This is a genomic window from Cupriavidus sp. HMR-1, from assembly GCF_000319775.1.
GTDB lineage: Bacteria > Pseudomonadota > Gammaproteobacteria > Burkholderiales > Burkholderiaceae > Cupriavidus > Cupriavidus metallidurans.
In genome coordinates this window covers 1-41,824 of sequence record NZ_ANKP01000066.1, presented here as the reverse complement: position 1 = coordinate 41,824, position 41,824 = coordinate 1, and the positions used below count along the sequence as shown (strand labels likewise).

Here is a 41,824-nt window from a genome sequence, read left to right as displayed (position 1 = left end):
GGGGGTTTTGCTTTTATGCCGCGCGGTTTAACTGCGCGGCGTCGTTGGCGGAAACGTCTGCCAGTACAACTCGAAATTCAGCAAAAAGGCCCACGCCATATCGGCGTGGGCCTTTTTATTGCGTATTTCGCAAGAGCCCGTCTCACTGTCCCGCTCGCGCAAAACACCGTCCCGCGAGCGTGTATCTCGGCGGCTGAAAACCCGCGCAAGCCCGCGAAATATCGTCGGAACGCTTCTATTGCGAGTATTTCACCGCATTACAGGTCGATTTCCAGTGACCCTAACCGATCTACAAACTGGTAGGATGACGCGCTATTGGCAGCATGCTTATTGAACTGATTCAAATGTATGCTGCTCAAATGCTGCATTGCCGCAGCGGTGTGACAAGGGTTCGGAGGAGGGCCCTGTCAGCGCGCAGAGCGTTCTGGGCGACACCCGGCCGGCAAACGTTACCGTTGAAGTCATCGCCAGCAAGCTTTGGGATCCAATATCGGGCCTTGGTCTATTGTTGCGATCGGCGAGACGATGCTCACTCAGATTCGGGCACGAACTCGCGCGAATGACGGTAACACCGATAACAGAAGATTGTGCAAGACAGTCAGAATACGGGGAGCGGGGCGGGCATCTAAGTCACCCTGCCAGCCGGACGCGTGCGCGTCCGGCGTTGTGTATTTCGAGGCCAGCTAACTGGCGAAAGCAGGGGCGAATGGCGATGACGATCCGCTGAACCCGATCACCGACAAGTGCCGATGGCAGGCACGCCAATTGCGTCCGCGTGTAACGCGGTCGCGCCGGTCTGGCCAACCAGGCCCAAAGAAGAACTCATCCGTTTCATCCTCGAGGATATCGCTATGCAAGCAATGCGCGCCCGGCGTGCTTTGATTCCAGGCATTCTGGCTGTTGCCGTAACAGTACTGTCTGCGTGCGGCAAGGACAACAAGCCGCCTGCGGCCCAGACGCCTGAAGTGAAAGTTGTCACGCTGAAGGACGAGAACGTTACGCTCGACAGTTCCTTGCCTGGGCGCACCATGCCCTACCGGATCGCCGAGGTTCGCCCTCAGGTCAATGGCATCCTGCAGAAGCGTCTGTTTGTCGAAGGCAGCGATGTGAAGCAGGGCCAGCAGTTGTACCAGATCGATCCGTCGACCTATGAAGCTACTGCGAAGAGCGCCGAGGCAAATCTCGAATCGGCGCGCCTGCTTGCTGAACGCTACGGCAGGCTGGTCGGAGAGGAAGCCGTCAGCAAGCAGCAATACGCCGAGGCGCAGGCTTCCTACCTGCAAGCCAAAGCCGCTGTGGACCAGGCCCATATCAACCTGCGCTACACCAAGGTCCTTTCGCCGATTTCCGGCCGTATCAGCCGATCGCTTGTCACTGAAGGCGCGCTGGTAACGAACGGCCAGGCTAACGCGCTGGCAACGATTCAGCAGCTCGATCCGATCTATGTGGATGTGACGCAGCCGTCGTCGGCAATCCTCCGCCTGCGTCGCGAACTGGCCAACGGCCAGTTGCAGGGTGCCGGCGCGAACGCGGCCAAGGTTACGCTGCAGCTCGAAGATGGCAGTATCTATTCGGAGCCCGGTCGTCTTGAGTTCTCGGAAGTGGCCGTCGACCAGGGCACGGGTTCCGTGACGCTGCGCGCCGTCTTCCCGAACCCGCGCAATGAACTGCTGCCGGGCATGTTCGTTCATGCGCGTCTGGCGGAAGGCGTCAAGACTGCCGCTATCCTGGCACCGCAGCGCGGCGTCACGCGTGACCTGAAGGGGCAAGCGACTTCGCTGGTGGTGAATGCGAGCAACGAAGTGGAGCAGCGCATTCTCTCGACCGACCGCACGGTTGGCGACAAGTGGCTCGTTACAGCAGGCCTGAAGGCTGGTGATCGCGTGATCGTCGAGGGTCTGCAGTTTGTGCGCCCGGGTGCGAAGGTCAAGGCCACCGAAGCCGATGCGGCCACAGCCGGTGCCGTGGAGGCTTCGGCCGCGAGCGCGGCGTCGGCCCCCGCGGCAAAGTCCTGAACGGGACGGACGCATGAGGATTTGCCATGTCTAATTTCTTTATCGAGCGGCCGATCTTTGCCTGGGTGATTGCGCTGGTCATCATGTTGGCCGGCGTGCTCTCCATCAGGTCGCTGCCGATCAACCAATACCCGGCGATCGCGCCGCCGACCATCGCCATCTCCGTAACCTACCCGGGCGCTTCGGCGCAGACGGTGCAGGATACGGTGGTGCAGGTGATCGAGCAGCAGCTGAATGGCCTGGACCGCCTCCGCTACATCTCGTCGGAATCGAACTCCGACGGCAGCATGACCATCACGGTCACGTTTGAGCAAGGCACCAACCCGGATATCGCGCAGGTGCAGGTGCAGAACAAGCTTGCCCTGGCCACGCCACTGTTGCCGCAGGAAGTGCAGCAGCAGGGGATTCGCGTGACCAAGTCGGTGCGTAACTTCCTGCTGATCGTGGGTCTGATTTCGACCGACCCCAACATGACGCGGGAGGATCTGTCGAACTACATCGTTTCGAACATCCAGGATCCGCTGTCGCGTACCGCAGGGGTGGGCGACTTCCAGGTGTTCGGTTCGCAGTATGCGATGCGGATCTGGCTGGACCCGGCCAGGCTCAACAGCTACCAACTCGCGCCGCTGGATGTGAGCAACGCGATCAAGGCGCAGAACGTCCAGGTGGCCTCGGGTCAGCTTGGTGGCCTGCCGGCGGTTCGCGGGCAGCAGCTCAACGCGACGGTGATCGGCAAGACGCGTCTCCAGACCGCCGAGCAGTTCGGCGACATCCTGCTCAAGGTTAATCCCGATGGCTCGCAGGTGCGTCTGAAGGATGTGGCCGATGTTGCTCTGGGCGGCCAGGACTACACGATCAACGCGCAGTACAACGGCCGCCCGGCATCGGGTATCGCCATTCGTCTGGCATCCGGCGCCAACGCGCTGGAGACGGTCAAGAACATCCACAACACGCTGGCTCAGCTGGAACCGACGTTCCCGCCGGGCATCAAGGTGGTGTTCCCGTACGACACGACGCCGGTGATCTCCGACTCGATCCACGAGGTGATCAAGACGCTGCTCGAGGCAATCGTGCTCGTCTTCCTGGTGATGTATCTGTTCTTGCAGAACTTCCGCGCCACGCTGATCCCGACGATCGCGGTGCCGGTGGTGCTGCTCGGTACGTTCGGCGTGCTGGCCGCGTTTGGCTACTCGATCAACACACTGACGATGTTCGGCATGGTGCTGGCCATCGGTCTGCTGGTGGACGATGCCATCGTGGTGGTCGAGAACGTCGAGCGGGTGATGGCCGAAGAAGGGCTGGGTCCGAAGGAGGCCGCACGAAAATCGATGGGGCAGATCCAGGGCGCACTGGTTGGTATCGCGCTGGTGCTGTCCGCGGTGTTCCTGCCGATGGCGTTCTTCGGCGGCTCGACCGGTGTGATCTATCGCCAGTTCTCGATCACGATCGTTTCCGCGATGGTGTTGTCTGTGCTCGTGGCGCTTATTCTCACGCCGGCGCTGTGCGCGACGATGCTCCAGCCGATCGAGAAGGGCGACCACGGCGAGCACAAGCAGGGCTTCTTCGGCTGGTTCAACCGCAGTTTCATCCGGTCGACGCAAAGCTATGAGCGTGGGGTCTCCGGCATTCTGAAGCGCCGGGCTCCGTTCCTGCTCATCTATCTGGCAATCGTGGTGGTGATGGGTTTCCTGTTCACGCGCATCCCGACCTCGTTCCTGCCGGAAGAAGATCAGGGCGTGCTGTACGCGCAGGTGCAGACGCCGGCCGGCTCGTCGGCCGAGCGCACGCAGGCCGTGCTTGACCAGATGCGCAACTACCTGCTGAATGACGAAGGCAAGATCGTGGAGTCGCTCTTCACCGTGAACGGCTTCAACTTTGCCGGCCGTGGCCAGAGTTCGGGTCTCGCGTTTATTCTGCTGAGGCCGTTCAAGGATCGCGAAGGCGATGCCACGAGCGTGTTCGACCTGACCAAGCGGGCACAGGCCAAGTTCAGCACGTTCCGCGACTCGCTGGCATTTGCCTTCGCGCCGCCGGCGGTGCAGGAACTCGGTAACGCCACGGGCTTCGACTTCTATATGCAGGATCAGGCCGGCTTGGGGCACGAGGCGCTGATGAACGCGCGCAACAAGTTCCTGGCGCTTGCAGCCAAGAGCCCCGCGTTGCAGCGAGTACGTCCGAACGGTCTCAATGACGAGCCGCAGTATGTCCTCGAAATCGACGATGAACGCGCGCGTGCGTTGGGGCTGTCTTTGGCGGACATCAACAGCACGGTGTCGATTGCCTGGGGTTCCAGCTACGTGAACGACTTCATTGACCGGGGCCGCGTCAAGCGCGTGTACCTGCAGGGTCGGCCGAACTCGCGAATGTCGCCAGAGGACCTCAACAAGTGGTTCGTGCGCAACGACAAGGGTGACATGGTGCCGTTCTCGTCGTTTGCCACGGGCAAGTGGGGCTTTGGATCGCCGAAGCTGCAGCGCTACAACGGTGTGCCGGCGGTGGAAATCCTCGGTGAGCCGGCAGCAGGCAAGAGCTCGGGTGAAGCCATGGCGGCGGTAGAGGAAATCATGAAGCAGATGCCAGCCGGCATTTCCTATTCATGGACTGGCCTGTCGTACGAAGAACGGTTGTCGGGCTCCCAGGCGCCGGCGCTGTACGCGTTGTCGTTGCTCGTGGTGTTCCTCTGTCTGGCGGCGCTGTATGAAAGCTGGTCGATTCCGTTCTCGGTGATGCTGGTGGTACCGCTCGGGGTGATCGGCGCGCTGCTGGCCACACTCGCGCGAGGGCTGTCGAACGACGTGTTCTTCCAGGTGGGGCTGTTGACCACGGTGGGCCTTTCAGCGAAGAACGCGATTCTGATCGTGGAATTCGCCAAGGAACTTCACGATCACGGCAAGGGCCTCGTGGAGGCGGCGGTGGAGGCGTGCCGAATGCGTTTGCGCCCCATCATCATGACCTCGATGGCGTTCATGCTGGGCGTGTTCCCGCTGGCGGTGTCGCAAGGCGCCGGCGCGGGTAGCCAGCACGCCATCGGTACCGGCGTGATTGGCGGCATGATCACCGCCACGGTGCTTGCCATCTTCTGGGTGCCGCTGTTCTTTGTCGTGGTCAGCGCGCTCAAGGAGCGGCGCCGCAAGTCCGATTCGTCCTCCCTCGAGAAGGGAGCCCAAGCATGAGAAAGACGCTACTTTGCCTGGCCGCCGTGGCGGCGCTGAGCGGCTGCAGCCTGATTCCCAACTACGAGCGGCCTGCCGCGCCGGTCGATGCGACGTTCCCGCAGGGTGAGGCTTATCCGAAGACGGCTGCGGTCGATGCGTCGGTGACGGCCGTCGATCTTGGCTGGCGCGACTACTTCACCGATCCGCGCTTGCGCGAACTGATCCAGGTTTCGCTCGACAACAACCGCGATCTGCGTGTGGCCGTGTTGAACGTGGAAGCCTATCGCGCGCAGTACCGTATCCAGCGTGCCGACCTGTTTCCGCAGGTCGACGCCGCGGCGCAGGGCACGCGGCAGCGCGTGCCGGCGGATCTGTCGACCACCGGTCAACGTGTGATCAGCAGCCAGTACGGCGTGTCTCTGGGAACCACGGCTTGGGAACTCGACCTGTTTGGCCGGTTGCGCAGCCTTAGCGAGGCCGCGTTCGAGCAGTATCTCGCGGGTGATGAGGCGCGCCGAAGCACGCAGATCGCACTGGTGGCCAGCGTCGCCAATGCCTACCTGACGCTGCGCGCGGACGAGGAGCAACTCAAGGTCACGCGTGACACGCTGACTACGTACGAACGAACGTACAACCTTACGCGCCGCCGCTTCGAGGAAGGCATCGCCTCGCGGCTGGAGCTGCGCCAGTCGGAAACGCAGGTTGAAACCGCGCGGGCTTCGCTGGCGGCATACACGCGTGCGCTGGCGCAGGACACCAATGCGCTGACGCTGTTGCTGGGTTCGGGCATGCCGGCAGATCTGCCGCAAGGGTTGGGGCTGGAAGAGAAGCTCGTGGCCGAGGTGCCGGTGGGACTGCCGTCCGATCTGCTGCAGAATCGTCCGGACATCCTTTCGGCCGAGCATCGGCTCAAGGCGGCCAACGCGGACATCGGCGCGGCGCGTGCGGCGTTTTTCCCGCGCATCACGCTGACGGCGTCGACCGGCACGGCCAGCAGGCAGTTGTCGGACCTGTTCGCGGCCGGTCAGGGCACGTGGCTGTTTTCGCCGCAGATCGTGCTGCCGATCTTTACGGCAGGCAGCCTGAAGGCAAGCCTCGACTACGCAAAGATCCAGAAGGACATCAACGTCGCGACATACGAGCGGACGATCCAGGGCGCCTTCCGCGAGGTGGCCGATGGACTGGCCGCACGCGGCACGTTCTCGGATCAGGTTCAGGCGCAGGTGCGGCTCGTCCGGGCAAGCCAGGACTACTTCACGCTGGCTGAACATCGGTACAGTACTGGCGTGGATAGCTACCTGACACTACTCGATGCGCAGCGTCAGCTTTATAACGCGCAACAGACGCTGATCACCGATCGCCTCAACCAGCTCACCAGCGAGGTGAACCTGTACAAGGCACTTGGCGGTGGCTGGACCGATGTCACGCACAAGCCGGAGAATGGCGCGCCTGCTGATGGGGCCGGAAGTTCGACGACCGGCAGCACGGGCGGCGGCGCACGGTCGGCTTCGTAGGCCGTAGTCGACTGGAGCACCGGCATCGAAAGGAGGCAGTCTCTGACTGCCTCCTTTTTTATTGCCTGCCGCGAGCCAGCGGGGCTCGCGCCATCAACGCAGCAGCGTCGATTTCCCGAACAGGCTCTCCAGCAATTCGACGACCAGCTCGGCGGTCTGGTTGTGGACGTCGCGTGCGGGGTTCAGTTCGACCACATCGATGGAGCCCAGGGCGCCGGTGTCCTCGATCATTTCCAGTGCGAGATGCGCTTCGCGATAGGTAGGGCCGCCGCGAACCGCCGTGCCAACGCCCGGCGCAATCTGGCTGTCGAGGAAATCCACGTCGAAGCTGACATGCAGATGGGTATCGGCATCGATGCCCGCCAACGCCTGCTCCATCGTGGCCCTCATGCCGTTCTCGTCGATGTAACGCATGTCGTAGACGGTCAGACCCAGCTCGCGCAGCCGCTTCTTCTCCTCGGCATCGACACTGCGGATGCCGATCTGTCGAATGTTCTGGGGTGAGGTGGCGGGCGTCACGCCGCCTAGCGACACAAGCGGGGCGGGACCATCCCCGCACAGGCACGCCACCGGCATGCCATGGGTGTTCCCGGTCGGGCTGGTGATGCCGGTGTTGGCATCGGCGTGCGCGTCGAGCCAGAGCACCAGGAGCTTCTTTCCCTGCTCGCGGCAATAGCGAGCCGCGGCATTGACCGAGCCAATCGCCAGGCAGTGGTCGCCACCCATCAGCAGCGGCAACTGGCCCGCGGCCAAGGCCTGGTAAGTGGCGTCCATGACCAGACGGTTCCAGGCGACAACCTCCGGCAGGTGCCGAACGCCGTCCGTGGGTGGCAGGTTCGGGTTGCCGGGGCCCACAAGGTTGCCCAGATCGGTGACATCGAGGCCGTTGCGCACCAGGGCGCCCGCGATGTCCGCCACGCGCAAGGCTTCGGGGCCCATCGAGGCGCCACGGATGCTGGCGCCCACGTCGGTCGGCGCGCCAATCAGGGTGACAGGCTTCATGGGGTCTCCAGGTTCAGTGGGGACGATAGATGCCTGCCATCATGGCACGAACGGGTGTCGAACGTCAGCGGGATGTTGGCGAGATATCGGCGAGGTTTCAGTCCGGCTTGATCGACGCCCGGGCGATGATCGGTTTCCAGCGCTTCTGCTCCTGGGCGATGAAGCTGGCGAACTCGGCGGGCGTATCGCCGACGAGGATTGCCGCATCGGCGGCCATGCGGCTTGACGCCGCCGGGCTGCGCACGCTCTTCGCGCTGGCCGCGGCGAGCTTGTCGACGGCGGCCTTCGACATCGACGACGGCGCGAGGATGCCATACCACTGGGTCATCTCGAATCCCGGGTAGCCCTGCTCGGCGACGGTCGGCACATCCGGCAATTGCGGAATGCGCTGCGCGGAGCCTGTGGCGATGCAACGCAGCTTGCCGGACTTGATGAAGGGCAGGATCGCCGGCGCGCCGACGGCCGCCGCCTCCAGCCGGCCGGACAGCAGGTCCGTGATCTGCGGGCCGCTGCCACGGTACGGCACGTGCAGCACGAAGATGCCGGCCGCTTCCTTCAGGTACTCGAATGCGAGGTGGCCGGCACTGCCGTTGCCGGCAGAGCCGTAGTTGAGCTTGCCGGGCTTGCTCTTTGCCAGCGCCACGAACTCCTTGAGGTTCTTCGCGGGCACATCCGGATGTACTACGTACAGGCTCGGCACCTTGGCCAGCAGCGACACTGGCGTGAAGTCCTTGTTCACGTCGTACGGCAGCTTCTGAAAGATGAAGGGGTTCACCGCCAGCGTACCGATATGACCGAGGATGATGGTGTGCTGATCGTCCGCACGGGCCACTTCGCCCATCGCCACGTTGCCCGCGCCACCCGGTTTGTTTTCGACGAAGACCGACACGCCCAGTTGCGAGGTCAGTTCGGCGGCTACGGAGCGCGCGATGATCTCGGAACTGCCGCCGGGCGCGAACGGCACGACGAAGCGGATCGTTTTTGACGGCCACGTCTGCGCGCGCGACAGGCTCGGGAGCATTGCGGCGGCAGCCAGCGCACCCGTGGCGCCAAGGGCCCGTCGACGCGAGGAATCAAACTGGGACATATCGTTTCTCTCGGAGTTTTATCGTTCTATGGAAGGCCAGGACGGCCAGGGACAGTCCGCCGGAGGCTCCGGCAGGCCTGCTTACTTGATGAGGTCGAACTCGCGCGCGAGCCGCCTGTATTCGCGAACCTTGTTCTGGACGTAGGTGTCCAGCTCCGGCCCGGCCATCGGGGTGGGCACGATGCCGTGCGTTTCCAGTGCCTGCACGTATGCACGGGTGCCGGCCGCCCGCTGCAGCGCGTTGCCCCAGCGGCGCCGGTCCTGCTCGGCGACCTTCGGTCCCATGTAGAAGCCGCGCACGATGGGCCATTGCACGTCGAGTCCCTGTTCCTTCGCGGTGGGAATCGACGCGAAGCGGCCGGGCAGGCGTTGATCGGCCAGCACGGCCAGCACGCGAATCTTGTGCGCCTCGATCAGGTCGACGGCCTCGCCGATATCGCCGGGAACGGCCTGCACATGTCCCGTCATCAGCGCGGTCATCGCCTCGCCGCCGCCTTCGAACGCCACATAGCGCATGGCGTTACGGTCCAGCCCTGCTTGCCGGGCAAGCAGGGTTGCCTTCATCCAGTCCTGGCTGCCCGCGGAGCCGCCGATGCCGAACAGCACTTTGCGCGGGTCGGCCTTCATTGCGGTCACAAGGTCCTTCAGGGTCAGGTACGGCGAACGGGCGTCGACGGCGATCATGCCGTGGTCGACGCCAATCGCGACCAGCCACTTGACGTTGTCGGGCCCATACTTGCTGAACCTGCCGCTGGCCAGGTTCAGCAACGCGCCGCTCGAGAATGCCACGATAGTGTTGGCATCATCGGGAGTCTGCTCCACCACGGCGTCGAACATGACCGCGCCGATCCCGCCGGGCCGATAGTCGATCTGCAAGCGTGCGGGTAGTGCCCTGGCCTCGTCCAGCCCAAGCTTCGCGATCCTGCACGTCAGGTCGTAGCCGCCGCCTGGCCTGGCCGGCGCGATGCACCGCGGTTGCGGCGTTTCCGCCTGCGCTGCGTGGGCGGTCTGCACGCCGCCTATCAGCAACAGGGCGAACAGGCATAGCGTTCGCACTGGACTGTCTCCCATTTTTTGAATTAGCCATCCCCGCAGTCCGCGCGGATGGCTATCATTTCTGTCTTGCCATGCTAAGTCGGTCGGCTGTCGCCAAGCTGTCGAACGCCTGCCAGATTGCTTAACGTAAACCCTGCCAAAAGTGCGCCTGCTACTCGTTGAAGATCACCCGGATCTGGCTGCGCTGGTCATCAAGTCCCTCGGGGACAGCGGCTTCGTCATTGACCACGCCGTGGACGGCGAGGCCGCGCTGCTGATGATCGCCACCGCTTCGTACGATCTGATCCTTCTGGACCTCTCGCTCGGGAAGGTCGACGGGCTGGACGTTCTGCGCTCGATCCGGACCCAGGGTGTCACGACGCCCGTGCTGATCCTGACGGCTCGCAGCGAGATCGCCGATCGCATCCTGGGCCTCGACCTCGGGGCCGACGACTATATCGCCAAGCCCTTCGACCTGGGTGAACTCGAAGCACGCATCAAGGCGCAGCTTCGCCGCCGCCAGGGTGGCCAGCCGGTGACTACCTACGGCGGCCTGTCTTTCGATTCGGTGGAGAGATCGTTCTACTGCGAGGGCACGGCGTTGACGCTGAGCCGGCGCGAACTGGCGGTGCTGGAAGCGCTGTTCCTGAGGGCCGGCCGCGTCGCCACGCGGGACGTGTTGTTCCAGTGCGTGTTCTCGATCGACGACGAGGTCAATCCCGAAACCATCGAACTGTATGTGTCGCGGGTCAGGAAGAAGCTGAAGCTGAGCGGTCTGGTCATCACCGCCGTGCGAGGCGTCGGCTATCTGCTGGAACAGCGTCAGGATGGCTAGGCAGCTCTCGGCGACGAGCTTGCGCCGGACCCTGCTCTGGCGCCTGGCGCTGGCGTTGCTGACCGTCGGCATCGTCTCGGCTTTTGCCTCGTATCGCACCGCGCTGAAGGAAGCCAATCAGGCGCACGACCGAACGCTGCTGGCCTCCACGCGCTCGATTGCCGAGCGTATCCACGTAACTAACGGCCGGGTGACCGTCAACGTCCCCTATGGCGCGCTCGATACGTTCCAGATCGATGCGCGCGGGCGGATTTTCTATCGCGTGCTGGATCCGGCGGGCCATTTCGTCTCCGGCGAGAAGGACTTCCCGGCAATGCCAGCCAATGTGCCGCGCAGCGAGGACTATCCGGCGCTGGTCCATTTCTATGACGATGCCTATGGCGGGACGCCCTTGCGCGTGGCGGCGCTGTGGCAGCCGGTGACCGAAGGCGGGCAGCGGGGCGTTGCGCTGGTGCAGGTGGGGGAAACGCTGGAGATGCGGGATGACATGGCCAGACGGTTGCTGTTCACCATGCTCTGGCAACAGGCGGCGATGATCGGTGTCTCGATGACGTTGCTGGCATTGACGGTGGCGGCCACGCTGCGGCCGCTGAAGCGTTTGCAGGATCGCATTCAGGCCCGCCGGGCATCGGACCTCGCGCCGGTCGAGGGCGATGACCTGCCCAGGGAAATTCAGCCGCTGCTGCAAACGCTGAATCAGTACCTCGAACGTCTGCGGGTCATCGTCGAAAACCAGAAGCGCTTTCTCGACGATGCCGCGCATCAGCTTCGGACATCGCTGACGCTGGTCAGGGGCCATGTGGACCAGCGCATACGCGCTTCGGATCACGGCGGCGATCTCGCCGAGGTCAAGGCCGCCATCGACCGGACAGTGCGGTTGACCAACCAGTTGCTGACGTTGGCGCGTACCGGGGATGGCGATGTCCTTGCGCCGGACGGTGACGCGATGCAGCGCATCGAACTGGGCAACCTCTGCCGTGACATCTGCGCGGAGTGGTATCTCCATGCGCGGGAGCGGAGGCAGGATCTCAGTCTGGGCGAATGTCCGGCTGCTGCATGGGTCGTTGGCAACGAGGCCATGCTGCGTGAAATGCTGGCCAACCTCCTGCACAATGCCGTGAGCTACACGCCGGCTGGCGGGAGCATCTCCGTGACGGTGGAACGGTCCGACAGCACGCTCTGCATCCTGGTGGACGATAGCGGGCCCGGCATCCCTTCGGCGGAGCGCGAACGCGTGTTCGAACGCTTCGTTCGCATCGCCGGCACGCCCGGGGCCGGGAGCGGACTTGGTCTGTCGATCGTTCGGCAAATCTGCGAAGCGCATCAGGGCAGCGTGCGACTGGAGTCCGGCGAGAAGGGCGGGCTACGCGTCAGGGTGACGTTGCCGACTGCCCCCGCCGCACCGCCCGCTGTGGTCTGACAGGCGCTGCAATCCAATCCGATTGGCCATTTGTAACTCCCCCCTGCAAGTCATCAGACGACGGCCTATAATCCCTGATTCATTGATGCAACAACGATTGATCGGGCAACAGAATGACTTCGGAATTTCGCCCTGAGCAGGATGTATCACCTGGCAGGGCAGTAGCAGGATCACCGGCCAACCAGCCGGTGAGGAAAGGGCAGGTCCTGCCCTTTCGCGAGTCTTTGCTTGCGATGACCGGCATCGCATTTGTCGTAATGCTGGTTGCACTTGACCAGACCGTGGTCAGTACCGCGCTACCAACCGTGGTGGCGGAGTTGCAGGGCTTCGAGTATTACGCATGGGTGGCTACGGCCTACCTGCTGACGTCGGTCATTACCGTGCCCATTTTCGGGCGACTTGGCGACTATTACGGGCGCAAGCCGTTCGTGCTGGCCTCGATCGTCGTGTTTGTGGCGGCATCGGCGCTTTGCGGCATGGCCACGAACATGCCGTTCCTGGTAGCGGCCCGCGCATTGCAGGGGATCGGTGGCGGCATGTTGGTCGGCACGGCGTTCGCCTGCGTTCCCGATCTGTTCCCTGACCCGCATGTGCGCCTGCGTTGGCAGGTCATGATGAGCACGGCGTTCGGTCTGGCCAATGCGATCGGCCCGTCGTTGGGCGGTGTGCTGACCGAGTGGTTCGGATGGCGAGCGGTGTTCTACATCAACCTGCCGGTTGGCCTGCTGGGTTTGCTGATTGCCTGGCGATTCCTGCCGCATCTGCGTCATCAGTCGCATACCGAGCCGATCCGTATCGACTGGGCTGGCGCCGCACTGATCGCGGCAGGACTGGGTAGTTTGCAACTATCGGTGGAGTGGTTGCCTGAGCGGGGGCTTGGCGTTGTGACGATCGGCCTGATGGTCCTCTCCATCGCCGCGTTCGTCTCGCTGTGGCATTGGTCGCGTAAATCAGCGAATCCGATTCTGCCGTTCGACATGTTCCGCAATCCGAGCCTTGCGTCGCTGTTCGTGCTTTCCGTGCTGGCGGGCTTCACGATGTTCGGCTTGCTGCTGTACGCACCGCTGCTGTTCCAGGGTGGGTTTGGCTATTCGCCGAAGGAGGCCGGGCTGTTGGTGACGCCGCTAGTCGTATGCATCACGATCGGATCTATTGTGAACGGCCGCATCATCACCCGGATCCCGCGCCCCAATGCCATGCTTTACGCGGGATTCACGATGCTGGCGCTGGCACTGCTGGGTCTCTCGCAGGCGACGCGCGGTATGCATCACAATCTGCTGCTTTCGATCATGTTGCTGGCGGGGCTCGGACTGGGCTTTATCCTGCCCAACCTGACGGTATTCGCGCAGCAGACCGCCGGTCGTGCCAATCTCGGCATCGCCACGGCGATGCTTCAGTCGCTGCGGATGGTCGGCGGGATGGTCGGGACGGCACTGGTTGGCACGCTGGTCACGCGCAGCTACACGTCTGGCGTGACGTCGGCGCTGGCTGCCGCCAATGCGACGGATTGGACTGCCAGGATGACCGACCCGCAGATCCTGATCGACAAGGCCGCGCAGGCAGAATTGCTGACCAATTTGCAGCAGGCAGGGCACAATGGAGCCCTGCTGCTGGAACAGGCGCGGGTGTCCCTCGTCGGCGCCATCCATCTTGGCCTGTTGCTGGCGGCAATCGCTGCATTGTTCGGTGTCTGGCGCGCGCGCCGGGTTCCGCCGATCAAATTGATGCGGGTAAATGAACCCGTGATGGCTGCGGACTGATGACAGCCGTGCGGATGTGAAGCACATTCGCCTACAGGAGGAGTGGAGTGGAACTGGAGCGACAAAGCCTGGCTGTCCTGCAGCAATTTGGCCGGACCTACCGGGCTTATGCTGCGGCATTTGAACAGCGAATCGGACACCCGTTGCCGCGTTGGCGCATTCTGTTCGCGTTGTATGGACACGAAGGCCCGATCGCTCAGAAGCCGCTGGCCGATCGCGTCGGCATGGACCCGGGCGCGCTGACACGCCAGCTCAAGACGTTGCAGGAACTGGGCTGGGTCGACCGCATGACCAGCGAGCGCGACAACCGCATGACCAACGTCACGCTGAGCGCGCTTGGCCGCGAGATCGTCGACCAGGCAATGCCGCGCCGCTCGGCATTCCTGCAGGACGTGCTGGCCAACGTCACGGAAACGACGATGCACAACCTCTCGAAGGGGCTGGTTCAGCTCGAGGCGGGCATCGCCGACGCAGTCGCGCGCACGCAGGCGGAACGCGACGCCGCCTGATCAGGCAGCGTCGCCTGGCTCCCCTCTATCCGCCAAACAACGCCGCAATGGCCGTTGGGTTAGAAGGGAAGTACAAGTGCACGTAGGACGCGGTAAGCGTCCCGGACCGATAGACAGCTTCCCCGCTTCCATCATCGCGCGGTGACCGCGCGTGCAGGAGCGGAGCCAGCGGAGTGTTGGTGGTCGAGTAGTGGAACGTGTGTCCGCGTACCGTCTGGCCAGCCATGCCTTCCCTCGTAGGTAGCTCGACGGCCTGATGGCCGATTGCCGCCAGTCGTTTCTGCATCGTCACCGTGCCGGGCAGCAGCCCGGCCATGCGATGGGTTTGCCCTTCCTTGTCCACCAGGTTGTCGAACAGCGCCATCATTCCGCCGCACTCCGCCAGCATTGGCAGGCCGCGTGCGTGCGCCGCGCGGATCGCGTTGTGCATCGGCACATTCGCGGCAAGCGCGGCGGCGTGCAGTTCGGGATAGCCACCAGGCAGCCATAGCGCGTCACAGTGCGGCAAAGCCGCGTCACGCAAGGGCGAGAACCATGTGATATGCGCCCCGAGCGCGTTCAACGTTTCCACATTGGCCGGATAAATGAACCGGAAGGCATCGTCGCGCGCGATGGCGATGCGCCGGCCCTCCAGCAGGCGCGGCAATTGCTGCGTGGGGGTGTCCGGAAACACGATCGGCCTTGGCAGGTGCGATATCGGCAGTTCGGCCAGGGCATCCGCCATGCGATCCAGTCGCGCGGTAAGGTCGGGAAGCTCGTCGGCGCTGAACAGGCCAAGATGCCGCTCCGGCAACGCCGCCGCATCATCGCGGGCCAACGCGCCGGCCCAGTGGATGCCATGCGGCAGGCTGTCTCGCAACATGTCGGCATGGCGTGCGCTGCCGACGCCATTCGCCAGCACGTGCATCGCGTGAAATGGCTCGCCGTAGGTCGCCAGGCCGTGAGTCACGGCACCGAACGTTTGCGCCATCGCGCCTGCCTGAATGACGGCGAGGACCGGCAGTCCAAAGAGTCGCGCTACATCCGCACTGCTCGGCGTGCCATCGTGCAGGCCCATGACACCTTCGACAAGAATCAGATCGGCGGTCTGCGCGGCCAGGGCAAGACGTTGGCGAGCATCGGCTTCCCCTGTCATCCAGAGATCGATCGATTGCACCGGAGCACCGCTGGCGGCGGCAAGCAGCGTCGGGTCGAGGAAATCAGGTCCGATCTTGAATACGCGCACGGTACGGCCCTGTCGCGCATGAAGGCGGGCCAAGGCGGCGGTGACCGTGGTCTTGCCCTGCCCCGATGCGGGGGCGGTAACGAGCAACGCGGGGACCGGGCGCGTGCCTGTCCGTGTTGTCGCGTCCAACGGAGAGGATTGAATGGAAAGCGGGGGCATGTCGGAATTGGCAATGCACGGCGGCAGCGCTATGCGATGCGATGGATTATATCGGGCAGACATCATGGCCTTTAGCTCCGTGGCAGGACCATGCCCTGGAGTGCCACACACTCGAACAGCTCGCGGTCATTGGTGACGCCGAGCTTCTGCATGGCGCAGTTCTTTTGCCGGCTGATGGTCTTGACGCTGCGGCACAGCGTGGTCGCGATCTCGGTTACGGTGCGGCCGGTCAGGTATAGCCGCAATACCTCCATCTCGCGCGCGGACGGCCGCTGCTCGCCGTCGCGCCCGCAAGGCAGCATCGTCCGGAGTTCGGTGGGTGCCAGAGCGCGTAGCGCGGACTTGCCGATGTAGGTAAAGCCGCGCTGGGCTCGCCCGATTGCGGTCATGATTTCCGCCAGCGGACTGTCCTTGATCAACAGCCCATGCACGCGGACATCCAGTATCGTGCGTAGCACGAGCGGATTCGTGATCATGGTGAGCACCACCACGGATATCGACGGGTGTCGTCGCCGCAGCGACGTGATCAGGCGCACGCCATCGAGCTCGGTGGGGCCCGGCATGTGGTAGTCGGTCACGACCACATCCGGCTGGAGCAGATCGACCTGTTGCTGCAACTCCGTGGCACTGGCAGCTTCGCCGCAGACTTCCCAGCCAGTCTGCGACGACTGTACCCTAGCCCGGATTGCCGCCGTAATGACGGGGTGGTCGTCGGCCAGCAAAATCCTCAACGTCATCCAATGACTCCTGAACATATGGGTCAGATACGGCTTCACGCTGGCGTCAAAAAAGCGCCGCACGCGGAACTGGCGTACGGCGCGAACACGCAGCAACTGCGCGCACGCGGAACCGCGAATCAAACGGGAGACGACTCGGAGAGCACCGCGATGCACGGCGAGATTAATGCCCGGCTCGCGGGAAGGGAGTAAGAGGATTCGCAAAAAACGTATTGCATTGCCTTGCGTCGGTGACATTGAACGCAAACGACCCCGTGGCGCGATGCGCCACGGGGTCGTCGATTGGCATCAATACGTGTGGGTCAGGCTACTGCCAGAGGCCTGGCGGGTTGTCGCGCCTGACGGCGTCCGTCGATGGCCTTGAGAGGGTCTCGCAGTACCGAGGCGCCGACGTCCATGATGTCGCGGAGCGTGTTGCGGTCATCAGACTCCTGGGGCATCCAGAAATGAAGCGCTGCCCAGGCCGGGAAACTGCTGGGTGGCGCCAGCAGGCGTGCCTTGCGATCGCGCGTGACGAGCGGCACGTTGAAGTCGAGCACCGGGCAGATACCACCTGCCGCATGTAACAGTGTGATCTGGGTATGCCACGACGGCACCACGGTTTCGCGATGGCCGGGAGCAAGGGCCTGGCGCTCCAGGAATCCACGTAGCGGACTTGCGGCGTCGCAGTCTTCCTGCAGCAGGATCCAGTCGCTTTCCACGTCTTCCATCGACCCCGTGCGCGTGACGCTGATCAGGCGTCGCGGCGTGGCCATGATGCTATGCGGGATGACCGAGTCGGGCACGTTGGCGCCATCGACGACAAAGGCGCAGTCGAGATCGCCGCTATCCAGGCTATCCGCTAGCGCCGCATCGGCAATGACCGGCCGCGTGATGAAGCTGTCCTGTGGGAAGCGTTCGCCCAGGGCGGTCAGGATTTCGGTAATGACCGGATCGCCAATCGACGAAGAAAACCCGATCGAAATGCGTCGGCCTCGGGCTGCCTGAGCGGCATGTTCCCCGCTTGGCTGCACGAGCTGGTTCCATTTGGCCAGAATCTGACGCGCGGTCTGCTCGAGCCGCAACGCATGTGGCGTGGGCTCCAACGCGCCATTTCGTTTCACGAACAAGGCATCGCCTGTGATTTCGCGCAATCGCGCCAGGCTATATGCCACTGTGGGTACGCGCCCCTGAGTGCAAGCTGCAACCGCATTGAGGTCGCGATACTCCATAAGCAGAACGAAAACATGCAATAGCTTCGTGCTGACGTGCCGCATACTGACTTCTCCCGATCCGAGTTCTGCTTTGTTATTTGTTCTGGTGATGCAACATCATTGCTGCTTCTGACTGCCGGCCGGTTCTCCTTGCGGAAATTCGGCGAGGGCGATGGCAGTTACTGCTGGCACTACCAAAAATGTGCAGGGGCGACGGCGAGGCGCCCTGGCAGCCGAAGACGCCGCGCGCGGACGATGAATGTCCGCATCGCGTCTTGCAGCCACCACTTCCTCCAGACCGCACGGGTTTGTGTATCCGGTGCGTGCTACGGCAATGGCTCCTATTCGTCAGACCAGGAAATATGCAGCGGCTTGTGGCGGCGTCATCTGCCGACGCCGTACCGCTTTGACGCCTGTCCTCATGCGCCGGGCGGCGCCATTGCAGGCGTTTCGAAATTTAGTTGATGCGTAGAAATCTTAATACAACATTCTGGAAACTACTAGTAATGCTCAACTTCCAGACGGTTGTGCCATACCAACAAAGACACTATGTACGAACAACGATACAACCCTGAAACCCGCCTCAAATGGGGGTTTCCGTCAATGGGAGTGCGTTAGTCGACGCCAAATCCCGGCGTGAATTCAGCATCCTGGACTGTCAGTTGATAATGACAGAGGTAGGAATTTTTCCAAATTGGAATAACAAAATTTGAATTGCAAATGTGAGTGTGCGAATTGTGCCGAATTGTTGCGGGCGTATCGCGACAATCCTGTAGAGGCCGTGTTCAATTTGCTTAACTCGTGCCGCGAAGACACTGAATTGCCTTTTGCGCGGGCGGTGGGCTACCTTACGGGCAGGGTAGGCGGGAGGGCCGTGCGCGCGATGGCATGGACGCCTGACTGGAGGCCGGCGAGCGGAGACATTTGCGTGAACAGACGCTATTCGGAAGAACAGATCCGCATGTATCTAGAAGAGGCCGCCAAAGGGGTGCCGGTGCGGGAGCTCTGCGCGCGTTATGGCTTCAGCGATGCCTCGTTCTACGGTTGGCGGGCCAAGTATGGCAGCAAGGTACGGCAACACGACCCGTCCGACAGCCGCAGATTGCGCCAGTTGGAAGAGGAGAATGCGCGACTCAAGAGTATGCTTGCGGATGCACTGCTCAAACTTGAGTTGCTGCGCAATCGTACCGGCCGGCACGGCGACGGCAAGAGCCATGGATAGGTTGGTCGCCGCATCGAGCCGGGCCCTCTTGCCACTGCAATGTCTCGCATGACATTGGTTTCTGGAGTTTTTTCGTGAAGAAGGTTTTTGCTGCCGCAGGCGCAATGGTGTGGCTCGGGATGTCCGCCGCTCAGGTTCATGCGGCGCCTCCGCAGGATCCGGGTACTCCAATGGTCGCGCCGCTGCCGCCGCGCATGCTCGATCCCGCGACGTCCACCGTCGAGGATACGGGGGGCACGCTCAGTGCCTCTCAGGTCGAGCGATGCCGCCAGTTACTCGACCAGATCAATGCCTTGCCGTCGGGGCCGCAGTGGGGGCCGGGCAAGTCGTCAGTGACGACGGCGGATGGCCGGACCTATTCCACGCTCGAGCGCGCGCCGGATCGCAAGCGCCTCGAGGAGGCGTACCGGCAGGAGTGCGCCCAGTCACGCAAGTAAGTTCTGATCCGCCGTTGCCAGGATGATGCCGGGTGTGACCAGGCGATTGTCGAAAGGGATGGTGGTTACATCCGTCATTGCAGGAGCAAACATGTTCCACTTGCGACGTTTCCTTGCCTGGTCGTTCGGGCTGATGTTGCTGGCCGGCGCAAGCAGCGCGCTGGCGCAGGCCAAACTGGACAAGCCGCAGCTTGACCAGTTGCTTGCACCAGTTGCGCTGTATCCCGATGCACTGCTGTCGCAGGTGCTCATGGCATCGACCTATCCGGCGGACGTGGCTTCCGCCGCGGAATGGTCGAAATCGAATCAGAGTCTTTCGGGCGATGCGGCCACCAAGGCCGTCGAAGGCGAGCCGTGGGACCCGAGCGTCAAGTCGCTCGCGGCTTTTCCCTCCGTCATGGACATGATGGGACGCCAGCCGCAGTGGGTCGAGAGCGTGGGCGATGCTTTCCTGGCGCAGCCCGATGACGTGATGGACTCGGTCCAACGTCTGCGCGTACAGGCGCAAAAGGCCGGCACTCTCAAGTCCAACGAGCAGCAAAAGGTGGTCACGCAGCAGAGCGGCGGCACCACCATCGTCCAGATCGAGCCCGCCAGTCCGCAGGTGGTGTACGTGCCGTCGTACAACCCGACCGTGGTCTACGGCGCATGGCCCTATCCCGCCTATCCACCGGTCTACTACCCGCCGCCACCCGGATCGGTGTTCGCCACCTCGCTGGTGGCCGGCATTGGCTTCGGGCTTGGCGTGGCGGCTGTGAATTCGATGTGGGGCGGGTTCAACTGGGGTAGCCATGACGTCAACATCAACGTCAATCGATACAACAATATCAACGTGAATCAGCGGCTCGACGTCAATCGGTCCAACGTGAACTGGCAGCACAATCCCGCGAACCGTGGCAACGTGCCGTACCGGAATCAGAACGTTGCGAACCGCTACGACGCGCAGCGTCAGCAGGGGCTGGCCAATCGCCCGCAGGGTGGTCAGCAGCGCCTGGGCCAGGCGGGTGGTGGCGTGCAGAACCAGCAGCGCCTGGGTCAGGGCGGAGGCGGTGTGCAGAACCAGCGCGACGCCGAGCGTCAGCGTGCGGCCCAGTCGTTCCAGGGGCGTACCGGCCAGTCGATTCCCGGGCATTCAGCGCCGAACGTGAATCGCCAGGCTGGCGGGCAGAATCCGCGGCCGGCAGGCGCGGATCGTCAACGTGCTGATCAGGCCGATGCGCGCAACCGCGCGCGTGACAGCAACCGCAATAACGCGTTCAGCGACGCCGGCAACGGTGACCGGATGCGTCAGCAGGCAAACCGGGGCGATCGCAGTGGCGTCCAACACAACGCGGGCCAGATGCAGCAGCATTCCGCGCCGGCGAGATCTGGCGGAGGCATCCACGGCGGTGGTGGTGGTGGTGGTGGTGGCTTCCAGGGCGGGGGCCATGCGGGCGGAGCAGGTGCGGGTGGCGGTCACCTTGGTCACGGCCGGAGGTAGCGATGAAGCGTAAATCGAGGTTCGAATCCATGTTGCGTGCCGGCGCATTAGCGATGCTGCTGAGCATGTCCGTCCCCGTTCTGGCTCAGCATGTCTATCCGACGCCGGATGCCGCAGCCGATGCGCTCGGCGATGCCGTGGCACGCAGTGACCCCGATGCGCTGAAGCAGGTGCTCGGCGCGAACTACGAGAAGCTGGTGCCGCCGGGGCTCAGCCAGAACGACGTCTACGATTTCCTTGCCGCCTGGGCCAGCCATCATGCCGTCCAGCCCGATGGCGACAAGGCCGCACGTATCGAGGTGGGCGGTAGCGGCTGGACGTTCCCGGTGCCGCTGGCCAAGCGTAAAACCGGTTGGCAGTTCGATCTGGCTGCCGGCGAGCAGGAGATCCGGCGCCGCCGGATCGGGCGCAACGAACTCGTGGCGATGGATACGTTGCTGCAGCTCGCTGATGCCCAGCAGCGTTATGCGGAGCAGATTGGCAATGGCAAGTACGCCCATCAGCTCGTGAGCACGCCCGGCAAGACCAACGGGTTGTACTGGCCATCGGCATCGGCCGAGAATGATAGCCCGCTTGGACCGGACGCCTTGGCAATGGGCCCCGAGGTGCCGCCGGAGGAAGCGTTCTACGGCTATCGCTATCGGATCATCGCACCGCCGGAGGGCAGCGACGCCAAGTTCGCGTTCATCGCCTGGCCCGCGCGTTACGGTGCCAGCGGCATCCACTCCTTCATGGTCGATAGCGAGCGCCGTTTCTACGAGCGAGACCTGGGCAAGAGTACCGGCACGCGCGCGGGTGCCATGCGAGCTTTTTCGCCCGAGGGTTGGGAGCGGGCGGCAGATCGCTGATTCCGGATCCGAAGTCTCCGGCAATGGCGTCTAAGCCGGATCCGGACCGCGCAGCGTGATGCGGTCCGCTTCGGCGTGGACGTCTGACAGCCCTTTCTCGTCGACGATACGAAGCTGACGGTGCCGCACCGTGATCAGCCCGACGGACGCAAAGCGGGACAGAAGCCGCGAGACCGTCTCCAGCGTCAGGCCCAGGTAGCTGGCGATATCGTTGCGAGTCATCGCCAGCATGACTTCTCCCCCGTCGGTGCCGCGGCGGCGGTGTTCCGCAGCCTGATCCAGCAACAGCATGGCCAGCCGCTGCGCGGCCTTCATCGAGCCGATGGTCACCAGCAACTCGCGCTGCCGCAAGGCGTCGCGGTGAAGTAGCGCGAGCAAGGCGGCGTGAACCGCCGGATCTTCCTCGCAGCGCTTCGCTGTCTCCAGTGGCACCACACAGCATTCGGATGCCTGCAGGGCAATCGCGCTCGTGCCGAACTGCGGCGCGTCGTTCGGCTCGAGGCCGGCTACGTCGCCGGGGAGCATGAAGCCGGTCAATTGCCGCCATCCAAGTGCAGATTCGTACATCCGCTTGATGCCGCCGTGGCGCAATGGGTAGACGGCGCGTACCGGTTGGTCCTGCCTGAATAGCGTCTCACCGGCTTGCAGATGCTTGCGCTCGGGGCTCAATGCTGGTCTGTCGGGCAACGAGGTGCCGCCGTGTGCACTTGCGCAAACGGATTGGAACGGGCACAGGGTGCAGCATGAGACGCTGGGGGCTTGGTGGTCCAGTGGTATTGCCTCCTGGCAGGCATGGTGGACATTTTTTCCCGACAGTATAAGTGCCCACGAACATCGCTGATCGTGAGTCGATCTGCATTCTTTTAAACAGGCGTAGTAAGTTTTTTTGCGGCCTCCTTGGAGGAGAGGTCAGCATGTGCCCGGAAAGTAGAGAATTCTTTCAAAAATTCATGTTGTGTCTTCAAGACAATGTCGGAAAAGCGCCTCGTCGATTGTGCTATGCTGCATCGCACAATAAAGGAGGAGACCCGTTCTCAAGACGAACAGGAGTCTTCATATGGCCAAAAGCCTCTCTCCGGACTGGGATGCGCAGCTGCGACAAATTCGTCGCGCGCAGTTTCAGCCCGCGAAACAAATTCGTTCATGGCTGGAGCGTCTGGAACTGGCGCCCCCAGCCACTCATCGCCAGCGCCACACCGTGCCAGGCGACGCCGGGCCGGCTGAACTGCCAGGCAACTGGCAGTCGCTGAATCTGGGCCTGACGCCGCTACCGGGCGAACTGGTCCCGCAACTCTCGTACCGGCTCTATATTCCGTCCGGCGCCAAGGGCGCATTGCCCGTCGTGGTGATGCTGCACGGATGTCAGCAAACGCCTGAAGCCCTGGCGGCTGGCACGCGCATGAACGCGCTGGCCGAGCGTGAAGGATTCATGGTGGCTTATCCGCAGCAGCCACTGCGGCGCTCCGTGCATCGGTGCTGGCAGTGGTTCGACCTCGCGGCCGGACAGGGCGGGCGCGAAGCACAGGCGCTGGCACTGCTGATCGACGAACTGGCAACCCGGCCCGACGTACGGATCGGTGAGATCTACCTTGCCGGGTTGTCGGCGGGTGCCGCGATGGCGGCTCTGGTGGCGTTGCGCTACCCGGACAAGGTCGCTGCCGTGGGACTGCACTCCGGTGTAGTGATCGGTGCGGCCGATTCGCCCCGGGCGGGCCTGAGGGCGATGCACGAGGGCTCGGCGATCGAGCCCGCGCTATTGCTCGATGCTGCTGGCGTGACGCCCGGCGGCCCGGCCATGCCGGCCATCGTGTTGCACGGCATGGCGGACGAAGCGGTGCATCCGATCAACGGGCGTTTGCTGACGCAGCAGTTCCTGGCCTACAACGGCCTGGGTGGCAGCCTTGGCGGACAGATCGAAAGCGCAAACGATGCGCCGCTCGGCAAGGATGGCGAAGTTCGCGAAGCGCGCTTTGGCCGCTGGAATCGCGATCTGGTCCGACTGGTGGAAGTGGGGGGCCTGGGTCATGCGTGGAGCGGCGGCGATGCCACGGTACCGTACCACAGCAGCATCGGCCCGGATGCGAGCTGGCTGATCTGGCAGTTTCTCCGTCAGCACAAGCGGGCTGCGTGACAACGCAGGACGGGGCCCAGGACGGAGCCCGAAGCGCGCCCAAATGAAAAAGGGGGAAGGCTGACAGCCTTCCCCCTTTTTCATTGTGCCAGCGCGGCAAGCGTGGCGGGCGCGATCAGGCGTGCCGCTTGCGTACGAACAGCGCCGTCACGATACCCATGATGCAGACGCCGACCACATAGTGGGCCGGGGCCAGCGAATCATTCTTGAGCATCAGCGAGACGATCACCGGCGTCAGTCCGCCGAAGATCGCGTACGAGACGTTGTACGAGAAGGACAGCCCGGAGAACCGCACTTGCGCTGGGAACGCGTGCACCAGCACGTAAGGTACGGCGCCAATCGTGCCGACGAAGAAGCCGGCCAGGGCGTACAGCGGGAGCAGCAGGTCGGGACGGGTGCCGATCGTCGTGTACAGCACGTAGGCCGTGGCAGCCAGCAGTGCGCCACCGATCGAAAGCGTCAGGCGCGCGCCGATGCGGTCAGCCAGGATGCCGGCCACCACGCAGCCGATCGACAGGCACAGCGTTGCGGCGCTGTTGGCCACCAGCGCGGTGCGGGCGTCGAAGCCGTACAGCGTCTGCAGGTAGGTCGGCGTCAGCAGGATCACCACCACGATGCCAGCGGACAGCATCCACGTGAGCAGCATCGAGATGACAACGGCGCCGCGGTGGTCGCGCACGACCGTCTTGAGCGGCAGTTCGGCGGCCAGCGCCTTGCGTTGCTGCAGTTCCGCGAAGACCGGGGTTTCATGGAGCCAGCGGCGCAGGTACATCGAGCCGACACCGAACACGCCGCCCAGCACGAACGGCACGCGCCAGCCATGGTCGACGAGTTCCTGCGGATCGAATACGGCGTTGATGCCAGTGGCTACCAGCGAGCCGAGCAGGATGCCGGCCGTCAGACCGGCGGTCAGCGTGCCGCAGGCATATCCGACGTGACGCTGGGGCACGTGTTCGGACACGAACACCCATGCGCCGGGGACTTCTCCGCCCACGGCGGCACCCTGCAGGATGCGCAGCACCAGCAGCGCCATCGGCGCCAGCAGGCCCACCGAAGCATAGGTCGGCAGCAGGCCCATCAGCAGCGTCGGTACCGACATCAGCAGAATCGACAACGTAAACATTTTCTTGCGGCCCAGCAGGTCACCGAAGTGCGCCATGATGATGCCGCCCAGCGGGCGTGCCAGGTAGCCGGCCGCGAAGATGCCGAAGGTCTGCAGCATGCGCAGCCAGTCCGGCACGGATGCCGGGAAGAATAACTGGCCAATGACCTTGGCAAAGAAAACAAAAATAATGAAATCGTAGAACTCGAGCGCGCCGCCAAGTGCGGCAAGCGCGAGCGTCTTGTAATCCTGACCGGTCAGCGGGCGAGCGGCATGGCCGCCTTGCGCGCCCGAAGCCCCGGCAGTACTGCTGGAGGTGGACATGAAAAGACTCGCATGGATACATTCACATGCGAAGCGCGCAACACGGATGACGTGGAGGGGGACGGCCGAAGGGATAACAGCACGAACTGAGCGAACCGGAGGCCGGCGGGGTAAGCAGGCTGGCAGGCAACGGACGCTTCGCAAAGGCGTAACGATACCAGATCGGTCTGTCGCATCCCTGATTTTGTATAAATCGGATTACTAAATCGTCCTTTGCACTGCCATAATCCGTCTCCATAATGAAAAACAAGTGAAATCCGGGGCACAAAGCGCAGGCCGGCATGGGGCTGAGCCTGCGTGGGGTCGAACTACTCTGGGGTGACATGGCTTTCAAGGATTCCATCCAGGCCGCGACAGGGGCGGCCATGGCCACGCCTCGCAGGCGCGTGGCCGTACGCGTCGCGGGTGGCGTGGTGGCCGCGCTGGCCGTATTCGGGCTGGCCGGCTATTTCGGTGGGCCGCCGCTGATCAAGTATCTGGTGGAGAAAAACGCCACCGAGGCGCTGGGGCGCAAGGTGACACTGGGCGAGGCGCATGTGCGGCCGTTCAGTCTGTCCGCCACAATCAACAACCTGACCATCTACGAGCCCGACGGCAAGACGCCGATGGTGACGCTGGGCGAGGCCGAGGCCAAGACCTCGGCCGCATCGGTCTGGCACCTCGCGCCGGTCATTGATTCCCTTCATGTGGATGCGCTGTCCGTGCATGTCTTGCGCGATGCGAATGGCCGCATGAACTTTGCCGATGTGCAAGAACGCTTTGCCGCGCTGCCGCCGAAGCCGGCCGACGCAAAGCCCGCGCGGTTCTCGGTCAGCAATATCGCGGTGACGAATACCAGCTTCCTCTATGAGGACAAGCTGCTCAATACCGTCCAGCGCGTGGAGAACTTCACGCTGACCCTGCCGTTCCTGTCAAACCTGCCCCACGACGTCACGCTGAACACGGCGCCGAGCCTGTTTGCGAAGATCAATGGGTCGCCGCTGGCGCTGGCTGGCACGATGCAGCCTTTCGCGGACAGCCGTGAAGCAAACCTCAACATCAACCTGGATGGGCTCGAGGTAGCGAAGTACATGGCGTTCGCGCCAAAGCTGAAGGATGCTGAAGTCAAGAGCGGGCTCGTGGATACCCGGCTCAACGTGGGCTTCCGTCAGGAAAAGGACAAGCAGGACCTGTACGTGTCCGGAACCATCGCCCTGCGCGACGCCGACGTGGTGACGCATGCGGGCGCGCCGCTGGTCAAGGCGGGACGGCTGGCGGTCGACCTCGATCGTGTGGAGCCACTGGCCCACAAGGCGCACGTGAAGAGCATCGAACTGGACGGCTTCGGCTTGCTGGCAACCCGCGGTGCCGACGGCACGCTCGATCTGGCGACGGCCTTCCTGCCGGAAGGTATGAAGACGGCGCCGGCCAAGGCTCCCGCAGCCGCACCGGCATCCGCCACGCCGGCCCCGGCCTCGGCGGTTGCCGCTTCGGGCGTGCAGGCGCCGCCCAAGGCCGAAGAGGTGCCATGGTCCTACGCCGTCGACCGCATCGCGATCAAGGACGCGAAACTGGGGTTTGTCGATGCGATGGCGCCCTCGGGGCCGGGCAAGCTGGACATCGGGCCCGTGAATGTCGATATCGCCAATCTGGCCAGCACCGGGGACAAGCCTGCCAAACTCGATGCCACGGTCACGATCGCTGATGGCCAGACCATCAAGCAGTCCGGGGAACTCGACCTCAAGAAGGGCACACTGAACGGCACGCTGGAAACTTCCGGCGTGCGCCCGCAAGGCTTCGCGGCGTGGTGGCCGCACGAGCTGCGCAGCCAGTTTGGTGATACCGGCATCAACGCCGAGCTGAACTACAAGATGGCGTGGTCGCAGCCGGTGTTCCAGTTCACGCTCGAGAAATCCCGGGTTGAGCTGTCACCGCTCTACGTGGCCACGCGCGAGCCTGTCAATCTGCCCGCTTCGGCTGGCAGCGATGATCGCGCGACGAAGGCCGCGAGCCCGGCGCCGAAAGGCCGCGCGGGCCGCGCGCAACGCGGCAACCGCGCTAGCCAGCGCGTGGCGGACACCGAGGGCGCCAATCTGCCGCTGCTCAAGGCTGACAAGCTCGTGCTGGACGACATCCAGCTCGACCTGGCCAAGCAGACGTTCGAAGCGGGGCAGGTATCGCTGGCCAAACCGCAGATCGCGGCAACGCGTGACCATAGCGGCCAACTGCTGGAGATGGCGCGGATCTGGGCCGTCGAATCAGCCGAGTCCGCTGGCAAGCGGGCGCGTGCGCCGGCTGCGGCGACGGCCGCGACAAATGGCGGCGGCGCGGGAGCGCCGGGCTGGAAGGTGCGCATTGGCAAGGTGGCGGTGGATGGCGGCTCCGCGCGCCTGGCGGACTATGAGCCGGCCGAGGCCAATCGCGGTCGCCCGGTCATTCACCAGTTCCGCAACATCGGATTCAGCAGCGGCACTGTGACCTGGCCGCTCTCGCCGGGGGCGGTGCCGATGAAGCTGCACGCCGAAAGCGGGCGCAAGGGTGTGATGAACATCGACGGACAGGTCACGCCGACCGGTCCGGCCGCGCAATTGCAGCTCGATCTGCGCGAACTCGACATCGCGCCGTTGCAGCCCTACATGGCTGACCGTTTCAACGCTGCGTTGCGCAGCGGGGCGCTGACGCTCAAGGGCAAGGTTGCCTACGAGGCGCCGGCCGGCAAGCCGATAGCGGTGCGATTCAATGGCAACGTGATGGCCGGAAATGTGCGTACGGTGGACCGTGTCACCGGCGACGACTTTCTGCGCTGGCGCTCGCTGGCCGTGAGTGGCATCGACTTCAACATGAACGATGCCAAGGGGCCACTCCAGCTTGGGGTCAACAACGTGGCGTTGTCCGATTTCTACGCCCGGGTGATCCTGAACGCCAATGGCCGGCTGAACCTGCAGGACGTGATGGCGGGTGGCGCGGCAAAGGGCCAGCCAGCGCCGTCGACCAGCCTGACCCAGGCGAATCCGGCTTCGGCACCCGAAGCCAAACCTGAAGCCAAGCCCGAGGCCAAGCCGGAGACGGCGGCGGCCCCCGCGCAGGCAGCGGGGCCCAAGCCGGTTATCCGTCTGGGCGGTGTTTCCATCGACAAGGGGAACATCAACTTCTCGGACTTCTTCATCAAGCCGAATTACTCTGCCAACCTGACTGGCATGAAGGGGTCGATCTCCAAGGTTTCCACGGGGGATCCTACGCCGGCAGATCTGGTGCTGGATGGCCGGCTCGACGATGATGCTCCCGTCAATATCAGCGGCAAGATCAATCCGCTGGGCGAACAGCTCTTCCTCGATATCGCCGCAAAGGCGGACGGCGTAGAACTGACGCGTCTGACGCCTTACGCGGCCAAGTACGCGGGCTACCCGATCACCAAGGGCAAGCTGAACGTCGACGTGGCGTACAAGATCGAGAATGGCAAGCTCGATGCGAAGAACCACCTCTACCTGGACCAGCTCACCTTCGGCGACAAGGTGGACAGCCCCGACGCGGTCAAGGTGCCTGTGCTGCTGGCGGTATCGCTGCTCAAGGACCGCAATGGCGTGATCGACATCAACCTGCCGGTCTCGGGCTCCTTGTCCGATCCGGAGTTCAGCATCGGTGGTGTCATCCTGCGCGTGATCGTCAACCTGCTGGCCAAGGCGATCACCTCGCCGTTCGCGCTGATTGCCCATGCATTTGGCGGCAACGCGGAAGAGCTGGGTTATATCGAGTTCGCGCCGGGTTCTTCCACGTTGACCGACGACGCGCACAAGAAGATCGAGACCATCGGCAAAGCGCTCGCCGACCGTCCTTCGCTCAATCTGGAAATCAGCGGCCGGATCGACCCCGACACCGATGCCGATGGCGCGCGCCGCGTCTGGCTGAACCAGCGTGTCGCCGAAGCCAAGCAGCGCGATCTGCGCCGTTCGGCACAGGCAGGCGCGCAGGCGGAAGAGGGCGAGGGCGGCGAGCAGGGCGCCACTGTCACCGTATCGCCTCAGGAATATCCGAAGTACCTGGAAGCGGTGTACAAGCGCGAGTCGTTCAAGAAGCCCCGCAACTTCATTGGCCTGACCAAGTCGCTGCCGCCGGCCGAGATGGAGAAGCTGCTGCTCGAACATGCGCCAGTGACCGATACGGAACTGCGCGCGTTGGCGGAGCAGCGGGCGTTGACGGTCAAGCAGGCGCTCGAGCGTGATGGCAAGGTGCCCAACGCCCGGCTGTTCCTGACCGCGCCGAAGCTCAACGCGGAAGGGATCAAGGACAAGGGCAAGCCCAACCGTGTCGATTTCTCGATCCGTCAATGATGGGACGCGTGCCGGCGTTTGAATGAAATGCTCGAACGCCGGCATGGAGACCGTCATCGAAAACCGCGTATCATGCGCCCCGAAACTTGAATAGATATCGGGAGCGAGATGTGCAGCAGGAAGCAGTAGCCTACAAGACTTGGGTTTGCCTGATTTGCGGCTGGGTGTACGACGAGGAACTGGGCTTGCCCGAAGAAGGCATTGCCGCAGGCACACGCTGGGAAGACATCCCGGACGACTGGCGCTGCCCGGAATGCGATGTCGGCAAGGGTGATTTCTCGATGATCGAGATCTGACGTCAGGTCACGGCGCTTCGCGCTGGGTCGCCGATCGACAGATGCCCGCGCGCCGTCGCTTTTGCGCGCAGCGTGTATAGCGCATCCGGTACGGGTGGCTGCAGCGCCACAATGCCGTGCCCACGGTCACGACCAGCAGCGCCACCATCACGGTGGCGAGCATAAGAAGAGACATCGCGCCTCCTTCTCGCCTGCAGCCGCTCGGCCCGTTCTGCCTAGCGGCGTTCTCTCTAACTGGTGTCCTGTTTGATCGCCGATCGCTAGATCAGCAGCGGCAGGGCTTCCAGCACCAATACCCCAAGCAGGACTCCCAGGATCGCGCCGGCGCAACGGCAACTGATACGCAACGCCTTGGCCGCAACTGGAATTGCGCCCATCGCCAACAGGCCGACGAGTGCCATGGGGATCAGAAATACAAGATCGTGCGCCTGTAACTGAAGATGCAGCATGGCGGTCTCCTATCTTGTTTCTTTGTTCTTCCAGTATAGGCAGTGTGTGGCGAATACAAGGCTGTAGTGCTTGGGGTTGTCCCGTACTGTTTGCGTCATGTCATGCTCTGCCAGGTATCTCGCACGAGACTTGGCGCGAAGCCGTTTGTACCGTTGACAGCGCACCCGGACGGTTTCCCACACGGTTTTCCTGTCGTGTCAGCCGTATTGATGACGAGTGTCCTATGCTGGACGCACGGGGTCACCAAAGCAGACTGAAGCAGACTGGAGGGCGCTATGGAACTACATATGCATTCGCACCACTACATGCGTCGCCTGCCGGACTGGACGGCGGCCGCCGTGTCCGGGCTCGCGGCCGGTGCGCTGCTGATCGTGGTGGAGATGTTCTGGTCGACGATGGTGGCCGGCGTTCACCCATGGGGCACCACGCGCATGGTTGCCGCAATCGTGCTCGGGCGCGATGTTCTGGAGAACTCGTTCTTCAGCGTCAGCACGGTCGCCGCAGCGTTGATCATTCACTTCGTGCTCGGCGCGATACTCGGCTGCGTGCTGTGCGCGATCATCGCGCCGTTCCAGCTCGATTCGAGCGTCGGCATGTCGCTACTGGTCGGGGCGGTATTCGGCCTGGTGGTGTACTTGTTCAACTTCTACGTGATGACAAGCGCCTTCCCGTGGTTTGTCGACCAGCGTGGCTGGCATACGCTGGTGGGGCACCTCATCTTCGGGATGGCCATCGCCATCTGCTATTGGAAGCTGGAGTCGCGCGGCGTATCTCGTTAGATACTTGCCGTGGAATCCTGTACCGAATACATCATGTGCTGATGGTCTGATTGCGTCGCGCACTTTGCCACTACACGGGGCCGCGCGTGGCCACGATGGCGGATCGGGAAGTAAGCTTCCCCTCCGCCATTTTTTATCGTGGCCCATGCGCGTCCCGGCGCACCGATCCCGGCACGATGTCGCCTTGCCGTGACCTGAAACGATGCACTAGTCTTAATCCACCTGCGCAGACTGCGCATTCCTCGTGGCTTTTCGTCCGCGCGGAGGAGGGGGGTCATGGCGATCGCCATCGCACTCGTCATCATTGTCGTTGCCTCGGTGCTCTTTCATTTCCTGAGCCCCTGGTGGGCGACACCGCTGGCGTCCAACTGGAAACAGATGGACGACACGCTGACCATTACCCTCGTCATCACCGGCCTGTTCTTCGTCGTCATCAACCTGCTAGTCGGATACATCGTCTGGCGTTACCGCCATCGCGCGGGGCATCGCGCTGCCTATGCGCCGGAGAACCCGAAACTGGAGCGCTGGCTGATCGGGCTGACCGCCGTGTGCATCATCGCGTTGCTGGCGCCGGGCCTGATCGTCTACGCGGAGTACGTGCGGCCACCACGCGATGCGATGGTCATGGAGGTGGTGGGGCAGCAGTGGCAATGGGCGTTCCGCTTCCCCGGCAAAAGTGGCCAGCTCGGTACCACGGACCCCCGATTCGTCAGCGGCACAAATCCACTCGGCCTGAATCCCGATGATCCGAACGGACAGGACAACATACTCGTCATGGGGCCGGAGGTACACCTGCCACTGAACCGGCCCATCAAGGTGCTCCTGCGCTCGAAGGACGTCCTGCACGATTTCTATGTGCCACCGTTCCGCGCGCGCATGAACATGGTGCCCGGCATGGTGACGTCGTTCTGGTTCACGCCCACCAAGACCGGCCGCTTCGACATTCTTTGCGCGCAACTCTGCGGTCTGGGCCACTACAACATGCGCGGTCACGTCGTGGTCGAAGACCAGGCCGCCTTCGACGCGTGGCTTGCGAAGCAGCAGACGTTCGCGATGACGCTGGCGAAGGTCGCCGTGCCCACCGCTGTGCCAGTCGAAGGAACCGCTGTGGCGGGCGCGCCGGCTGGCGCCGCCGATCTCGTGGCGCAGGGCCGCGCGCTGGCGCAAAGCAAAGGATGCGTGGGATGCCATAGCGTCGATGGCAGCGTGGGTGTCGGCCCAAGCTGGAAGGGCCTGTACGGCAGCACGCAGACCTTCAGCAACGGCAGCAGCGCGACCGTGGACGATGCGTTCCTGAAGACGGAGATCGAGGACCCGCAGGCCCGCATCGTCAAGGGCTTCGGGCCGGTGATGCCCAAGTTGCCTGTTACCGATGCCGATGTGGTGGCGCTGTCGGCGTATATCCGTTCGCTGGGTGCTGGCGCAACGGGGGCCCCGCAGGCTGGCAAATAGCGGCCCGACGCACAGTCAGAAATCGGAGAGCAAAAGATGGCCTATGCCGATGATGCCGCCCACCACGGCCCACAGAGTTTCTGGACGCGCTACATCTGGAGCCAGGATCACAAGGTGATCGCCGTGCAGTACACGCTGGTCGCCATCGTGGTCGGGCTGATCGGCGTGACGCTGTCGAACCTGATGCGGATGCAACTGGGCTTTCCGGGACGGTTTGATTTCATCGACGCCAATCGCTACTACCAGTTCGTGACGATGCACGGGATGATCATGGTGATCTACCTGCTGACGGCGCTGTTTCTTGGCGGTTTCGGCAATTACCTGATCCCGCTGATGGTCGGCGCGCGCGACATGGTATTCCCATTCCTGAACATGCTCAGCTTCTGGGTCTACTTCCTGTCGGTGCTCGTGCTGCTCGCCAGCTTCTTCGTCCCGGGCGGACCCACCGGCGCGGGCTGGACGCTCTATCCACCGCAGGCGATCCTGCCCGGCACGCCAGGGCATGACTGGGGCATCATCCTGATGCTGGTGTCGCTGCTGATCTTCATCGTGGCGGCTACCATGGGTGGCCTGAATTACGTGACCACGGTGCTGCAGGCGCGTACCGAGGGCATGACGATGCTGCGGATGCCGCTGGCAGTGTGGGGCATCTTCATGGCGACGATTCTCGCACTGCTGGCGTTCCCGGCGCTGTTTGTCTCCGGTGTGATGATGCTGCTCGACAAGACGCTCAGTACCAGCTTCTTCATGCCCGCAGTCGTCTCGATGGGGCAGCAGCTCAACTACAAGGGCGGCAGCCCCCTGCTGTTCCAGCACCTGTTCTGGTTCTTCGGTCATCCCGAGGTTTATATCGTCGCGCTGCCCGCCTTTGGGATCGTCTCCGATCTGATCAGCGTGCATTCGCGCAAGAGCATCTTCGGCTATCGCACGATGGTGTGGGCGATCCTGGCCATCGGTGTGCTGTCGGTGGTGGTGTGGGCGCACCACATGTTCGTGAGTGGCATGAATCCGTACTTCGGCTTCTTCTTCGCCACCACGACGCTGATCATCGCAGTACCCACTGCCATCAAGGTCTACAACTGGGTGATCACGTTGTGGCAGGGCGACATCCATTTCTCGGTGCCGATGCTGTTCGCCATCGCCTTCATCAGCACGTTCGTGATCGGCGGTCTGACGGGCCTGTTCCTCGGTAATGTCAGCGTGGACATTCCGTTGTCGAACACCTACTTCGTCGTGGCGCACTTTCATATGGTGATGGGTGTCTCGCCGATCCTGGTCGTCTTCGGCGGGATCTACCACTGGTATCCGAAGGTCACCGGACGCCTGCTCAACGACACGCTTGGCCGCATTCATTTCTGGATCACGTTCGTCGGCACCTACGCCATCTTCTTTCCGATGCACTACCTCGGTATTCTGGGGATGCCGCGGCGCTATTACGCGTGGCAGGGCTATGACTTCATACCCGAGTCCGCGCACACCCTGAACATGTACATCTCGATCGCAGCGTTCATCGTCGCGGCGGCGCAGTTGCTTTTCATCTTCAACCTCGCGTGGAGCGTGCGGCGTGGGCAGCCGGCAGGCGCCAACCCGTGGCGTGCCGCCTCGCTGGAGTGGCAGACGCCGCAGACGCCGCCGGCGCACGGCAACTGGGGCGCGCATCTTCCAGTGGTCTATCGGTGGGCCTACGCCTACAGCGTGCCGGGCGCGAAGGAGGACTTCATTGCGCAGAATGCGCCGCCAGACGCAGGTGGGAGCGAACCCGAGCCACACGCGAGAAGGGGGGCCGTGGCATGAAAGCCGAATCGTTCGCGGTGGATACGGGTGGCGGCGTCTTCCGGGCTTCACGTGAAGCACCCGGAGGCGGCCCCGCCGGTGGTGACGCCTTGCATGGACATGGGGCACGCACCCCCGGCAGCATAGGGTTGTGGATATTCATGGGCGTGGTCACGGCGCTATTCACCTTGTTTCTGGCCGCCTACGTCATGCGTATGGACAGCCCGGACTGGCAGCGAATTGCACTGCCGTGGCAGGTGTGGTTGTCCACGGTCGTGCTCGCCGCCGCTTGTGTGTCGATGGAGATTGCCAGGCGGGCGGCGCACTCGGGCCGCATGGTGAGAGCACGTCAGGCGTTTCGTCTTGGGGGGATGGGCGCCGTAGGGTTCGTTGGCGTGCAGTTGTGGGCGTGGCAGGCGCTGTACGCGCTTCACGTTGTTCCCGCGAACAATCCAGCGGGCAGCTTCTTCTACCTGCTCACGGCCATGCACGGTCTGCACATGCTTGGCGGGCTGGTGGCCTTCGCGTTTGTGGCGGTGGATCGCGGCAGTGGCACGCGCACGGTGATGCGCATCGGGCTGTGCGCGCGCTATTGGCACTTCCTGCTGGCGGTATGGGTCGTGTTGCTCGGCGCGCTGGGCTGGCTCACGCCGGAGCTCGTCGCGTACATCTGTGGCAGGTCCTGACGGAGAGCGCCCATGCATTCGCAAGTTCCTTCCTCGGCCGGATCGCATCCGGAAGCCTGGAATCCGCCGGGCGGCTTCAGGGGCCTCGTCGCTGATTGGTCATCCGACCAGCGCGCATTCAAGGTGTCCTGGGGCAAGGCGATGATGTGGATTTTCCTGCTGTCCGACACCTTCATCTTCAGTTGCTTCCTGATCGGCTACATGACCGTGCGCATCTCCACCACGGCGCCATGGCCGGACACCAGCAAGGCTTTCGCCGAGAACATCGGCGGTCATACGCTACCGCTGATACTGATCGCAATCATGACCTTCGTACTGATCACCAGCAGTGGCACGATGGCGATGGCCGTGAACTTCGCCTACCGTCGCGAGCGACGCCCCTGCGGTCTGCTGATGCTGGCGACCGCCGCGCTCGGGGCGACGTTCGTCGGTCTGCAGGCGTTCGAATGGACCACGCTGATCGTGCACGAGGGCGTGCGTCCCTGGGGCAATCCAATGGGCGCTGCGCAGTTCGGCTCCACGTTCTTCATGATCACCGGCTTCCACGGCTTTCACGTGACCTGTGGCGTGATCTACCTGCTGACGATCGCCAGCAAGGTCGTGCGCGGGCACTACGAACCAAGCGGTAACTACCAGGTCGTGGAGATCGCCGGTCTCTACTGGCACTTCGTCGATCTGGTCTGGGTCTTCATCTTCGCGCTGTTCTATCTCTGGTGAGGGCGACCATGGCATCGACACCCATCACTCCGGCCCCCGAAGCGTCCGAGGCGGCCCACGGTGGCCACGGCAAACAGGAACATCCTATCGGCCTGTATCTGAAGGTCTGGGGGCTGCTGTTCGTGCTCTCCACAATGTCCTATCTGGTGGACTACTTCGGGTTCACGGGATACCTGCGCTGGTTCCTGATTCTGCTGCTGATGATCCTGAAGGCCGGCCTGATCGTCAGCGTATTCATGCACATGGCCTGGGAGCGCATGGCGCTGATCTGCGCGATCCTGATCCCGCCGCTGTGCCTGCTCGTGCTGGTATTTCTCATGGCGGCCGAAGCGGATTACACTTTCCTGACTCGCGGCGTGTTTTTTCACTGAAGTCGCATGATGAAATGCGATGAGGGCGCTGCGCAACCCCATCGAGGACTCCGCCGCCCATGCACGCTGCTACCGAAAGCATCCTGATCTACAACCACGGCCGCGATCCCGAGCGGCTGACGATGAAGCTGGCGGCGATCGCAGCCGACCCGTTCGCTTTCTTCCGAGGCACCAACCACCTGTACGCGGCGTCGCTCGAGCGCGAGGCTGGTCTGCTCGATGCGCCTAGCACCTATGTGTGTGGCGATCTCCATGTGGAGAACTTCGGCACGTTCAAGGGCGACAACGGACTCGTGTACTTCGACCTGAACGATTTCGACGATGCCATGTTGGCGCCGCTGACGGTCGATGTCATCCGTATGTTGTCGAGCGTGCTGGTGGCCGGGGAGAGCATTGGCCTGTCGGAAGCCGATGCCCGTACGGCCTGCGCACAGATGCTGTCGGTCTACACGGCGATGTTGCGCGCGGGCAAGCCGCGCTGGCTGGAACGCGCCACCGCGAGCGGTCTGGTGGCGACGCTGCTGCGGCAGGTCAAACGCCGCAAACGCGGCGCGCTGCTGAACGCGCGCACGGAGATGCGTGGCGGGCGGCGGCGTCTGAAGTTCGACGGCCATGCGCTGCGCGCGGACAAGATGCAGCGTGAACGCGCTTCCGAAATTCTGGGGATCTACTCGAAGCAGGAACATCACGGTCATCGCTTCGTCGCAGAAGACTCGGCGCGACGCGTGGCCGGTGTGGGCAGCCTGGGGCTCGAACGCTACGTCGTGCTGGCGCATGAGCGTGACATGCCGGCAAGTCAGCGGCTTATCGATATCAAACGCGCGGCACCGAGCGCCTGGATCGGAATGCGCACACGCGGCCAACCGCGCTGGGGCAGCGATGCGCAACGCGTGGCGACCATCCAGCAGATCATGCAGGCCGCATCGCCCGCACTGTTCTCATACGTGCCGCTGGGCAAGGCTTCGTACCTGGTCAAGAGCTTGCAACCGAGCACCGACCGAGTGAATCTGGAGCACTGCCGCGACAAGACTGTGTTGCAAGACGTGTTCGCCACGATGGCGCGTGCCGCGGCCTCGGCCCATCTGCGTGGCTGTGGCCATCAGGCGGCGGATCGTGTCGAGCAGTTACAGGATTTCGCCGCAGGCGGGCGCTGGCAATCCACCGTGCTGCGGCTGGCAAAGCACGGGCGCGATGTTTCGCTCGCGCAGTGGAAGCAGTTCCGGGAGGACTATGCGAAGGCGCGGGGGAAGAGCGCCTGATCAGGTGACCAGCTGATCGGCTGTTCGGTTGTTCCCCTCTCACATTGCATGTGAGAGGGGAGAACCCAGCGAACTACGCCATCAAACCTGGGTAATAAACTTGGTCACCAGGTAACCGTCGAAGGTTTCCTGGCCACCTTCGCTGCCGATACCCGAATCCTTGATGCCGCCAAACGGGGTCTCGGCCAGCGCCATGCCGAAGTGGTTGATGTTGACCATGCCGGCTTCAAGTCCGTTCGATACCAGGTTGGCCGTCTTCAGAGAGTTGGTGAAGACATACGAGGCCAGGCCGAACGGCAGGCTGTTGGCGCGGCGCAGCACTTCCTCCGCATCCTTGAAGCGCGTGACCGGGGCTACCGGGCCGAACGGTTCATCGACCATCAGCTTGGCATCGTCGGGCAGGTCCGTGACGACGGTCGGTGCGAAGAAGAAGCCCTTGTCGCCGATGCGCGAGCCGCCGGCGACGATCTTGCCGCCGCGATGGCTGGCATCGTCCAGAAACTGCTCCATCGATGCGATGCGGCGCTCATGTGCGAGCGGGCCCATCTGGGTGCCGTCGTCCAGCCCATTGCCGACCTTGATCGAGCCGATGACCTCGGTGAAGCGCGCCAGGAATTTGTCGTAGGCCTTTTCCTGAACATAGAAGCGCGTGGGCGATACGCAAACCTGGCCGGCGTTGCGCAGCTTGAAGCGGGCCAGCATTTCGGCGGCCGGTTCGATGTCTGCGTCGTCAAACACCAGCACGGGCGAGTGACCGCCCAACTCCATCGTCACGCGCTTCATGTGCGCGCCGGCCATCGCGGCAAGCTGTTTGCCCACCGGTACCGAGCCGGTGAAGGAGATCTTGCGCACGATCGGCGATTCGATCAGGTAGGTCGAAACTTCGCTCGGCACGCCCCATACGATATTCAGCACGCCCGGGGGCAGGCCTGCATCGTGGAACAGGCGGGCCAGCGCCACCACGGCGCTCGGGGAGTCTTCCGGACCTTTCAGGATCAGCGTGCAGCCGGCGCCCAGCGCAGCCACGATCTTGCGAATGGCCTGGTTGAACGGGAAGTTCCACGGCGTGAACGCGGCGCAGACGCCGATCGGCTCGCGCACCACGATCTGGCGCACCGCCGGATTGCGCGGCGGAATCACGCGACCGTAGATGCGGCGGCATTCCTCGGCGTGCCATTCGGCATGTTCGGCGCAGATCATCACCTCGCCCACGGCTTCGGCTAGCGGCTTGCCCTGGTCCAGCGTGATGTCGCGGCCGATTTCCTTGGCGCGGGTACGGGTCAGTTCTGCCACACGGCGCAGGATCTGCGAGCGTTCCAGCGGCGATGTTTTCTTCCAGGTTTCGAAGGCGCGCTGCGCGGCGGCCAGCGCGCGATCCAGGTCGGCAGTGGTAGCGTGCGGCAGCTTGCCGAGCAGTTCCTGGGTGGCCGGATTGATGACGTCCTGCTCGCGGCGGTCGCCTCCCTTGATGAATTCTCCATCGATGTAGAGGGCGAGATCCTGGTACATGCCTGTCTCCTGAAGGAAATGGACGGCGCAGCGAAAGGGGGCGCGCCGCGGGTGGTCGAAGAATGAAAGCGCAAGCTTAACGCTTTGGACGGAAGTCCGCACTGGCAGACTTGCGGGCGATTATCGCCCCGCCACAACTGTCATGTGTCCGGTGGCTGGCATGGTGCCCGGCCAGGGACTAGACTGACAGGTTCGCAACCCACGCACTGCTGCGGTGCGGAAAAAACTGCCCCAATGAAGCCTGACGCCAGACTGACCACCGGCCCGATCGGCCGCACGCTGCTGATGTTCTCGCTGCCGGTGCTTGGCAGCAACATCCTGCAGTCGCTCAACGCCTCGATCAATTCGGTCTGGGTCGGCCGATACCTTGGCGAGGCGGCGCTCACGGCCACGTCGAACGCCAACATCATTCTGTTTTTCCTGCTCGGCGTGGTGTTCGGGATCAGCATGGCCAATACGATCATGATCGGCCAGGCAGTCGGCGGGCGCGACATCGACGAGGCGCGACGCGTGGTGGGCACCAGCACCACGTTCTTCGTCGGCCTGTCGGTGCTGGCTGCAGTGCTGGGCTTTGTCTTCACGCCGCATATCCTGGCCGCGATGCATACGCCGGACGATGCCACGCCGCTGGCCATCATCTACCTGCGCATCATCTTCATCGCGCTGCCGTTCATGTACTTCTACAACTTCGTGATGATGACGCTGCGCGGCGCGGGTGACTCGCGCACGCCGTTCTACTTCATGTTGCTGTCGGTGGTGCTGGACGTTGTGCTGAATCCCGTACTGATCTTCGGGGTGGGCCCGATTCCTCCGCTTGGCATCGCGGGCTCGGCGCTGGCCACACTGATCGCGCAACTGACCAGCCTGGCGGCGATGATCGGGTTGCTGTACCGGCGCCGGCACTTCCTGCTGCTGCACCGGGAGCAACTTGCGTTGCTCCGGCCAGACATGGCTATCCTGCGCGCGCTGGTGATGAAGGGGCTGCCGATGGGATTGCAGATGGTGGTGATCTCGTCGTCGGCCATCGTGATGATGTCGCTGGTCAATACGTACGGCTCGCGGACGACCGCGGCCTACGGTGTGGCATCGCAGCTCTGGACCTATGTGCAGATGCCGGCCCTGGCGGTTGGCGCCAGTGTGTCATCGATGGTCGCGCAGAACGTGGGAGCGGGATTGTGGGTGCGCGTGGCGCGTGTCACGCAGGTTGGCATGCTCTTCAACGTGTTGATGACCGGTGCGCTGGTGGCGCTGGTCTATGCGTTCAATCGCCACTCGCTTGGCCTGTTCCTGGGGGATGACAGCGTCGCGATTGAGATCGCGCAGCACATCAACAACGTGGTGCTGTGGTCGTTCATCCTGTTCGGCTTCACCATTGTCGTGTTCGGCGCCGTGCGTGCCACGGGCGCCGTCATGGCGCCGCTGGTCATTCTGTTCGTGTCGATGTGGCTGATCCGCCTGCCGTTCGCGTGGCTGCTCGGGCCGCACATCGGCGCCGAATCGATCTGGTGGAGTTTCCCGCTCGGCTCGGTGGTATCGGTGCTGCTTGCGCTCGGCTATTACCGCTACGGTAACTGGCGCCGCAGTCATATCCTGCCGGTCGCGCCACATCCGGAAGCGGTGGGGAATGCACCCGACACCAGCATGGGCGTGCCATGCGAGGATGCCGATGCGGGCGCGGAAGCCGACGCAGAGGCCAACGCGGAAGTCGCGCGACAACCTTCCTAATGCATCCAGACAGGTTTCTGAATGTATGGATGAGAGACATTTGATCGTGTCACTCACGCACCGCCCCGCGGTGTAAGCAAGTCGAAAGCTGCGCGGCACCCTCTGCCGCGCAGTGCCGCGCCAATCCACACTATTCCCTTTCAAACACCTTTCCACCACGTCTTTCATTTAACTTTCAGTTGTGGTTTTGGTTTCCAACTTAATACGTCACAACGTGATGGAAACGAAAAAACGACGCGTGCGCTGAAGATTGGGGGATACCCTAAACCCCAGACAAATGAAAGGAGCCTGAAAGTTCCCGACTCTACTGTTCGCTGCGATGAACGTGTCGAAGTTGATACGTTCGCCGTGGAGATGCCCCAGAGCCGGTGTGTCGCACGGTGCCGCAATTCACAACCTTGAGGAGAATCGTTTTGCGCATACGCAGCCAAAAGGACTTTGCCTCCGGCCTGATGTTTATTCTGGTCGGTCTTGGCTTTTCCTTCGTCGCGCGCGGCTACAGCATGGGGACGGCCGCCAAGATGGGCCCCGGATACTTTCCGTTCCTGCTTGGCCTGGTACTGGCCATCCTGGGCGCGCTGGTGTTGATGGGGTCGTTGTCGTCGAAGGGTGAGGAAGATCAACTTGCCCGCTGGGATCTGAAGACGCTTCTGTGGATTCTGGGTTCCGTCGTGCTGTTCGGCCTGTTGCTCAAGCCGCTCGGCATGGTGCTGTCGGTGTTCGTGCTGGTGATGGTGTCGTCGATGGCCAGCCATGAGTTCAGCTGGAAGGGTGCCCTGCTTAACAGCGTGGTGCTCGTGCTGATCGCCCTGGGCGCCTTCGTGTACGGCATCAACCTGCAGATGCCGGTCTGGCCTGCCTTCATTACCGGCTAAGGAGTCGCCCGAAATGGAATTGTTTGACCATCTTGCCCTGGGCTTCTCCACGGCATTGTCGCTGCAAAACCTCGCGTACGCGTTCCTGGGCTGCGTGCTCGGGACGCTGATCGGCGTGCTTCCGGGCCTTGGGCCTCTGGCAACCATCGCCATGCTGCTGCCGGTGACGTACTCGCTGCCGCCGGTGGCAGCGCTGATCATGCTGGCCGGTATCTACTACGGCGCGCAGTATGGCGGTTCGACCACCGCTATTCTGGTGAACCTGCCGGGCGAATCGTCGTCGGTGGTGACCACGATCGACGGCTATCAGATGGCACGTCGTGGCCGCGCTGGTGTGGCGCTGGCTACTGCTGGCCTTGGTTCGTTCTTCGCTGGCTGCGTGGCCACGCTGATCCTGGCTGCGTTCGCTACGCCGCTGTCGGAACTGGCGTTCAA

The 41,824-nt window shown here is 63.2% G+C and carries 36 protein-coding genes; 25 read left to right on the top strand and 11 right to left on the bottom strand.

The window, feature by feature from the left end; genetic code table 11:
• The 4 genes from D769_RS32515 to D769_RS10195 all read left to right on the top strand — a co-directional run.
• Positions 1–303: hypothetical protein (locus D769_RS32515; RefSeq protein WP_206536994.1), on the top strand; the 303-nt coding region annotated here is incomplete at its 5' end.
• Positions 304–851: 548 nt separating this feature from the next.
• Positions 852–2,015, top strand: coding sequence for an efflux RND transporter periplasmic adaptor subunit (locus tag D769_RS10205; RefSeq protein WP_008644670.1), 1,164 nt, complete (start codon positions 852–854; stop codon positions 2,013–2,015).
• 26 nt (positions 2,016–2,041) lie between these two features.
• A complete protein-coding gene (locus tag D769_RS10200; protein ID WP_008644668.1) occupies positions 2,042–5,188 on the top strand; it encodes an efflux RND transporter permease subunit in 3,147 nt (1,048 codons plus the stop codon).
• The gene (locus D769_RS10195; RefSeq protein WP_008644666.1) at positions 5,185–6,684 is read left to right on the top strand and encodes an AdeC/AdeK/OprM family multidrug efflux complex outer membrane factor; all 1,500 of its coding nucleotides are present in this window, start codon (positions 5,185–5,187) and stop codon (positions 6,682–6,684) included. The genes D769_RS10200 and D769_RS10195 overlap by 4 nt, the downstream gene beginning before the upstream one ends.
• 93 nt (positions 6,685–6,777) lie before the next feature.
• Here D769_RS10195 and rocF read toward each other — a convergent pair whose 3' ends face one another.
• The 3 genes from rocF to D769_RS10180 all read right to left on the bottom strand — a co-directional run bounded on the left by rocF (position 6,778) and on the right by D769_RS10180 (position 9,829).
• Positions 6,778–7,686, bottom strand: coding sequence for an arginase (gene rocF / locus D769_RS10190; RefSeq protein ID WP_008644663.1), 909 nt, complete (start codon positions 7,684–7,686; stop codon positions 6,778–6,780).
• A gap of 97 nt (positions 7,687–7,783) precedes the next feature.
• A complete protein-coding gene (locus tag D769_RS10185) occupies positions 7,784–8,773 on the bottom strand; it encodes a tripartite tricarboxylate transporter substrate binding protein (protein ID WP_008644662.1) in 990 nt (329 codons plus the stop codon).
• Between the two features lie 81 nt (positions 8,774–8,854).
• Positions 8,855–9,829 (bottom strand): tripartite tricarboxylate transporter substrate-binding protein, encoded by a 975-nt coding sequence (locus D769_RS10180; protein WP_008644661.1) that lies wholly within the window; start codon positions 9,827–9,829, stop codon positions 8,855–8,857.
• 142 nt (positions 9,830–9,971) lie between these two features.
• Here D769_RS10180 and D769_RS10175 point away from each other — a divergent pair, with 142 nt between their 5' ends.
• The 4 genes from D769_RS10175 (at position 9,972) to D769_RS10160 (ending at position 14,332) form a co-directional block, all read left to right on the top strand.
• The gene (locus tag D769_RS10175) at positions 9,972–10,643 is read left to right on the top strand and encodes a response regulator (protein ID WP_008644660.1); all 672 of its coding nucleotides are present in this window, start codon (positions 9,972–9,974) and stop codon (positions 10,641–10,643) included.
• Positions 10,636–12,063 carry a sensor histidine kinase gene (locus D769_RS10170; protein WP_008644659.1) on the top strand — a complete coding sequence of 476 codons (1,428 nt, stop codon included), beginning with the start codon at positions 10,636–10,638 and terminating at the stop codon, positions 12,061–12,063. The genes D769_RS10175 and D769_RS10170 overlap by 8 nt, the downstream gene beginning before the upstream one ends.
• Positions 12,064–12,296: 233 nt before the next feature.
• On the top strand, positions 12,297–13,823 hold the full coding sequence (locus D769_RS10165; protein WP_008644658.1) for an MFS transporter: 1,527 nt from the start codon (positions 12,297–12,299) through the stop codon (positions 13,821–13,823).
• A gap of 47 nt (positions 13,824–13,870) precedes the next feature.
• Positions 13,871–14,332, top strand: coding sequence for a MarR family transcriptional regulator (locus D769_RS10160; RefSeq protein ID WP_008644657.1), 462 nt, complete (start codon positions 13,871–13,873; stop codon positions 14,330–14,332).
• 25 nt (positions 14,333–14,357) lie between these two features.
• Here D769_RS10160 and D769_RS10155 read toward each other — a convergent pair whose 3' ends face one another.
• From D769_RS10155 to D769_RS10145, 3 genes are all read right to left on the bottom strand, one after another.
• Positions 14,358–15,779, bottom strand: coding sequence for a cobyrinate a,c-diamide synthase (locus D769_RS10155; protein WP_152414960.1), 1,422 nt, complete (start codon positions 15,777–15,779; stop codon positions 14,358–14,360).
• Positions 15,780–15,787: 8 nt separating this feature from the next.
• Positions 15,788–16,453: a response regulator gene (locus D769_RS10150; protein WP_008644653.1), complete on the bottom strand. Its 666-nt coding sequence runs from the start codon at positions 16,451–16,453 to the stop codon at positions 15,788–15,790.
• A gap of 302 nt (positions 16,454–16,755) precedes the next feature.
• Positions 16,756–17,709 (bottom strand): LysR family transcriptional regulator, encoded by a 954-nt coding sequence (locus D769_RS10145; protein ID WP_008644649.1) that lies wholly within the window; start codon positions 17,707–17,709, stop codon positions 16,756–16,758.
• A gap of 865 nt (positions 17,710–18,574) precedes the next feature.
• Here D769_RS10145 and D769_RS10140 point away from each other — a divergent pair.
• From D769_RS10140 to D769_RS10125, 4 genes are all read left to right on the top strand, one after another.
• Positions 18,575–18,868: an IS3 family transposase gene (locus D769_RS10140; RefSeq protein ID WP_008644647.1), complete on the top strand. Its 294-nt coding sequence runs from the start codon at positions 18,575–18,577 to the stop codon at positions 18,866–18,868.
• A gap of 119 nt (positions 18,869–18,987) precedes the next feature.
• Positions 18,988–19,305, top strand: coding sequence for a hypothetical protein (locus tag D769_RS10135; protein ID WP_051705408.1), 318 nt, complete (start codon positions 18,988–18,990; stop codon positions 19,303–19,305).
• A 91-nt stretch (positions 19,306–19,396) separates the two neighbouring features.
• Positions 19,397–20,785, top strand: coding sequence for a DUF3300 domain-containing protein (locus tag D769_RS10130; protein ID WP_008644642.1), 1,389 nt, complete (start codon positions 19,397–19,399; stop codon positions 20,783–20,785).
• A gap of 2 nt (positions 20,786–20,787) precedes the next feature.
• Entirely contained in the window at positions 20,788–21,633 is an 846-nt protein-coding gene (locus D769_RS10125) for a DUF2950 family protein (RefSeq protein WP_008644641.1), read from the top strand.
• A 30-nt stretch (positions 21,634–21,663) separates the two neighbouring features.
• Here D769_RS10125 and D769_RS10120 read toward each other — a convergent pair whose 3' ends face one another.
• Positions 21,664–22,320, bottom strand: a complete 657-nt coding sequence (locus D769_RS10120) for a helix-turn-helix domain-containing protein (RefSeq protein ID WP_152414958.1) — start codon at positions 22,318–22,320, stop codon at positions 21,664–21,666.
• 370 nt (positions 22,321–22,690) lie between these two features.
• On the opposite strand from D769_RS10120, the gene D769_RS10115 reads away from it, so the two are divergent.
• Positions 22,691–23,764, top strand: a complete 1,074-nt coding sequence (locus tag D769_RS10115; protein ID WP_008644639.1) for a PHB depolymerase family esterase — start codon at positions 22,691–22,693, stop codon at positions 23,762–23,764.
• 115 nt (positions 23,765–23,879) lie between these two features.
• Here D769_RS10115 and D769_RS10110 read toward each other — a convergent pair whose 3' ends face one another.
• Entirely contained in the window at positions 23,880–25,190 is a 1,311-nt protein-coding gene (locus D769_RS10110; protein ID WP_008644638.1) for an MFS transporter, read from the bottom strand.
• A gap of 281 nt (positions 25,191–25,471) precedes the next feature.
• On the opposite strand from D769_RS10110, the gene D769_RS10105 reads away from it, so the two are divergent.
• Both D769_RS10105 and D769_RS10100 read left to right on the top strand, forming a co-directional pair.
• Positions 25,472–29,497, top strand: a complete 4,026-nt coding sequence (locus D769_RS10105) for a DUF748 domain-containing protein (RefSeq protein WP_008644637.1) — start codon at positions 25,472–25,474, stop codon at positions 29,495–29,497.
• 110 nt (positions 29,498–29,607) lie between these two features.
• Entirely contained in the window at positions 29,608–29,793 is a 186-nt protein-coding gene (locus D769_RS10100; RefSeq protein ID WP_008644636.1) for a rubredoxin, read from the top strand.
• 7 nt (positions 29,794–29,800) lie between these two features.
• Here the strand turns inward: D769_RS10100 and D769_RS32295 are convergent, their stop codons facing one another.
• Together D769_RS32295 and D769_RS10095 are read right to left on the bottom strand one after the other, a co-directional pair.
• Positions 29,801–29,968, bottom strand: coding sequence for a hypothetical protein (locus D769_RS32295; protein WP_155714372.1), 168 nt, complete (start codon positions 29,966–29,968; stop codon positions 29,801–29,803).
• Between the two features lie 85 nt (positions 29,969–30,053).
• Complete coding sequence (locus tag D769_RS10095) at positions 30,054–30,242, bottom strand: hypothetical protein (RefSeq protein ID WP_008644630.1); 189 nt, start codon at positions 30,240–30,242, stop codon at positions 30,054–30,056.
• A gap of 276 nt (positions 30,243–30,518) precedes the next feature.
• On the opposite strand from D769_RS10095, the gene D769_RS10090 reads away from it, so the two are divergent.
• The 7 genes from D769_RS10090 to D769_RS10060 all read left to right on the top strand — a co-directional run bounded on the left by D769_RS10090 (position 30,519) and on the right by D769_RS10060 (position 37,280).
• Positions 30,519–31,022, top strand: coding sequence for a membrane protein (locus D769_RS10090; protein WP_035883124.1), 504 nt, complete (start codon positions 30,519–30,521; stop codon positions 31,020–31,022).
• Between the two features lie 276 nt (positions 31,023–31,298).
• A complete protein-coding gene (locus D769_RS10085) occupies positions 31,299–32,474 on the top strand; it encodes a cytochrome c oxidase subunit II (RefSeq protein WP_008644626.1) in 1,176 nt (391 codons plus the stop codon).
• A 36-nt stretch (positions 32,475–32,510) separates the two neighbouring features.
• On the top strand, positions 32,511–34,268 hold the full coding sequence (gene ctaD / locus D769_RS10080) for a cytochrome c oxidase subunit I (RefSeq protein ID WP_008644623.1): 1,758 nt from the start codon (positions 32,511–32,513) through the stop codon (positions 34,266–34,268).
• Entirely contained in the window at positions 34,265–34,933 is a 669-nt protein-coding gene (locus D769_RS10075; RefSeq protein WP_035883129.1) for a cytochrome c oxidase subunit 3, read from the top strand. The genes ctaD and D769_RS10075 overlap by 4 nt, the downstream gene beginning before the upstream one ends.
• 12 nt (positions 34,934–34,945) lie before the next feature.
• Positions 34,946–35,650 (top strand): heme-copper oxidase subunit III family protein, encoded by a 705-nt coding sequence (locus tag D769_RS10070; protein WP_008644619.1) that lies wholly within the window; start codon positions 34,946–34,948, stop codon positions 35,648–35,650.
• A gap of 8 nt (positions 35,651–35,658) precedes the next feature.
• The gene (locus D769_RS10065; protein ID WP_008644617.1) at positions 35,659–36,021 is read left to right on the top strand and encodes a cytochrome C oxidase subunit IV family protein; all 363 of its coding nucleotides are present in this window, start codon (positions 35,659–35,661) and stop codon (positions 36,019–36,021) included.
• A 59-nt stretch (positions 36,022–36,080) separates the two neighbouring features.
• Positions 36,081–37,280, top strand: coding sequence for a DUF2252 domain-containing protein (locus D769_RS10060; RefSeq protein WP_008644615.1), 1,200 nt, complete (start codon positions 36,081–36,083; stop codon positions 37,278–37,280).
• Positions 37,281–37,361: 81 nt separating this feature from the next.
• Here the strand turns inward: D769_RS10060 and D769_RS10055 are convergent, their stop codons facing one another.
• Positions 37,362–38,789 carry an NAD-dependent succinate-semialdehyde dehydrogenase gene (locus D769_RS10055; protein ID WP_008644613.1) on the bottom strand — a complete coding sequence of 476 codons (1,428 nt, stop codon included), beginning with the start codon at positions 38,787–38,789 and terminating at the stop codon, positions 37,362–37,364.
• 234 nt (positions 38,790–39,023) lie between these two features.
• Between D769_RS10055 and D769_RS10050 the strand changes: the two genes are divergently transcribed.
• The 3 genes from D769_RS10050 to D769_RS10040 form a co-directional block, all read left to right on the top strand.
• Entirely contained in the window at positions 39,024–40,514 is a 1,491-nt protein-coding gene (locus D769_RS10050) for an MATE family efflux transporter (protein ID WP_008644612.1), read from the top strand.
• A gap of 413 nt (positions 40,515–40,927) precedes the next feature.
• Positions 40,928–41,389 carry a tripartite tricarboxylate transporter TctB family protein gene (locus tag D769_RS10045; RefSeq protein ID WP_008644611.1) on the top strand — a complete coding sequence of 154 codons (462 nt, stop codon included), beginning with the start codon at positions 40,928–40,930 and terminating at the stop codon, positions 41,387–41,389.
• 13 nt (positions 41,390–41,402) lie between these two features.
• Positions 41,403–41,824: tripartite tricarboxylate transporter permease (locus tag D769_RS10040; protein ID WP_008644610.1), on the top strand; the 422-nt coding region annotated here is incomplete at its 3' end.

What these genes read in the sequence shown, in the direction of transcription:
- D769_RS10155 (WP_152414960.1), bottom strand. Translation starts at nt 15,779, where the DNA reads ATGTCTGCCCGATATAATCCATCGCATCGCATAGCGCTGCCGCCGTGC.
- D769_RS10075 (WP_035883129.1), top strand. Translation starts at nt 34,265, where the DNA reads ATGAAAGCCGAATCGTTCGCGGTGGATACGGGTGGCGGCGTCTTCCGG.
- D769_RS10055 (WP_008644613.1), bottom strand. Translation starts at nt 38,789, where the DNA reads ATGTACCAGGATCTCGCCCTCTACATCGATGGAGAATTCATCAAGGGA.
- D769_RS10095 (WP_008644630.1), bottom strand. Translation starts at nt 30,242, where the DNA reads ATGCTGCATCTTCAGTTACAGGCGCACGATCTTGTATTTCTGATCCCC.
- D769_RS32295 (WP_155714372.1), bottom strand. Translation starts at nt 29,968, where the DNA reads ATGTCTCTTCTTATGCTCGCCACCGTGATGGTGGCGCTGCTGGTCGTG.
- D769_RS10090 (WP_035883124.1), top strand. Translation starts at nt 30,519, where the DNA reads ATGGAACTACATATGCATTCGCACCACTACATGCGTCGCCTGCCGGAC.
- D769_RS10150 (WP_008644653.1), bottom strand. Translation starts at nt 16,453, where the DNA reads ATGACGTTGAGGATTTTGCTGGCCGACGACCACCCCGTCATTACGGCG.
- D769_RS10085 (WP_008644626.1), top strand. Translation starts at nt 31,299, where the DNA reads ATGGCGATCGCCATCGCACTCGTCATCATTGTCGTTGCCTCGGTGCTC.
- D769_RS10145 (WP_008644649.1), bottom strand. Translation starts at nt 17,709, where the DNA reads ATGCGGCACGTCAGCACGAAGCTATTGCATGTTTTCGTTCTGCTTATG.
- D769_RS10195 (WP_008644666.1), top strand. Translation starts at nt 5,185, where the DNA reads ATGAGAAAGACGCTACTTTGCCTGGCCGCCGTGGCGGCGCTGAGCGGC.
- D769_RS10170 (WP_008644659.1), top strand. Translation starts at nt 10,636, where the DNA reads ATGGCTAGGCAGCTCTCGGCGACGAGCTTGCGCCGGACCCTGCTCTGG.
- D769_RS10200 (WP_008644668.1), top strand. Translation starts at nt 2,042, where the DNA reads ATGTCTAATTTCTTTATCGAGCGGCCGATCTTTGCCTGGGTGATTGCG.
- D769_RS10165 (WP_008644658.1), top strand. Translation starts at nt 12,297, where the DNA reads ATGACCGGCATCGCATTTGTCGTAATGCTGGTTGCACTTGACCAGACC.
- D769_RS10115 (WP_008644639.1), top strand. Translation starts at nt 22,691, where the DNA reads ATGGCCAAAAGCCTCTCTCCGGACTGGGATGCGCAGCTGCGACAAATT.
- D769_RS10070 (WP_008644619.1), top strand. Translation starts at nt 34,946, where the DNA reads ATGCATTCGCAAGTTCCTTCCTCGGCCGGATCGCATCCGGAAGCCTGG.
- D769_RS10185 (WP_008644662.1), bottom strand. Translation starts at nt 8,773, where the DNA reads ATGTCCCAGTTTGATTCCTCGCGTCGACGGGCCCTTGGCGCCACGGGT.
- D769_RS10110 (WP_008644638.1), bottom strand. Translation starts at nt 25,190, where the DNA reads ATGTCCACCTCCAGCAGTACTGCCGGGGCTTCGGGCGCGCAAGGCGGC.
- D769_RS10105 (WP_008644637.1), top strand. Translation starts at nt 25,472, where the DNA reads ATGGGGCTGAGCCTGCGTGGGGTCGAACTACTCTGGGGTGACATGGCT.
- D769_RS10135 (WP_051705408.1), top strand. Translation starts at nt 18,988, where the DNA reads ATGTCCGCCGCTCAGGTTCATGCGGCGCCTCCGCAGGATCCGGGTACT.
- D769_RS10205 (WP_008644670.1), top strand. Translation starts at nt 852, where the DNA reads ATGCAAGCAATGCGCGCCCGGCGTGCTTTGATTCCAGGCATTCTGGCT.
- rocF (WP_008644663.1), bottom strand. Translation starts at nt 7,686, where the DNA reads ATGAAGCCTGTCACCCTGATTGGCGCGCCGACCGACGTGGGCGCCAGC.
- D769_RS10060 (WP_008644615.1), top strand. Translation starts at nt 36,081, where the DNA reads ATGCACGCTGCTACCGAAAGCATCCTGATCTACAACCACGGCCGCGAT.
- ctaD (WP_008644623.1), top strand. Translation starts at nt 32,511, where the DNA reads ATGGCCTATGCCGATGATGCCGCCCACCACGGCCCACAGAGTTTCTGG.
- D769_RS10125 (WP_008644641.1), top strand. Translation starts at nt 20,788, where the DNA reads ATGAAGCGTAAATCGAGGTTCGAATCCATGTTGCGTGCCGGCGCATTA.
- D769_RS10065 (WP_008644617.1), top strand. Translation starts at nt 35,659, where the DNA reads ATGGCATCGACACCCATCACTCCGGCCCCCGAAGCGTCCGAGGCGGCC.
- D769_RS10050 (WP_008644612.1), top strand. Translation starts at nt 39,024, where the DNA reads ATGAAGCCTGACGCCAGACTGACCACCGGCCCGATCGGCCGCACGCTG.
- D769_RS10130 (WP_008644642.1), top strand. Translation starts at nt 19,397, where the DNA reads ATGTTCCACTTGCGACGTTTCCTTGCCTGGTCGTTCGGGCTGATGTTG.